59 protein-coding genes are annotated in these 52821 nt (G+C 28.1%); 53 read left to right on the top strand and 6 right to left on the bottom strand.

Annotation, left to right across the window (positions count from 1 at the left end):
- From CP960_RS12650 to CP960_RS12610, 9 genes are all read left to right on the top strand, one after another.
- Positions 1-527 (top strand): energy-coupling factor transporter transmembrane component T family protein (locus CP960_RS12650; RefSeq protein WP_101185850.1); only part of this gene is annotated, 527 nt, incomplete at its 5' end.
- Positions 524-1174: an energy-coupling factor ABC transporter ATP-binding protein gene (locus CP960_RS12645; RefSeq protein WP_101185849.1), complete on the top strand. Its 651-nt coding sequence runs from the start codon at positions 524-526 to the stop codon at positions 1172-1174. The genes CP960_RS12650 and CP960_RS12645, both read left to right, overlap by 4 nt.
- Positions 1175-1250: 76 nt before the next feature.
- A complete protein-coding gene (locus CP960_RS12640; protein WP_101185848.1) occupies positions 1251-2009 on the top strand; it encodes an arylamine N-acetyltransferase family protein in 759 nt (252 codons plus the stop codon).
- Between the two features lie 10 nt (positions 2010-2019).
- Positions 2020-2838: a DUF2971 domain-containing protein gene (locus CP960_RS12635; RefSeq protein ID WP_101185847.1), complete on the top strand. Its 819-nt coding sequence runs from the start codon at positions 2020-2022 to the stop codon at positions 2836-2838.
- Between the two features lie 46 nt (positions 2839-2884).
- Complete coding sequence (locus CP960_RS12630; RefSeq protein ID WP_101185846.1) at positions 2885-3811, top strand: methyltransferase domain-containing protein; 927 nt, start codon at positions 2885-2887, stop codon at positions 3809-3811.
- A gap of 46 nt (positions 3812-3857) precedes the next feature.
- The gene (locus CP960_RS12625) at positions 3858-4349 is read left to right on the top strand and encodes a hypothetical protein (RefSeq protein WP_101185845.1); all 492 of its coding nucleotides are present in this window, start codon (positions 3858-3860) and stop codon (positions 4347-4349) included.
- Positions 4350-4352: 3 nt separating this feature from the next.
- Positions 4353-4544: a YwbE family protein gene (locus CP960_RS12620; RefSeq protein ID WP_101185844.1), complete on the top strand. Its 192-nt coding sequence runs from the start codon at positions 4353-4355 to the stop codon at positions 4542-4544.
- Entirely contained in the window at positions 4544-4993 is a 450-nt protein-coding gene (locus CP960_RS12615; protein ID WP_191321644.1) for a YaiI/YqxD family protein, read from the top strand. Before CP960_RS12620 ends, CP960_RS12615 begins: the two co-directional genes overlap by 1 nt.
- A gap of 85 nt (positions 4994-5078) precedes the next feature.
- A complete protein-coding gene (locus CP960_RS12610; RefSeq protein ID WP_101185842.1) occupies positions 5079-5888 on the top strand; it encodes a DUF234 domain-containing protein in 810 nt (269 codons plus the stop codon).
- Here CP960_RS12610 and CP960_RS12605 read toward each other — a convergent pair.
- Positions 5877-6602 (bottom strand): alpha/beta fold hydrolase, encoded by a 726-nt coding sequence (locus CP960_RS12605; protein ID WP_265734454.1) that lies wholly within the window; start codon positions 6600-6602, stop codon positions 5877-5879. The genes CP960_RS12610 and CP960_RS12605 overlap by 12 nt on opposite strands.
- A 30-nt stretch (positions 6603-6632) precedes the next feature.
- The gene (locus CP960_RS12600; RefSeq protein WP_228152077.1) at positions 6633-7787 is read right to left on the bottom strand and encodes an MFS transporter; all 1155 of its coding nucleotides are present in this window, start codon (positions 7785-7787) and stop codon (positions 6633-6635) included.
- Between the two features lie 261 nt (positions 7788-8048).
- Here CP960_RS12600 and rpsL point away from each other — a divergent pair, with 261 nt between their 5' ends.
- From rpsL to CP960_RS12575, 5 genes are all read left to right on the top strand, one after another.
- A complete protein-coding gene (gene rpsL, locus CP960_RS12595) occupies positions 8049-8423 on the top strand; it encodes a 30S ribosomal protein S12 (protein WP_101185840.1) in 375 nt (124 codons plus the stop codon).
- A 16-nt stretch (positions 8424-8439) separates the two neighbouring features.
- Positions 8440-8907, top strand: a complete 468-nt coding sequence (gene rpsG / locus CP960_RS12590; RefSeq protein WP_101185839.1) for a 30S ribosomal protein S7 — start codon at positions 8440-8442, stop codon at positions 8905-8907.
- Positions 8908-8916: 9 nt separating this feature from the next.
- The gene (fusA, locus tag CP960_RS12585) at positions 8917-11022 is read left to right on the top strand and encodes an elongation factor G (RefSeq protein WP_101185838.1); all 2106 of its coding nucleotides are present in this window, start codon (positions 8917-8919) and stop codon (positions 11020-11022) included.
- Between the two features lie 200 nt (positions 11023-11222).
- On the top strand, positions 11223-12098 hold the full coding sequence (locus CP960_RS12580; RefSeq protein WP_101185837.1) for an NAD(+)/NADH kinase: 876 nt from the start codon (positions 11223-11225) through the stop codon (positions 12096-12098).
- Positions 12099-12103: 5 nt separating this feature from the next.
- On the top strand, positions 12104-13630 hold the full coding sequence (locus tag CP960_RS12575) for an AAA family ATPase (protein WP_101185836.1): 1527 nt from the start codon (positions 12104-12106) through the stop codon (positions 13628-13630).
- Between the two features lie 7 nt (positions 13631-13637).
- Here CP960_RS12575 and CP960_RS12570 read toward each other — a convergent pair whose 3' ends face one another.
- Positions 13638-15530 (bottom strand): ankyrin repeat domain-containing protein, encoded by a 1893-nt coding sequence (locus CP960_RS12570; RefSeq protein ID WP_101185835.1) that lies wholly within the window; start codon positions 15528-15530, stop codon positions 13638-13640.
- A gap of 233 nt (positions 15531-15763) precedes the next feature.
- Here CP960_RS12570 and CP960_RS12565 point away from each other — a divergent pair, with 233 nt between their 5' ends.
- The 13 genes from CP960_RS12565 (at position 15764) to rimM (ending at position 29003) form a co-directional block, all read left to right on the top strand.
- Positions 15764-18697, top strand: a complete 2934-nt coding sequence (locus tag CP960_RS12565) for a methyl-accepting chemotaxis protein (RefSeq protein WP_101185834.1) — start codon at positions 15764-15766, stop codon at positions 18695-18697.
- Positions 18698-18828: 131 nt separating this feature from the next.
- Complete coding sequence (locus tag CP960_RS12560; RefSeq protein WP_101185833.1) at positions 18829-20124, top strand: peptidase U32 family protein; 1296 nt, start codon at positions 18829-18831, stop codon at positions 20122-20124.
- Entirely contained in the window at positions 20124-21425 is a 1302-nt protein-coding gene (locus CP960_RS12555) for a glycosyltransferase family protein (RefSeq protein WP_101185832.1), read from the top strand. Before CP960_RS12560 ends, CP960_RS12555 begins: the two co-directional genes overlap by 1 nt.
- 41 nt (positions 21426-21466) lie before the next feature.
- Entirely contained in the window at positions 21467-21961 is a 495-nt protein-coding gene (locus CP960_RS12550) for an AIR carboxylase family protein (RefSeq protein ID WP_101185831.1), read from the top strand.
- Positions 21962-22047: 86 nt separating this feature from the next.
- The gene (glyQ, locus tag CP960_RS12545) at positions 22048-22986 is read left to right on the top strand and encodes a glycine--tRNA ligase subunit alpha (protein ID WP_101185830.1); all 939 of its coding nucleotides are present in this window, start codon (positions 22048-22050) and stop codon (positions 22984-22986) included.
- 8 nt (positions 22987-22994) lie between these two features.
- Entirely contained in the window at positions 22995-23759 is a 765-nt protein-coding gene (locus CP960_RS12540) for a Nif3-like dinuclear metal center hexameric protein (RefSeq protein ID WP_101185829.1), read from the top strand.
- A complete protein-coding gene (locus tag CP960_RS12535; RefSeq protein ID WP_101185828.1) occupies positions 23752-24471 on the top strand; it encodes a zinc ribbon domain-containing protein in 720 nt (239 codons plus the stop codon). Before CP960_RS12540 ends, CP960_RS12535 begins: the two co-directional genes overlap by 8 nt.
- The gene (gene waaA / locus CP960_RS12530; protein WP_101185827.1) at positions 24471-25619 is read left to right on the top strand and encodes a lipid IV(A) 3-deoxy-D-manno-octulosonic acid transferase; all 1149 of its coding nucleotides are present in this window, start codon (positions 24471-24473) and stop codon (positions 25617-25619) included. Before CP960_RS12535 ends, waaA begins: the two co-directional genes overlap by 1 nt.
- The gene (locus CP960_RS12525; protein ID WP_101185826.1) at positions 25612-26358 is read left to right on the top strand and encodes a pseudouridine synthase family protein; all 747 of its coding nucleotides are present in this window, start codon (positions 25612-25614) and stop codon (positions 26356-26358) included. Before waaA ends, CP960_RS12525 begins: the two co-directional genes overlap by 8 nt.
- Positions 26359-26520: 162 nt before the next feature.
- Positions 26521-27891, top strand: a complete 1371-nt coding sequence (ffh, locus tag CP960_RS12520; protein ID WP_101185825.1) for a signal recognition particle protein — start codon at positions 26521-26523, stop codon at positions 27889-27891.
- Between the two features lie 87 nt (positions 27892-27978).
- A complete protein-coding gene (gene rpsP, locus CP960_RS12515) occupies positions 27979-28206 on the top strand; it encodes a 30S ribosomal protein S16 (RefSeq protein WP_101185824.1) in 228 nt (75 codons plus the stop codon).
- A gap of 17 nt (positions 28207-28223) precedes the next feature.
- The gene (locus CP960_RS12510; RefSeq protein ID WP_101185823.1) at positions 28224-28466 is read left to right on the top strand and encodes a KH domain-containing protein; all 243 of its coding nucleotides are present in this window, start codon (positions 28224-28226) and stop codon (positions 28464-28466) included.
- A gap of 3 nt (positions 28467-28469) precedes the next feature.
- Positions 28470-29003 carry a ribosome maturation factor RimM gene (gene rimM, locus CP960_RS12505; RefSeq protein WP_101185822.1) on the top strand — a complete coding sequence of 178 codons (534 nt, stop codon included), beginning with the start codon at positions 28470-28472 and terminating at the stop codon, positions 29001-29003.
- Positions 29004-29010: 7 nt separating this feature from the next.
- On the opposite strand, the gene CP960_RS12500 is transcribed toward rimM, so the two are convergent.
- From CP960_RS12500 to flgG, 3 genes are read right to left on the bottom strand one after another with little or no spacing between them, the layout of a single operon-like run.
- Positions 29011-30117: a hypothetical protein gene (locus CP960_RS12500; protein WP_101185821.1), complete on the bottom strand. Its 1107-nt coding sequence runs from the start codon at positions 30115-30117 to the stop codon at positions 29011-29013.
- A gap of 3 nt (positions 30118-30120) precedes the next feature.
- Positions 30121-30555, bottom strand: a complete 435-nt coding sequence (locus tag CP960_RS12495; protein ID WP_101185820.1) for a hypothetical protein — start codon at positions 30553-30555, stop codon at positions 30121-30123.
- Positions 30556-30579: 24 nt separating this feature from the next.
- Positions 30580-31368: a flagellar basal-body rod protein FlgG gene (gene flgG / locus CP960_RS12490; protein WP_101185819.1), complete on the bottom strand. Its 789-nt coding sequence runs from the start codon at positions 31366-31368 to the stop codon at positions 30580-30582.
- 153 nt (positions 31369-31521) lie between these two features.
- On the opposite strand from flgG, the gene CP960_RS12485 reads away from it, so the two are divergent.
- The 26 genes from CP960_RS12485 to CP960_RS12360 all read left to right on the top strand — a co-directional run.
- Positions 31522-31893 carry a response regulator gene (locus CP960_RS12485; RefSeq protein ID WP_101185818.1) on the top strand — a complete coding sequence of 124 codons (372 nt, stop codon included), beginning with the start codon at positions 31522-31524 and terminating at the stop codon, positions 31891-31893.
- Between the two features lie 39 nt (positions 31894-31932).
- Positions 31933-33057 carry a hypothetical protein gene (locus CP960_RS12480; RefSeq protein ID WP_101185817.1) on the top strand — a complete coding sequence of 375 codons (1125 nt, stop codon included), beginning with the start codon at positions 31933-31935 and terminating at the stop codon, positions 33055-33057.
- A 9-nt stretch (positions 33058-33066) separates the two neighbouring features.
- Positions 33067-33786 (top strand): flagellar hook-basal body protein, encoded by a 720-nt coding sequence (locus tag CP960_RS12475; RefSeq protein WP_101185816.1) that lies wholly within the window; start codon positions 33067-33069, stop codon positions 33784-33786.
- On the top strand, positions 33783-34187 hold the full coding sequence (flgB, locus tag CP960_RS12470) for a flagellar basal body rod protein FlgB (RefSeq protein ID WP_101185815.1): 405 nt from the start codon (positions 33783-33785) through the stop codon (positions 34185-34187). Before CP960_RS12475 ends, flgB begins: the two co-directional genes overlap by 4 nt.
- A gap of 16 nt (positions 34188-34203) precedes the next feature.
- On the top strand, positions 34204-35937 hold the full coding sequence (gene fliF, locus CP960_RS12465) for a flagellar basal-body MS-ring/collar protein FliF (RefSeq protein WP_101185814.1): 1734 nt from the start codon (positions 34204-34206) through the stop codon (positions 35935-35937).
- Entirely contained in the window at positions 35937-36944 is a 1008-nt protein-coding gene (fliG, locus tag CP960_RS12460) for a flagellar motor switch protein FliG (RefSeq protein WP_101185813.1), read from the top strand. Before fliF ends, fliG begins: the two co-directional genes overlap by 1 nt.
- The gene (locus CP960_RS12455; RefSeq protein ID WP_101185812.1) at positions 36944-37615 is read left to right on the top strand and encodes a FliH/SctL family protein; all 672 of its coding nucleotides are present in this window, start codon (positions 36944-36946) and stop codon (positions 37613-37615) included. Before fliG ends, CP960_RS12455 begins: the two co-directional genes overlap by 1 nt.
- Before the next feature lie 93 nt (positions 37616-37708).
- Complete coding sequence (locus CP960_RS12450) at positions 37709-37996, top strand: FliM/FliN family flagellar motor switch protein (protein WP_101185811.1); 288 nt, start codon at positions 37709-37711, stop codon at positions 37994-37996.
- A gap of 9 nt (positions 37997-38005) precedes the next feature.
- Positions 38006-38752 carry a flagellar hook assembly protein FlgD gene (locus CP960_RS12445; protein ID WP_101185810.1) on the top strand — a complete coding sequence of 249 codons (747 nt, stop codon included), beginning with the start codon at positions 38006-38008 and terminating at the stop codon, positions 38750-38752.
- Positions 38753-38762: 10 nt separating this feature from the next.
- Positions 38763-40223, top strand: coding sequence for a flagellar hook-basal body complex protein (locus tag CP960_RS12440; RefSeq protein ID WP_101185809.1), 1461 nt, complete (start codon positions 38763-38765; stop codon positions 40221-40223).
- Between the two features lie 105 nt (positions 40224-40328).
- The gene (locus CP960_RS12435; protein WP_101185808.1) at positions 40329-42563 is read left to right on the top strand and encodes a flagellar hook-basal body complex protein; all 2235 of its coding nucleotides are present in this window, start codon (positions 40329-40331) and stop codon (positions 42561-42563) included.
- Between the two features lie 43 nt (positions 42564-42606).
- Positions 42607-42936 carry a hypothetical protein gene (locus CP960_RS12430; RefSeq protein WP_228152076.1) on the top strand — a complete coding sequence of 110 codons (330 nt, stop codon included), beginning with the start codon at positions 42607-42609 and terminating at the stop codon, positions 42934-42936.
- A 9-nt stretch (positions 42937-42945) separates the two neighbouring features.
- A complete protein-coding gene (locus tag CP960_RS12425) occupies positions 42946-44940 on the top strand; it encodes a tetratricopeptide repeat protein (RefSeq protein ID WP_101185807.1) in 1995 nt (664 codons plus the stop codon).
- Positions 44941-45006: 66 nt separating this feature from the next.
- Complete coding sequence (locus CP960_RS12420; protein WP_101185806.1) at positions 45007-45327, top strand: flagellin; 321 nt, start codon at positions 45007-45009, stop codon at positions 45325-45327.
- 13 nt (positions 45328-45340) lie between these two features.
- Positions 45341-46258 carry a FliM/FliN family flagellar motor switch protein gene (locus CP960_RS12415; protein ID WP_101185805.1) on the top strand — a complete coding sequence of 306 codons (918 nt, stop codon included), beginning with the start codon at positions 45341-45343 and terminating at the stop codon, positions 46256-46258.
- Positions 46259-47017 carry a motility protein A gene (locus CP960_RS12410; protein ID WP_101185804.1) on the top strand — a complete coding sequence of 253 codons (759 nt, stop codon included), beginning with the start codon at positions 46259-46261 and terminating at the stop codon, positions 47015-47017.
- Between the two features lie 8 nt (positions 47018-47025).
- Entirely contained in the window at positions 47026-47802 is a 777-nt protein-coding gene (locus tag CP960_RS12405; RefSeq protein ID WP_101185803.1) for an OmpA/MotB family protein, read from the top strand.
- Positions 47802-48098, top strand: a complete 297-nt coding sequence (locus CP960_RS12400) for a hypothetical protein (protein ID WP_228152075.1) — start codon at positions 47802-47804, stop codon at positions 48096-48098. Before CP960_RS12405 ends, CP960_RS12400 begins: the two co-directional genes overlap by 1 nt.
- A gap of 15 nt (positions 48099-48113) precedes the next feature.
- Positions 48114-48491 carry a hypothetical protein gene (locus CP960_RS12395; RefSeq protein WP_101185802.1) on the top strand — a complete coding sequence of 126 codons (378 nt, stop codon included), beginning with the start codon at positions 48114-48116 and terminating at the stop codon, positions 48489-48491.
- Positions 48478-48870: a hypothetical protein gene (locus tag CP960_RS12390; RefSeq protein WP_101185801.1), complete on the top strand. Its 393-nt coding sequence runs from the start codon at positions 48478-48480 to the stop codon at positions 48868-48870. The genes CP960_RS12395 and CP960_RS12390 overlap by 14 nt, the downstream gene beginning before the upstream one ends.
- On the top strand, positions 48867-50027 hold the full coding sequence (flhF, locus tag CP960_RS12385) for a flagellar biosynthesis protein FlhF (RefSeq protein ID WP_101185800.1): 1161 nt from the start codon (positions 48867-48869) through the stop codon (positions 50025-50027). Before CP960_RS12390 ends, flhF begins: the two co-directional genes overlap by 4 nt.
- Before the next feature lie 2 nt (positions 50028-50029).
- Positions 50030-50845, top strand: coding sequence for an AAA family ATPase (locus tag CP960_RS12380; protein WP_101185799.1), 816 nt, complete (start codon positions 50030-50032; stop codon positions 50843-50845).
- A 79-nt stretch (positions 50846-50924) separates the two neighbouring features.
- Complete coding sequence (locus CP960_RS12375) at positions 50925-51251, top strand: hypothetical protein (protein ID WP_101185798.1); 327 nt, start codon at positions 50925-50927, stop codon at positions 51249-51251.
- An 8-nt stretch (positions 51252-51259) separates the two neighbouring features.
- Positions 51260-51562, top strand: coding sequence for a flagellar hook-basal body complex protein FliE (gene fliE / locus CP960_RS12370; RefSeq protein ID WP_101185797.1), 303 nt, complete (start codon positions 51260-51262; stop codon positions 51560-51562).
- Positions 51563-51577: 15 nt separating this feature from the next.
- A complete protein-coding gene (gene flgC, locus CP960_RS12365) occupies positions 51578-52039 on the top strand; it encodes a flagellar basal body rod protein FlgC (protein WP_101185796.1) in 462 nt (153 codons plus the stop codon).
- A 4-nt stretch (positions 52040-52043) separates the two neighbouring features.
- Positions 52044-52821: hypothetical protein (locus CP960_RS12360; RefSeq protein ID WP_133121156.1), on the top strand; the 778-nt coding region annotated here is incomplete at its 3' end.

The raw sequence follows: 52821 nt of genomic DNA, 5'->3' as shown, positions 1-52821 counted from the left end.
AAGACTCAATAATAAAGATATTTAAAAGCTTAGCTTATTTAAATATTTTTATTATTGTTTTAGCATTACTTCTTGTATTTCAAAAAGAGTATGAAGAAGCAATAAATATATATATTAGAACAAATATGATTATTTTATTTAATCTTTCAATTTTCTATAAATCAAGAGGATATGATATTGTAAGAGGATTTTATACTCTAAAGTTTCCAAGTAGTTTTGTATCTACAAGTTATTTTACTTTAAAAATGATAGATAGTTTAACAAGTGATTTTAAAAGTATAAAAAATACTTTAAAAGCTAGAGGTTTTTGTGCAAAAACAAATATGTTTACATATAATACCTTTGGTAATATATTAGGGATGCTTTTTGTAAAATCTATAAAAAAATCACAAAAATTAAAAGACTCTTTTGAAGCTAGAGGGTTTAATAAGCAAATATATTTAAATGATGAATTTCAAACTACAAAAAGAGATTATATTTTAGCTTCACTTATATTTATCGTAGTAGTTTTAAAGGTTATATTATGAGTTGTTCAATAACATTAAAAGAGCTTAGTTATGAAAATAGTTCAAAGAAAATTTTTGAAAATGTTAATTTGAATGTTGGTCATGAAGAAAAAGTTGCGATTGTTGGTGCTAATGGTGCAGGTAAAAGTACACTTTTAAGAGTAATTGCAGGTTTAGAGTACTCTTATAAAGGTGATTTGGAATTATTTCACAATAAAATATCTTCAAAAAAAGAGTATAAAAAGTTTAGAAGTGACATAGGTTATTTACCACAAGATGTAAATGACTATTTTTTATGTCCTGTTGTAATTGAAGATGTTATGTTTAATTTAAGAGCAAAAGGAATAAATAAAGAAGAGGCTTATTGTAAAGCTTTAAATATTTTAGAAAGTATGAATATTTCTCATTTAAAAGATAGAACAATATTTGATTTAAGTGGAGGAGAACAAAAGATTGTTGCACTTGCTTCTATATTAATAACTGAACCTAAAATTTTACTTTTAGATGAGCCTACAAATGCTTTAGATAGTAGTGCAGAAAAAAGAGTTGTAGATATTTTAAATAGTATAAAAAAGTCTATGATTATTGTATCTCATCATAAAACATTTATTCAAAAACTAGCTCCCACAGTATATACACTAAATAAAAATGGATTAGAATTAAATTAAAAAATATCAATAAATTAGAATTTAAGTAGAATTTTTTAACAAGACAGTTATAATCTTTTTTTGTTTAGGAGTATTCATGGAAATTGAAAAAATACTAAAAAGAATTGGAATAGATGATGAACCTTCATCATTAAAGCCTTCATATGAAAACTTAAAAAGACTACAAGAAGCTTATATATTAAGTGTGCCTTATGAGAATTTAGATTTTATTTTTAAAAAAGAGTTTTCTGTAAATATACTAAAAATCTATGAAAAAATAGTTTGTAATAATCGAGGTGGAATTTGTTATGAATCTAATACTTTATTTGTTTATTTATTAAAGCAGTTAGGATATGATGCAAAAATGATTTTTGCAAAGGTTATGGACTTGACATATATAGGTGCAGATTATCCTCATTTGGCACTATTAGCGACAATTGGAGATAAAGAGTATTTAGTTGATGTTGCAAATGGTCAAAATGTAAGAGTTCCTTTAGCTTTAGATGAAGATACAATAGTTGAGAGTGAAAATGTACAGTATCAAATAAAACCTTGTGCAAATGGTGAATATGCATTGATGTTTAATCATAAAACTAAAGGTTGGCAAATAAGGTATCAATTTTGTACAAAAGGTAAAACTGTTTCAGATTTTGAAACTGTATTTAAAGACGAAGATAATTATAAGCAGTTTTCAAATCATGCACCACTTTTAGTTACAAAAGCATTAAGAGATGGAAGAATAACTTTAACTGATGATATGATAACATATAAAAAACAGAATGATAAAAAAGTTTGGGGAATAAGCTTAGAGAATAGAGCTGAAGTATTAAGGGACTATTTTAATATTCAAGTATAAAAGGTTTACTATGAACAATGTTATTTATCATTATTGTAATATTGACTCATTTAAAGCTATAATACAAAATAAAACTTTATGGTTAAGTTCTATATATAATTTAAATGACTATAAAGAGATACATTGGATAAAAGATAAAGTAGCAAAGCGAATAAAAGAGCTAACAACAAAACATAATTTTACAAAATATGAACTTTTTGAGCAGATGTATTTAAAACAACATCCTTTAGTTTATGTGGCCTCTTTTTCTCAAGGTCAAGATTTATTAAGTCAATGGCGTGCTTATGCAAATGATGGTAAAGGTATGGCTATTGGCTTTAATTCAAAATATTTTGATAATGCAACTAATATAAAAATTTCAAAGGTTTTATATAGTGAAGAGGAACAAAATAGACAAATTGAAGAGATTTTAGACTCTATTGAAACACTTGATAGTAGTATAATAAAAACAGATTTTGAATATTTTAAAAAAGTTTGTCAAGCAACTATTACTAAAATAAATAACTTAGCTGCAAAATCTAAAAGTGAACTGTTTAAAGAAGAGCAAGAAGTAAGAGTTATACATAATCCTATTATTACAAATAATAGAGAAAAAGGTTGTTATACTTTTGAAAATAGCATTTCAAATATGAAATTTAGAACTTGCCATGATAATATTATTCCTTACTTTGAACTAAAATTTGACGATAGACAAAATAAAATAGCTCCTATTGTTGAGGTAATTAAAGGACCTAAAAATAGAGCAATTGATAAAGAAATAAGAATGTTCATGTCACTTAATGGCTTTCATGATATGCAAATCAAAAAATCTAAGGCTTCATATAGATAGCATTAATTTTTTCTTTTATATAATTTGCAAAAAATAAAGAGAACCTATGCACGATTTTTCAAATAAGAGCATGTTTGAGATATATAATATTTTAAATAAGCTTCTAAATACTTCATCTGAGGTAAGTTTTTCTGTTCTAAATCCAGATTTTTTAGACTCATGTTATGCGGGTAGAATATTAGAAATTAATAATAAAAGTTATATATATAGAGGTTTTAGCTCTTATGTGGATTTAGCATGTTTGCTTGAGTGCAAACTATTAACTCCTAAAATACTTACTAAAGAAACAATACAACTTACACTTAAAAAAATAGATAAAAATAGAAGTTTTCATAAAAATCAAGTACATAATGAAAAATATGGTGTTTCTTCAACTTTTAGTCAAATAAATAAAAATGAAGAGCCAGATTTTTTAATAAATTATATAAAGTGTTTAGAAAACGTTAAAATTAAAACTAAAAAAAGAGTTTTAAATTTAGGTGTAAATAGTGCAGGGGAGTTTGAAATAATAAAGCAACTTTGTGAAAACTTTGATGAAATTGAGTTTGTAGGAATTGATTATAGTCAAAGCGCAATAGAACTTGCAAAACAGAAGTTTAAAGAGTATAAAAATGTTAGTTTTTTTGTGCATGATATTAATAATTTAGATAGTTTGAATTTAGGAAGATTTGATTTAGTAATTAGTATAGGAACACTTCAAAGTTCAACTATTAATTTTAACGAAACTTTTATGAAAATTTATCAAAATAGTATGCTTAAAGACTCTTCAATTATTTTAGGTTTTCCAAATTGTAGGTGGCATGATGGACAGATGATTTATGGAGCAAGAGCAAAAAATTACTCTTTTTCAGAGATGTCAGTTTTATATAAAGATGTAATGTTTTGTAAAAAATATCTACAACAAAAAAAGTTTAGAGTTACACTTACTGGAAAAAACTATATATTTTTAACTGCAACTTCAATAAGAAAGTAATTTTGCAAATATTTAGATATACTTTCAGAAAAACAATTGGAGTACAATGAAATTTAAAGATTTAAATGAAGAAACAAAAGATTATTTATATGAGAAAATTACAACTTTTTCAAATAGTCTTGGAGGTATAAACTTCTTTTTGCAACTTATTGAAGATATAAAAGAACAAAAAAGTAATCCACTTTTGAATAAAAGTGCAGCTTTTCATTATAGTAAAGGAAAAATAACTTGGAATAAAACTATTTATAAAGATACTTTAGTTTTATTATATGAAACAATGAAACTTGAAGAAAAAGATAAAGAGTTTTTCCAAGCTTTAAAACCAAAAGCTAAAAAAAATACAATAAATATGATGAAAACATTAAAACCTATAAAGCTTGAAATAAGACCTAAAAATAAAGCTGATGGTGAAGGATTTAATCTTTCAATAATTGATACTTCTAATGAAGATGAGATAAAAATATCACTTCTATTTAAAATAATCTTTTTTTACAATATAAATTTTGTAAAAGATATATTAAAATATAAAAAAAGTTAAAACATGGATAATAAAAAAAGATTTGATATAAAACAAGGAATGTGTGTAAATATTGTTTTAAAACAAGACCAAAGAAGTAAAAAACTTACAAAAGGTATTGTAAAAGATATATTAACAAACTCCTCTTTTCATCCCCATGGAATTAAAGTAAGATTACAAGATGGACAAGTAGGAAGAGTTCAAGAGATTTTATAATGATTTTATATGTAGATGGGGATGCTTTCCCTAACCTTTTAAAGCCAATTCTTTTAAGAGCAATTGAAAGATTGGGCTTACAAACTATTGTAATAGCAAATAAAAAAATAAATATTGGCAAATCTTTAAATATAAGTTATATGATAGTAGAGCAAGGAGCTGATGAAGCAGATGATAAAATAGTTGAGCTTTTACAAAAAGATGATTTAGTTATCACTGCTGATATTCCTCTTGCAAATAGAGTTATACAAAAACAAGCCCACGCAATAGACCACAGAAGCTTAGAGTACACACAAGATAATATAAAAGAGTGCCTTGCAATTAGAAATCTAATGCAAGAAATACGCGATAGTGGAGAGGTTACAAAAGGACCAGCACCTTTTACTCAAAAAGATGCACAAAACTTTGCAAACCAATTAAACAATTTTTTTCAAAAATATAAAAAATAAATAAAAAGGCTTTACAATTATACTAAGTGATAAAACATTAAAAGAACAATTTCAAATATTTTGTGAAATAAATAAACCAAAAGATATGCAAACAGCTGTAAATTATTTCGCAGTCTTTGGTGGTTTAGATATTAAAGTAGATACCTCAAAACCATTGGGAACTTTAATCACAAGACATATTTTAACTCAATATGATAAGATTCAAGCTCATATACAAAAGCTTACTAAAAATGATGGTATATATCATAAAATATTAACAGGAGTTGCTTTAGGGGACAGAAGAGTTAGTACAACTTTCAAAAGAGCATCTTTAGAGTATGAAGAGGATTTTGAATCTCTTGAAGATTTAGAAGAGTTAAAATTAATTAAAAAACAAGAGCCTATAAAACTTTTAGATACTTATGTTAAACTGTCTAACAAAAATACTAAATTACTTTTTAGTACACCATTTCTAAGATTTTGGTTTGCATTTGTTTCCCCTTTATATAAAGGAATTTCAAAAAATAGTTATGATGAGTTTTTTGAAAAATTTAGTAATTATCAAATGCAGTTTATGGATTTGGTTTTTGAGCAACTTTGTGAAGAGTATTTAAAACTTTTTTATAAAGATGAAATAGTAACTATTGGAAGTTTTTGGAATGAAACAAAAGATGAGCTTCAAATAGTTGCAAAAACTAAAGAAGATAAGACTATTGTTGCTTTAAGCAAATATAATAATTCAAAGATGAAAACAAGTCAATTAAATCAATTAAAAGATTCTTGTTCATCTTTAGGAGTAAAAAGTGATATTTTTGTACTTTTTTCAAAAAATGGTTTTTCAAATGAATTAAAAGCACAAAAATCAGAAGAACTAAAACTCTTTACTGTAAAAAGTTTAAAAGCTTTAATTACATAAAGTTTCAATTTTAGAAGCAAATAGTATAGGGCACTCTAGCATTGGGTAGTGTCCTGCTTCTTCAAACTCTATAATTTCTAAGTCTTTATACCACTTTTCAAAATCTTTTTTAATAGCAAGTTTACTAAAAGTTACAAAGTCATATTTTCCAACAATAGCTTTTACAGGTATTGTTATATTAAAAGCCTCTTTTGAATAATCCTCTTGTAAATACATTCTCATGTAAGATAATCTTGCTTCTTTTGTAGATGAGGTATAAGCCATATTTATTCTATAATCTACCCATGTTTGATTGTATCTTTTGCTTGATGCTAATATAACTTCTTCAATTTTGTTTTCATATTGCATTTGTTGTAAAAGTTTTTGTTTTGTTTGTTCATTTACTTTTACACCACTTGCTTTAACAGGAGTTACTAAGATTAGAGTTTGCAGATAGTCTTGATAGTTTATTGCAAATTTTTGTGCAATTAAAGCTGACATGGAGTGGCCTACTAGATTTATTTTTTTTAAGTTTTCATTTTTTATAATTTTTAAAATATCAGTTATTGCTTCACTACTATTAAAAATACCTTTTATATTTTTTGAAAGACCATATCCACGTAAGTCAATAAAATAGTATGAAAACTCTTTTGTATTTAAATATGGAAGTATTGCTTCATAATTTCTACAATCACCCATAAGTTCATGCAAGAAAAAAACTACTTTTTCTCCTATGCCTATTTTTTTATAATTTATATTTATTTTTTATCCTTTAAAATTATATTTTTTTAGAAATATTGTACACAAAATTGCACCAATTAAAGCCATAAAAGCTCCAACTAATGAAGGATAATTATAATCTAATCCCCAAAATAAAGGAATTCCTCCAAAAAAAGCACCTAATGAGTTTGCAACATTAAATGCAGCTTGTAAAAATGCAGCACCTAGCATAGCTGAGTGTTTTGCACTATTTAGCATAATCATGTTAATGGGAGCTCCAATTGACATAGCCAAAGCTCCACAAATGAATGTTAATATTATAGAAATAATTTGAATTGATGAGAAGAAGAAAACTAAATTTAAGGCTATTACCATGCTTGATAGTAAAAATATTGATACTTTAATTGGATTTTTTTTATCTGCAAGATTTCCTCCTAAAATATTTCCTACAACCATACCAGCACCTGCTACAATCATAAGATAAGAAACATTTCCTTCATCAAAATTTGAAACATGAATTAGTAAAGGAGCAATATAACTAAACCATGCAAATAAGCCTCCAAATCCAATAGCTACAATTAATAGTATGTGCCAAGCTTTTATTGTTTTAAAAAACTCTAATTCTTCTTTAAAAGTTACAGTTCTTAATACTTCTTGTTTTGGAAGATATTTATATAAACAAACTATTGTAAGAATACCAATTAGTGAAACAATACCAAAAGCATATCTCCAATGATAGTGATGTCCTATATATGTAACAATAGGTACCATAGCTAAATTTGCAAGAGTTAAGCCTGTAAACATAGATGCAATTGCTTGTGCTGCTTTACCTTCTTTGGCTAATTTTGCTGCAACAACAGTTCCTACTCCAAAAAAAGCTCCATGAGGTAAACCACTAAAAAATCTTGCCATCATAAGCGTATTATAATCAGGTGCAATAGTTGATAAAAAATTAAAAAATGTAAATAAAATCATAAAAGTGATTAAAACATTTTTAGGTGGAAATTTTGCACTAAGAGCTACTAAAATAGGAGCTCCAATTACCACTCCAAATGCATATGCAGAAATAAGATGTCCTGCAACAGGAATTGTAATATTTATATCATTTGCAACATCTGGTAGTAAACCCATTATTACAAACTCAGTTGTTCCAATACCAAGACCTCCTAAGGCCAAAGGAAATAGTTGTTTTGTCATCATTTAAAGCTACTTTATTAAAAAATTTTGCGAATTATAGTAATAATAGTTTACTAAAAACTTAAAAAAAGTATCTTTTTTAATATTGACTCTTTAAGTATTAACTAAGTATATATTAAGTTGTACTTAAGTATAATCCCCTACTTTTTTAGAAAACTTACATGTTTCCTAGAATGGTAGTATCGTTTCAACAATATGTTGAAGTCGCACGAGAAGCATGAGCATTGCTTTAATTGCTCAAACCAATTTAATTAAAGGGAAAAAATGCCTACTATTAATCAGCTTATTAGAAAAGAGCGAAAAAAGGTGATTAAAACATCAAAATCACCAGCATTAGAAAAATGTCCACAAAGAAGAGGTGTATGTACAAGAGTATATACTACAACTCCTAAAAAACCTAACTCGGCTTTAAGAAAAGTTGCAAAAGTTAGATTAACAACAGGATATGAAGTAATTTCATATATCGGTGGTGAAGGTCACAACTTACAAGAACACTCTATTGTATTAGTTAGAGGGGGAAGAGTTAAGGATTTACCTGGTGTTAAGTATCACATTGTTAGAGGTGCTTTAGATACAGCTGGTGTTGCAAACAGAACTGTTGCAAGATCTAAATACGGTACTAAAAAGCCTAAAAAATAAGTAGAAGGATAAGAAAATGAGAAGAAGAAAAGCTCCAGTTAGAGAAATTATGGCTGATCCTATCTACAATAGTAAAGTGATCACAAAATTCATTAATACAATTATGTTAGATGGTAAAAAATCAGTAGCAGAAAAAATTATGTATGGTGCAATTGCAAACTTAGATGCTAGAGGTGAAGAGTCTGGTATTGAACTGTTTGAAAAAGCAATTGAAAATGTTAAACCACTTTTAGAAGTTAAATCTAGAAGAGTTGGTGGAGCAACTTATCAAGTACCAGTTGAAGTTAGAGCTGTTAGAAGACAAACTTTAGCTTTAAGATGGCTAGTAGATGCTGCAAGAAAAAGAAATGAAAGAACTATGGTTGAAAGATTAGCTAATGAGTTATTCGAAGCAGCAAACGAAAGAGGGGCTTCTTTCAAGAAGAAAGAAGATATGCATAGAATGGCAGAAGCTAACAAAGCATTTGCACACTATAGATGGTAGGAAGTATTTATGGCTAGAAAAACACCACTTAGAAGAGTTAGAAATATCGGTATTGCAGCGCACATTGATGCAGGTAAAACAACAACTACTGAAAGAATTTTATTCTATACAGGAGTTTCTCACAAAATTGGTGAGGTTCACGACGGTGCTGCAACAATGGACTGGATGGAGCAAGAGCAAGAAAGAGGTATTACAATTACTTCAGCAGCTACTACTTGTTTCTGGCCACACCCTAAAACAAATGAGCAACTACAAATAAATATTATTGACACTCCAGGTCACGTTGACTTTACAATTGAAGTTGAAAGATCAATGAGAGTTCTTGATGGTGCAGTTGCAGTATTTTGTTCAGTAGGTGGGGTTCAACCTCAATCTGAAACAGTTTGGAGACAAGCAAACAAATATGGTGTACCAAGAATTATCTATGTAAATAAAATGGATAGAACTGGTGCAGATTTTTTTAATGTTGAAAAACAAGTAAGTGAAAGATTAAAAGCTAATCCTGTTCCAATTCAAATTCCTATTGGTGCAGAAGAAGACTTCAAAGGTGTTGTTGATTTAGTTAAAATGAAAGCTATTGTTTGGGATGATGACGCTGCAATGGGTTCTGCATATTCAGAAGTAGAAATTCCAGCTGAGTTAGTAGACCAAGCACAAGAGTATAGAGAAAAGATGATTGAAGCTGCTGCTGAGTCTTCTGAAGAGTTAATGGAAAAATACTTTGAAGAAGGTGAATTAAGCGAAGATGAGATTATTAATGGTCTTAAAGCTGCTTGTTTATCAATGTCTATTACTCCAATGGTTTGTGGTACATCTTTCAAAAATAAAGGTGTTCAAACACTACTTGATGCAGTTGCTATGTATTTACCAGCTCCAACTGAGGTTGCTGATATTAGAGGTGAGACTCAAGATGGTGAAGCTGTTATTGTTCCTTCTACTGATGAAGGTGAAGTTGCAGCATTAGCATTTAAAATTATGACTGACCCATTTGTTGGACAATTAACATTTACAAGAGTATATAGAGGACAATTAGAGTCTGGAACTTATGTAATGAACTCAACTAAAATGAAAAAAGAGAGAATCGGAAGATTACTTAAAATGCACTCAAATAACAGAGAAGAAGTTTCACAACTTTATGCTGGTGAAATTGGTGCAGTAGTTGGTCTTAAAAATACAATTACAGGTGATACTTTAGCTTCTGAAAAAGATCCAGTAATCCTTGAGAGAATGGAATTCCCAGAGCCAGTTATCTCTGTTGCAGTTGAGCCAAAAACTAAAGCAGACCAAGAAAAAATGGGTATTGCATTAGGAAAATTAGCAGAAGAAGATCCATCATTTAGAGTTGCAACTGATGAAGAATCTGGACAAACTATTATTTCAGGAATGGGTGAATTACACCTTGAAATTCTTGTTGATAGAATGAAAAGAGAGTTTAAAGTTGAAGCTGAAGTTGGTGCTCCACAAGTTGCTTATAGAGAAACTATTAAGAACCCAATTAAAAATGAGTTCAAATATGCTAAGCAATCTGGTGGTAAAGGTCAATATGGTCACGTATATTTAGATATTAAACCATTAGTTGATTCTGAAGATAACTTTAAATTTAACAATGCAATTAAAGGTGGGGTTGTACCAAAAGAGTATATTCCTGCAGTTCAAAAAGGTTGTGAGGAAGCTATGCAAGGTGGTATCCTAGCTGGTTACCCAATGGTTGATATTGAGGTTACTTTATATGATGGTTCATATCACGATGTTGACTCATCTGAGATGGCCTTTAAATTAGCTGCTTCTATGGGTTTCAAAGAGGCTTGTAGAAAAGCTGAAGCTGGTGCAGTTATTCTTGAACCAATGATGAAAGTTGAAATCGAAACTCCTGAAGAGTATATGGGAGATGTTATCGGTGATGTTAACAAAAGAAGAGGACAAGTTCAATCTATGGATGACAGAGCTGGTGTTAAACTAGTTACTGCAATGATTCCATTATCTGAAATGTTTGGTTACTCAACTGACTTAAGATCTATGACTCAAGGTAGAGCAACTTATGGAATGTTATTTGATTCTTATGAAGAAGTTCCAAAAAATGTTTCTGACGAAATTATTAAAAAGAGAAATGGTTAATAACATTTTTCGATTTAAGTATAAACTTTAATTAGTTTTGTAAAAGGTCTAGATTTTAAATCTAGGCCTTTTTTTTTACTTCAAAAATACTAATTTATGTAAAATTTTGCCTTTTAATCTATAAAATATTACAATTTGTTAATTTAAAGCAGATTTATTAACATTTTAGATAGAATATTCTAAATTTTAAAGAAGAGAATATGGGTTTGAAAGCAACAATTACAAAAGAGAAATTAAAATCAAAATCAAAAGCAGGAATTATATTAAGACCTTCAACTCCAGAAATCAAAGATGATTATATGAAAATAAAAGGCTATTTTCAAAGTCAAAATATAGAAGTGTTTTTGGAAAAAAATAGTGCTTATATGATTGATGAAGAGGGTTTTGATTTAGATACTTTGTGTGATACTGTGGATTTTTTAGTATCAATTGGTGGGGATGGAACACTAATTTCTGTAGTAAGAAGAACTTTTAGGTCTGGAAAACCAGTACTTGGAATAAATCTTGGAACCTTAGGATTTCTAACTGATGTAAGTTTAAATGAATTAGAATCATTTTTACAAAATTTGTCAGATGATGAAAATTATAGAATTGATAGCAGAATGATGATTAAAGGCAATGCAAATTTACAAAACTTCTTTGCTTTTAATGATATTGTTATTTCAAGAAACTCTTTGTCATCTATGATAAAAGTAGATGCAAAAATAGATGGCAAACCATTTAATTCATATTATGGTGATGGAATTATTATCTCTTCACCAACTGGCTCAACGGCATATAATTTATCAGTTGGCGGTCCATTGGTATATCCTTTAACTGATGCTTTTATTGTAACGCCAGTTGCTCCACATTCATTAACTCAAAGGCCATTAGTACTTCCAGCAGATTTTGAAATAGAGTTTACTATTACAGATAATCAAGGTGCAATGGTAATTGTTGATGGACAAGATATATATGAAGTAGAACAAAATCAATCAATTAAGATTCAAATAGCTTCAAAAAAAGCAAAACTTCTTCATAGAAAAGAGCGTAACTATTTTGAAGTATTAAATGAAAAACTACAATGGGGAAATTAATATAGATGATTAGTAGAGTATATCTTAAAGATTTTTTATCTTTTAATGAAATAGATTTAGAGTTTGATAAGGGTTTAGTTGTTTTTACAGGACCTAGTGGTGCTGGTAAATCTATCTTAATGGAATCAATATTATCACTATTTGGAATTGAAGATGCAAAAGCAAAACTTGGGGAAGTTGTGATTCAAAGTTCTATAAAAGATGAAGATTTTGATATTGATATTGATGATGAAATTGTTATTAAAGAGATAAAAAAAGATAAAACAAGATATCTTTTAAATAATCAAACTATTTCAAAAAAAAGGCTTCAAAGTTTTTCTACTTCCTTGATAAAGCATCTTAGCTTAAAAGATAAAACAGATTTTGAAAGTATTAAACTTTTAAATTTTTTAGATTTATTATCAATTAAAAATAATAAAAAATTTAATAAATTAAAACAAGAGTTTATATCATCATATAAAGAGTTAAGCATACTTAAAAAAGAGTTGAATAGACTAATTGAAGATGAACTAAAAGTTGAAGAACTAAAAGAGTTTGCACAGTTTGAGATTGATAAAATAGAATCAATTGATCCAAAATTAGATGAATATGAAGAACTAATGGAAGTAAAAAAGAAACTCTCAAAAAAAGATAAAATTGAAGATGCTATTAAAAGTGCCTCTTTAGTTTTTGAGAATTCACATCAAGTATCAAATGCTTTAGAGTTATTAGAAGTTGATAGCTCTTTTTTTGATGATGCAATAAATGAGTTAAATAATCATTTTGAAAGATTTAATGACTCTTTATATGAGCTTGAAGAGTTAGATATTGAAAATGTTTTAGATAGAATAGAAAAACTATCATCTTTACAAAAAAGATTTGGCTCTATAAAAGAAGCAATTGAGTATAAAGAACAAAAGAAATTAGATTTACAAAAATATGAAAATATAACTTTTGAAAAAACAAAGCTTGAAGAAGAGATTAAAACACTTGATATTGAAGTAAATGAATTAGCTTTACAAATTAGCGAAGAGAGAAAAAAATCTGTAAAACATTTGGAGAAAAGAATAAATCACTACTTAAAATTTTTATATCTTTCAAATGCAAAAATATTAATCCAGAAAAAAACTCTTGATTCAAGTGGTATAGATGAAGTTGTTTTTGAGTTAAATGGTGTTGATTTAGATACTATAAGTAGTGGAGAGTTTAATAGATTGCGACTTGCACTTTTAACATCAATGAGTGAGTTTCAAATAGTTAAAAATGGAGTTCTATTTTTAGATGAAATAGATGCAAATTTAAGTGGAAAAGAGAGCTCAGCAATAGCAACTGTTTTAACACAATTATCTAAATCATATCAGATTTTTGCAATTTCCCATCAACCTCAATTAACATCAAGTGCTAAACAACACTTTTTAGTTGATAAAATAGATGGAAAATCAGAAGTTAAAGTCTTAAATAAAGAGCAAAGGGTTGATGAAATATCAAGAATGATAAGTGGAGAAGATATTACAAAAGAAGCAAAAGAGTTTGCTAAAAATCTATTAATGTAAAGCTATTTTAAAGCTTTACATTAAACTCTTTTACCATGTTTTCTACTAATGTTTTCATTTTTAAGTGGTCTGCTGGGTTTCTTGTATTTTCTAAAAGTGGTCTTAAATTTTTATGGAATTTTTTTAGAAAATTAAAAATATAATGTGTTTTTTTGTATGGATTATTTACATATGAACCAGAGTCTATAAGTTCAATAACTAGTTCATTATATCCTAAAAATGCAGCATAATTAATAGGCAATACACCAAATTTATCTGGTTTATTAATTAGTTGTTTATTGTATGAATATAAAAGTCTAAATACTTTCACTTTATTTTGCCACATGGCATTGTGAACCATATTTCTTCCTTTATTATCAACTGCATTAATATCCGCACCTGCATTAATTAAAACTTTAATAGTTTGAATATCATTATCTAAAATAGCTTTATGAAGTGTAATTCCTCCATAATCATCCCTTGAGTTAACATCAGCACCTAAACTAATAATATTTCTAAGCATTATAAGATAATTTTGATGTTCAGCAACTCTTCTAAATGAAGTATTTTTTGACATGTAATAGTAAATAATATTGTAACCATCTTTATTTTTGAGATTTATATCAGCACCATATTTTACAAGCATTTTAACTAAATCTATATTTCCATGTTCTACTGCTTCGAAAAAGTATGGATTTCCTTGAGAGTTAAGCATAGTCAAGTTAACTTCACCATTTAATAAAATCTCTTCTAAAACTGATTTGTAGTTTTCATTTTCATTAATATGCTGTCTATCTTTCATCTTTAGCTTTTTTCTATTTCTTAAAAAAAGTTCAATTTCAATTAGTTTTTCGATGATTGTTTTACCATTTTCATCACTAATATTTGGTCTTGCGCCATAATCTAAAAGTAAAGATACTAAATCAATATTTGTCTTACCTTTTATTGCAGCAAAAGCTAAAGCTGTTTCATTTCTATCATTTATAAAGTTTGGGTCAACTTCATATTCAAGTAAAGTTTCCATAACTTTTAAATTTCTTTGTTTTGTTGCTAACATTAAAGCATTATCACCATTGTGATTACAATGGTTATAATCTACATGTTCATCAATCAGCCATGGAATCATATCAAGAAGATTTTTTATCTCTTCTTTTTCCCTTGGATTTGTTGCTAATATTTTTTCAATTAAAGCTAATAGTACATTGTTACCATCATCGTCAATGTGATTAATATCAGCACCTTTTTCTATTGCAAAATTAAATGATTCTACATTTAAAGCACCATTTTGAACTAGATAAAATATAGGAGTTCGCCCTTTTTCATCTGTAATATTTAAATCAATATGTGCACCTAAAAATTTAAGTACTTCTAAACTTGTATATGTATTAGGATAAAATAGAATTTTTTTATCAATAGAGTTACCTTGAAGTTTAATTACATCTTTTATTAAATCTAAATTTTGGCTATCTATTGCATCAAAAATAATTGTTTTTCCATCATCATCTATATTGTTTAGTTTTTTTGTTTTATCTCTTAATAATACATATGAATCTTTTTTATTTAACTTTAAAGCTTCTTGTATGGCAATTCTTCCATTTGAGTTTCTTATATTTGGATCAGCATTTAGTTGAAGAAGTGTTCTTACTGTTTGCGTGGCACCTTGTCTTACAGCATACATTAAAGCTGTATTTCCATCAGAATCAGTTGCATTTATATCTACTTTTTTAGATACAAGCCATTTTACTGACTCTACAAGGTTATCTTCTGCTACAATATGAAGATATGATTTATTAAACTCATCTCTATAATGAATATCTACATCTTTTAAAATTGAATCTGCTTTTGAGTCTTTAAAGGTTGAGTTTCTTAGTTCATCTAGTAAATCTTCTCTAGTATATTTTTTAAAAAGTTTGTTAAACATAAATTATAACCTGTACCTTTTGAATTTTGTATATAGATAATAACATAACTAAAGTTTTCATAAAATAAACTAAATAGCATTTGTTATTAAAATATTGAAGAAATGATAAATAAAATTTATATGGGATGAAACGAAAGTAAACATAAAATTATTTTATAATTATTTAATAATTGAAACCTTGACTTTTTAAAGTGTTGCAAGATAAAATATAATGATTATAAAAGGAGTGTGGAATGCTGGGGAACCTTACTATTAAGTCTAAGCTACTTATTTTAGCATTTTTAACAATTTTTTCTGTGGCAATAATTGTATCAATAGAGTCTATTTATTCAGTTAAAAAGCTATCTAATGAAAATGTTGAAAAATATAAAAAAGAAGCATATGCTAAAAAAGAAGCAGAATTGAAAAATTATGTATCACTAGCTATGAAAACAGTTAGTGCTTATCATAAAAGAACTGCAATTGATAAGATAAAATTTGAAGTTCAAGAGTATTTAAAAGAACAAACAGGTTTTATTTTTTCAATATTAAATGCAGAGTATAAAAAACTAAAAGGCAAAATTCCTGATGCTGAATTAAAAAGAGTATTAAGAGAGTTAATTAGTGAATCAAGATATGGTAAAAATGGATATTTTTGGGTAAATGATACTGATGCAGTAATTGTTATGCACCCAACAAAACCACACCTTGATGGAAAAGATTTGTCTGAGTTTAAAGACAAAGGTGGTAAAAAAATATTCTCAGTTTTTGCAAATGTTGGAAAAACAAAAGGTTCAGGTTTTGTTGATTATTTATGGCCAAAACCAGGGTTTGATAAGCCACAACCAAAGGTGTCTTTTGTAAAACTATTTGAACCTTTTAATTGGGTTATTGGTACAGGTTCATATGTATCAGATGTTACTAAAAAGATTCAAGAAGAAGCATTAGAAACTATTTCAAAAATGAGATACGGAACAGATGGTTATTTTTGGATAAACGATACTCAACCTAAAATGGTTATGCATCCAATTAAACCAAAACTTGATGGTAAAGATTTAGCTAATATACAAGACAAAGCAGGGAAATATCTATTTAAAGAGTTTGTTGAAGCTACAAACAATAATGATGAGGGTGCTTTAGTTAAGTATATGTGGCCAAAACCAGGATTAGATGAAGCAGAAGAGAAGTTTTCTTATGTACAGAAGTTTGGTCCTTGGAATTGGATAATTGGTACAGGTGCTTATATTGATGATATAAAAGCAGAAATTGCACAAATGCAAAAAACTACGGAAGAAGAGATATCTACTATTATTCAATTTTTAGTGGTTTCTACTATTATTGCAGTTGGGTTTATTTATTTGTTATATACTTTCTTAATAAAAAGAGCAATTATAAATCCTCTTGATGAGTTAAACGGTGCAATCTCAAATCTTGGTTCAGATTCAACATCTAATAATTATATTAAGAAAAATTCAAATGATGAAATAGGGAAAGTTGTAGATAGTTTTAATTCTTATATTAAGAAGTTAAAAGATGGTTTTAAACAAGATGCTAAAGTTATTGAAGAGGTTGAAGATGTAATTACAAAAGTAAATAATGGTTTTTATGTTTATAAAGTTCATAGTGATTCTTCAAATCCACAAATTCAAAAGTTAAAAGCTTCTATTAACTCTATGATTGATAAAACAAATGAGAAACTAGAAGAGATTAACAATATTTTAGTAGAGTATGGAAACTCTAATTTTGACTTTAAAGTATCTAAAGATGAACATCATAGTGCAAATGGTATAGTAGGTTCAATCTCAACAAGTACTACATTTATTGGAAATACAGTATCTGAGTTTTTAGCTATGATTACAACAAGTGGTAAAAAGTTAAACTCTGATACAGAAGTTTTATCAAAAGAAGTTGCAAAATTAGCAAAATCAGCAAATGAGCAAGCAGCTAGTTTAGAAGAGACAGCAGCTGCTGTTGAAGAGATTACTTCGATTATTAAATCTAGTGCTTCAAAAGTAAATAAAATGTCAGTTTTAGCAAATGATTTAAATAGCTCTGCAAAAGAGGGTGGTGATTATGCAAACATGACTACAAAAGCTATGGATGATATTGATGAGCAAGTAAGTTCTATAAATGAAGCAATTACAGTAATAGACCAAATAGCATTTCAAACAAATATTCTTTCACTAAATGCAGCAGTAGAAGCAGCAACAGCAGGAGAAGCTGGAAAAGGTTTTGCAGTAGTTGCTCAAGAAGTTAGAAACTTAGCTAGTAGAAGTGCAGAAGCAGCAAAAGAGATTAAAGATATTGTAGAACAAGCTACTCAAAAAGCAAATGAAGGTAAATCAATTTCAAGTAAGATGATATCTGGATATACTGATTTAACTTCTAAGATTAATGAAACAATTACTTTAATTGAAGATGTATCAAGCGCAAGTAAAGAGCAAGAGACTGGTATTATACAAATTAATGATGCAATTAATTCTTTAGATAGAGCTACACAAGTTAATGCAAGTTCTGCTAGTGAGATAAGTGCTTTATCAGATGGTGTTACTAAACTTTCAGCAGATTTAAATGCAATTTCACAAAGGGCAAATTTTGATAAGTCTAAAGAGAAACAAATTTGTGATATTGATTTAGTATTTAAAATCTCTAAGATTAAAAATGACCATATCTTATTTAAAGATACAAATTTTGCAAAAGTTGGACAAAAAGATGTTCAAGCTTGGACAGCAGCAAAATGTACTGAGTGTAATTTTGGAAAATGGATTGCACAAGAAGAAGCAAAAGGAACAGCTTTTACAAAGAGTTCAAATTGGAAAAACTTAAAGATTTATCATGAGTGTGTACATCAAAGAGTGCAAGATTATATTGATGAAAATGCAAAAAAAGCTTCAAATGAGACTTTAGCAAAAATTTCAAGAGAGGTTGATGATTGCACAGTTAAACTATTTGAGTGTTTAGATAATATTAAAGTTGAATATTGTTCTACTTATAAAGAAGAGAGTAAGAAAACTACTAAAAGTAAAAGTGCAATTGATGAAATAGTATCAAAACAAGAGTCTGTTATTGATGTAAAACCTAATAAAAAAACTACTTATGAAAAAAGTGAAGATAAAAAAAGTAAAGATATAAACAAACCAAAAGAGTTTACTTCAATTTCAAATGATGATGAGTGGGAAAGCTTTTAAAAGCTTTTCTACTTGTTAGTATTAACTTTTTTTTAGATAAAACTTCTACATTTAATGTAAAATCTTATTTATAAATATTATTTGTTATAATTGCCAAAAAATTTATATGTGCAAAAGCACGAGGATTATTGATGAAAAAAAATGATATAGAATTATTATCACCTGCGGGAAATTTAGAAAAACTAAAAATTGCAATTGCTTATGGTGCAGATGCTGTTTATGGTGGAGTTAGTCACTTTAGTTTAAGAATTAGAGCAGGTAAAGAGTTCTCTTTTGAGACTTTTAAAGAGGGAATTGATTATGCTCATGCAAGAGGAAAAAAAGTTTATGCAACAATAAATGGTTTTCCTTTCAATTCTCAAATTGAATTACTAAAAAAGCATATTATTAAAATGGCAGAATTAGAACCAGATGCTTTTATTGTAGCTGCACCTGGTGTTGTTAAACTTTGTAAAGAGTTAGCTCCTCAAATTCCAATTCATTTGTCAACTCAAGCAAATGTACTTAATTATTTGGATGCGCAAGTATTTTGGGATATGGGAGTTAAAAGAATTATTGCTGCAAGGGAGATATCTTTAAAAGATGTTAAAGAGATAAAAAAACATCTTCCTGAAATGGAAATAGAGATTTTTGTGCACGGTTCAATGTGTTTTGCATACTCAGGTAGATGTTTAGTAAGTGCTGTTCAAATGGGAAGAGTTCCAAATAGAGGAAGTTGTGCAAATGATTGTAGATTTGAGTATACACTTTATGCTGCAAATGAAGACCATAGTACTTTATTTAGATTAGAAGAAGAACCAGGTGTTGGTACATATATTTTTAATTCAAAAGATATGAATTTAGTTTCACATATGCAAGAGATACTTGATTCAGGTTCTGTTGATTCTGTTAAAATTGAAGGTAGAACAAAATCTCCTTATTATGCTGCTGTTACAGCTCATGCATATAGGGAAGCTATTGATGACTATTTTGAAAATAGTTTTGATGCTAATAAGTATCAAAAAGAGCTTCATACAACTAAAAATAGAGGGTTTACTGATGCATATTTAATTCATAGACCTTTTGATAAAAGTGATACACAAAATCATGAATACGCTTTAAGTAAAGGTAGTTATGAAGTTAGTGGACTTGTAACAGAAGATGAAAAACACTTTATGTGTAAATATAAAACTTATCCTGGCGATGAAATAGAAATTTTTGCACCAATAGGAGCAAAAATTAGTGAATGTGATAATGAAATAGGAAAGATTTATAAAAAAGATGATGGCAAATATTATGTATCATTTAAAAAGATTTTGACTGATACAAATAAAGAGCTAGACTCAGTTCATAGTGGAAATACAAATAAGATTCAATTACCTTCATCTTTACCATACTTAACTATGCTTAGAGTAAAAAATGAAGAAGAGGAACTTTGTAGTAAATAATGGTAATATTTAGAGTTACGAATAATATAAATATTAAAACTACAGATGGGACTTTAGTCTCTTATTTTAAACTAAAAGGCCCATCAAATCTTATAAATGAAACTTTGTACATTACAACATATGAAGATTTTTTAGATTTAAAAAGAGTATTTAAAAATGTTGATGAGAAAAAGTATCAAGTAAAAGTTATTGAAGAAAGTAGAGTAACTAATAATGAACAGTTTCCAAAAGAGCTTGGAATTGTAAATAAAAATGAATTTAATACAATTGTTAAAAAAAGAAAAGAGTTAATTACAAAAAATAGTAACTTTAGTGATAATTTAGATTTTATCTCTTTATTTTTAAATAACAAAAAAGTCAATCTTCATGAACAAGTTTCAAATACATTAAAGCAAGATATAAAGATTGCAATTTTAGGTAACATGGGCTTTAATATAGGAGAGATGGTTAGTAGTGTAAGTGCATTAAGAATTTTTTATGAGCAACTAAAAAAACGATTTAGTACAGTAAAAATTGATATTTATTTAAACTCTTCAGAAAACAAACAGTTTACTAGAGATAAGCAGATATTTGAAAATCAAGAGTTTGTAAATAAAGTAACTGCTTTGTCTATTAGTGTAAAAAAATTGTGTGAATATGATTATTATATAGATACAAGTTTAGTTACTAAAACTGCATATTATGAAAAATTAAATTATGTAGATGCTTGGCTTTATAAATTAGGAATTGATTTTGAAAAAATTGATGATAGTAGAAAATATAACAGTTTAAATCTAAACAGATATAAACCTTCTAAAAGTTTAGTTCAAAAAATTTCAGATATAAGATTAAAAGGAAAAGTTTTACTATATCATCCTTTTTCAGCAGATGCAAATAGGTCAATCCCAAAAGAGATTGCTATAAATATTTTAAAAAAGTTAATAAATAAATTAACTGATTATACAATAATTAGTACTTTAAATATAGATGGTGTAAAAGATAGTGCTTATGTAGATTTATCTAGTTATTCAAAAAGTTTTTTAGATTATGCTTTTATAATTTCTAATGCAGATAAAATTATAACAGTTGATACGGCAACTTATCATATAAGTGATATATTTTTTATACCTTCAGTTGTTGTTTTTACTGAAGAAAAACTAGTAAATAGAATAAAATATTATGAAAATTGTAAAGCAGTTTTAGTTTGTGATAAATCAAAAAACTTATCACTTTTTAATTTTGATAAAAACTCATTAGTTTTAAATAGGTTTGAAGCTTGGAAAGACCTTAAAGTAAAACAGATTATAAAACTATTAGATTAGTTTAGATAAAATAATCTACTAAAAGTTAATTAAGGTAAAAAATGAAATATATTTCTATAATTATTGGAAATAACTCAGATTATGAAGTTATGAAAAAATGTACCGAGACTTTTGAAAAGTTTAATGTAAACTATGAATTGACTGTATTATCACTTTACGATTCTGTAGAAAAAATCAAAGATTATATGAAAAGTGCTGAAGAAAAGGGTGCTGTTTGTTTTATTGTTGCTTCAAATGTCAATGGTTGTTTAGCAAGTAATATAGCATCATCAACTATAAAGCCAGTTATTGCAGTTCCTATAAAAGATACAAAACTTGATGGCACAAGTGCTATACTTTCAACTGTAAGTAAACCACTAACTATGCCGGTTGCAACTGTATCTTTAGATGAAGAAGGAGCGATAAACTCAGCATACTTAGCAATGCAAATTTTAGCAACTACAGATAGTGAACTAACAGTTAAACTTAAAGAAGATAGAATAGTTAAACTAAATTGTGTTCAAACTAATGCAAAAGATATTGAAGTACTTTTATAAATAAAAGCTTACTTTTTATTAAAATAGTAAACATAATTAAAATGGATTATGACTAATAAATTACAAGGATTAGGATTTAGATAAAGATGACTACTTTTTCACAAATATTGTTAAAATTACAAGAATTCTGGGCAAATCAAGGTTGTAATATTGTTCAACCTTATGATATTCCAGCTGGTGCAGGTACATTTCATCCTGCAACATTATTAAGGAGTTTAGACTCAACTGCATGGAGTACAGCTTATGTAGCTCCAAGTAGAAGACCTACTGATGGTAGATATGCGGAAAATCCAAATAGATTAGGTTCTTATTATCAATTTCAAGTATTAATAAAACCAAGTCCTGAGAATATTCAAGATTTATATTTACAATCACTAGAATACTTAGGATTAGATACATCAAAACATGATATTAGATTTGTAGAAGATAACTGGGAATCACCAACATTAGGAGCTTGGGGACTTGGTTGGGAAGTATGGTTAGATGGTATGGAAGTTACTCAATTTACATATTTCCAACAAGTTGGAGGCTTAGCTTGTGACCCTGTTGCAGTAGAGATTACTTATGGAACAGAAAGACTTGCAATGTATTTGCAAGGAGTTGATTCAGTATTTGATATTGTATGGAATGAGAATAGTTTAGGAGTTACAACTTATGCTGATGTTCATAAAGAAGCAGAGTATGAGTTTTCAAAATATAATTTCGAAGTAGCAAATACATCTATGTTATTTAAACACTTTGATGATGCTTTTAATGAGTGCAAATCTTGCCTTGATGCAGGACTTCCTTTACCTGCATATGACCAATGTATGTTGGCTTCTCATGCTTTTAATACACTTGATGCAAGAAAAGCAATTTCAGTTACTGAAAGACAAAATTATATTTTAAAAGTAAGAGAATTAGCACAAGGATGTGCTGTTTTATATAAAGAGCAAGAGGTTCAAAGATTAAAAAAAGTTGATACACAAGCAGCAAAAGATGCTTTAAATAATCTAAAAAAAAGTAATCCAGAGCTTTTTGTTTAGGATTTGTTTTGATAGTAAGAGATATTTATAATATATTAGATGAAGTTTCACCTTTTTGCTTACAAGAGAAGTGGGATAACTCAGGTTTATTAGTTGGAAGCTTTGAAGATGAAGTAAAAAGAGTATATGTAAGTATTGACATGGATGAAGAGTTTTTAATGAGTGTAGAACAGAACTCTTTAATTATTACTCATCATCCATTAATTTTTGCACCTTTAAAAAGAATAAATTATGATAACTACTGCACAAAGTTATTAAAAATATTGATTCAAAAAAATATTTCACTTATATCAATGCATACAAATATTGATAAAACTCATTTGAATATGTATGTAGCAAAAGAGGTTTTAAAATTAGATGTAATTGAAAAAGAAGATATAAATGATTTTATTATCTATGCAAATGTAAATAAAAATTTTGACGAGTTTGCAAAAGAGATTACTTCAAAATTAAAAATAGATTATACAAATGTTGTTAAGTGTAGTGATAAAGTAGAAAAAGTAGCAATAGTAACAGGTGCTGGTATGTCTTTACTTAGTGAAGTTAAAGCTGATTGTTTCTTAACAGGTGATATAAAATATCATGATGCAATGGATGCAAAAAGTAGAAATATTTCACTAATTGACATAAGACATTATGAAAGTGAAAAGTATTTTAGTACCCTTTTAGTGGGAATATTAGAAAAAAATTTGAAAAAAAATGAATTAAAAGCTATAATATCAGCTTCGAAAAATCCATTTAAGTTTTGTATACAAGGAGAAACAGTTGAATAAATATTTAGAGGATCTAGTTAAATTATCAAAATTTGATACACAAATTAGTATGTTTGAACCTCAAATCGAGAATGAAAAAGCAAAGTTAGCAACTTTTGTTGAAACAGCAGAAGCAATAAAAGTTTCAATTAATGATACATATGCACAAATTGATGATGTAAAATCAAAAAGAACTAAAAATAATATCCACTTAGCAGAATTAAAAACTAAATTAGATGATATTTCAAAAAAGCATAATGAGATACAAAATGAAAAAGAGTTAAAAGCTTTACAATTAGAAGAAGAGATTACAAAAGAGCAAATTGCATTTGCAAATGAAGAGATTGAAAGACTTGATGAAATTACTGAAGAGAAAGAGTCTCAGTTAAAAGAGTATCAAGAAAAATTGGCTCAAGAAGAAGAATCAATAAAAGATGTACAAGTTGCAGTTGATAATCAAATAGAAGAGATTAATAAACAAAGAAATGTAATTTATCAAGAAAGAAGTGAATTGTTAGAGAAGTTTGATAATAAAATTTTAACTTTCTATGAAAAAATTAAAAGATGGGCAAAAGATACTGCTGTTGTTCCTGTTAAAAAACAAGCTTGTTATGGATGTTATATGAAAATAAATGACAAAACTTATGCAGAGGTTATTAAATCAGAAGAGATTATTAATTGTCCTCACTGTGGAAGAATCCTTTATAAAGAAGATGAAACTGTAGAGGCTTAATCTTGAGCCTCTTCTCTTTTTTTTATTATGTATTAGCAATTATAATTTATATAATTGCTATGCCACTACTGCTTATTAAACTTAGAAATAAAAAATATAAAGATGCAATACCTGCAAAATTTTTTCTAAAAAATAATCCACGTTTTAAAAATGAAAATAGAATTTGGTTTCACACTTGTTCTATGGGTGAAACAAAAGCTATTAAGCCTTTAATTGATGAGTTTAAAGATTGTAATTTATCAGTTATAACAAATACTGGATATGAAGAGGCAATAAGCTATAAAAGACAAACACGATACCTTCCTTATGAAATATTTTTGCCTTTTTGGATAAATAGACAAAAAGCACTTGTAGTAATGGAAGCGGAACTTTGGTATATGCTTTTTTTATTTGCTAAAAGAAAAGGAGCAAAAACATATCTAATTAATGCAAGAATTTCTGATAAGTCGTACAATTCATATAAAAAAATGAGTTGGTTTTATAAATATATATTTAAAAATATTGATAAAATATTTGCGCAAAGTGAAGTTGATAAACAAAGATTGTTGCAATTGGGTGCAAAAAATATAGAAGTCATTGGAAATATTAAACTTGCCCAATTGCCAAAAATTACAAAAGAGTTTAAAAAACCAAATGGTACTATTATTACAGCAGGTAGTAGTCATGAAGGTGAAGAAGAGTTAATCTTAAATTCATATAATAAAAAGCAAGGTAAACTTATAATTGTTCCAAGACACCCTGAAAGGTTTGATAAGGTTTATGATTTAATAAAATCTTATTGTAATAAAAACAGTTTAACTTGTCATAGATTTTCTCAAAGAGAGGATTTTGAAGCTGATATTGTATTAGTTGATAAAATGGGAGAATTAAATAATATTTATGCAATTTCAGATGTTGTGATATTATGTGGTGCTTTTGAAAAAATTGGTGGACATAATCCTGTTGAACCAGCATATTTTGGCTGTAAAATAATAAGTGGGGAAAACATATTTAATCAAAAATCACTATTTGAGTGTATAGAAAATTATTATATAATAAAAAATGAAGAATTAGAAAAATATTTAAATGATATTGATAATTTAAAAAGACCAGTATTAGCAAAAGCTGGTTCTATAAAGCCAATACTTAAGGAATTAAAAAATGTATGAGAAGGCGTATAAACTTTTAGCAAAGCAAGAAAAAATCTCTAACTCAAAAGCAAAAGAGTTAATAGATAGAGGTTTAGTTCGAGCAGGTGGTAGAAAAGTTGTTATTGCAAGAGGTGAGCTAAAAGCAAATACAAAATTTGTTGTTAAAAAGCTTGCAAATGTAAAAGTAATATTTGAAGATGAAGATATATTAGCAGTTGACAAACCTGCTTATATGACAACAGATGAAGTTGCTAATAAATATAATGATTACTTTTTATTAAATAGACTTGATAAAGAGACAAGTGGTGTTATGCTTTTTGCTAAAAATGAAGAGTTCCAAAAAAAAGCAATCAAAGAGTTTAAACAAAATAGAGTTTATAAAGAGTATGTTGCAGTAGTTGAAGGTAAAGTTATAGAAGAAGTAACTATTGATTTGCCTATTTTAACTATTAAAAATAGAGGTATAGCTAAATCTAAAATTGATTTAAGTAAAGGGAAAATTGCAACTACAACTGTATATCCTATGCTTGTTGAAGGGAATAAATCAAAAATAAAAGTAGTTATTGATACAGGTAGAACGCATCAAATTAGAGTACATTTAAATCATTTAGGTTTCCCTATTATTGGTGATTCAATATATGGAATTACTAATCCAAATGTAAATAGAGTATTGCTTCACTCAAAAGTAACAAAAATTTTTGATTACTGTTTTGAATCAAAAGAACCAAAAGAGTTCAAAGTATTTGATTTTAATTAAAAATTAAGTTTTCTTGAAAAAGGGAATGCCCATAATATGGGTATTTTCTCTCACTTTAAAAACTTCTAAAAATTAAATTTAACTTAAATGTAGCATCTTTTAAACTATATTAAAGTAAATAAACAATATAATCCACAAAATTTAAAATAGTTGGAGATGATTTTGTTTGATTCAATAACAGGTTCGATAAGAAACTCAATAAATAAAATAAGACATAAAGATGATGCAGCAGCTTTAAAAAAAGCAATTACAGAGCTAAAAAAGTCACTATTAAAAGCAGACGTACATCATAAGACATCAAAAGAGTTAATAACTGAAGTTGAATTAGAAACAAAAAGAAATGGTATAGGACAAGACTCTTTTGTAAATGCTTTAAAGCAGGAGTTAAACAAAATATTATCTACTGAAGGTAATCAAGGTTTTGTATTCTCAAATACACCTCCAACAACTATATTAATGACTGGACTTCAAGGTTCTGGTAAAACTACAACAACAGGTAAACTTGCTAGTTATTTAAAAACAAGAAAGAAAAAAGTATTAGTTGCTGCTTGTGATTTACAAAGATTAGCAGCTGTTGAGCAATTAAAACAGATTGCACAACAAGTTGAAGTTGATATATATTTTGATGATAATGAAAAGAATCCAGTAGTAATTGCAAAAAATGCACAAGAGAAAGCTAAAAAAGAGCTATATGATGTGCTTTTAATAGATACAGCTGGACGTTTAGCAATAGATGAAGAGTTAATGAATCAATTAGCAGATGTAAAAAGTGCAGTTAATCCAGATGAAATATTTTATGTAGCAGATTCTTTAACTGGTCATGATGCTACTAAAACAGCAATTACTTTTAAAGAAAAAATTGGAATTGATGGAGTTGTATTATCTAAATATGATGGAGATACAAAAGGTGGGGTTGCATTATCTATTGCACATCAAGTTGGAGTTCCTTTAAGATTTATTGGTACAGGTGAGAAAATGCCTGATTTAGAGGTGTTTATTCCTGATAGAATTGTTTCAAGACTTTTAGGTCTTGGGGATATAGAAGGACTTGCTGAAAAAACATCAGCTGTAATTGATGAGAAAAAAGCAAAAGAAGTTACAAAAAAGATTAAAAAAGGTGAATTTAATTTTAATGACTTCTTAGAGCAATTAGCAATGATGAGTAAGTTAGGTTCTATGAAATCAATTATTGGAATGATACCAGGTCTTTCACAAATGGCAGGACCAATAAAAGATATGGATTTTGAAAACTCTGATGAAATAAAAAGAATAAAAGCTATGATAAGCTCAATGACTCCAAAAGAGAGAGAGCAACCAAGTTTAATTAATCCAAGTAGAAAAAGAAGAATTGCAAAAGGTTCAGGTTTAACTGATGTTCAAGTAAATAAAATACTTAAGCAATTTAAAAATGCCTCAAAAATGGCAAAAAAACTATCTTCAAAAGGTGGCATGAAAGGCTTATCAAATATGTTAAGTCAAATGCAAGGTCCAGGAGGACAGATGCCTGGTGGAATGCCTAAGATTCCAAGATAGATTATAAACTATATAGTATTGAGTTGTGAACTTAATCGTATTTGAGTTTAGAATTCAATACTATAAATAAATTAAAAGGAAAAATATATGACAGCAATTAGATTAACAAGAATGGGAAGAAACAAAAAACCATTTTATAGAATCGTTGTAACTGACTCAAGAAAAAGAAGAGATTCAGGATGGATTGAATCAATTGGTTATTATAACCCAGTATCAGAACCAAAAGTTTTAAAACTTGATGAAGAGAGATATAACTATTGGTTAAGTGTTGGTGCAAGACCAAGTGAAAAAGTTAAAAAATTAGCTTCAAAATAATTATATAGCTTTCTATTATGATAGTAAATTTTATAGAAAACTATGCCAAGCTTATAGTTAGTAAGCCTGATGATGTGACTGTTTGCGAAGAGAAAATTGATGATACATTTACAGAAGTTACTATCTACGCTGATAGTGCAGATATAGGTAAGCTAATTGGTAAAAATGGAAACATGATTAATGCGCTTAAAGTTATGGCAAATGGTTGTAAAGCTAAAGACGGTGTATCTTATAAGATACAAGTATTAGCAAATGATTAAAATATGTCTAAAGATAAAATTTACGTAGCAAAATTAGGGAAAACAGTAGGTTTACAAGGAGATTTAAAAATCTTTATAGACTCTGATTTTCCTAATCAGTTTAAAAAAGGTGCTACATATACTACAAATAAAAATCTTTTATTAAAAGTAAAATCTTTTAATAGTTCAAGACAAACAATTAAGTTTGAAGAGTTTGAAGATATTGAACTTGCAAAAAAACTAACAAATCAACTACTATTTACGACACAAGAAAATACAAAACAAAATTGTCAATTAGAAGCAAATGAACACTTTTGGTTTGATATTATTGATTGTGAAATTATAGAAGAGGATAAAAAGTTAGGTAAGGTAGTTGAAATCCATAGATACCCAATTACTGACTATTTAGAGATACAAACAGATGAGATATTAGTTAAAGAAGGTTTTGTAAAAAGTTTTCTAATTCCTTATACTCCTGAAGTTTATATTTTAAAAGTAGATACTAAAAATAAAGTAATTGAAACTAAATTAGCTTTTGATATATTAGAAAACTCATAAAAGTTTTCTAATAGTTACATCTTTTATTAAACTCTTCTTTTGTTAAGTCTACTAACATAGCTTTGTTAAATCCATTGGTTAAGAACTTGTCTAAAAGATTTTTTCTTGCACTTGGCATTTCATATGGACCTACATAAATCTCAATATTGTTTTTATTGTCTCTACAAAGTAAAATATTTCTATCAATTCTTTCAATTTTTTCTAAATACTCTTTTGTAAGATTGCCTTTAATAACTGATACATTTATTAGTGGCAGAAAGCTTTTTGAAGTATTTGTAGCATGATTCATAGTTACTACTTCTTCATTTGGTATAGAAGGTATTTTTTCTTCTATAATAGGCTCTTGTATTGCATTGTTATTATTTTGAACTAATTGTTGTAGCTCTTCTTTTTTTCTTTCAACTTCTGCTAAAAGTTGGTCTTTCATTTTTAAAAGCTCTTCTTTTTGAGAAACTAATTCATTTTTTCTATCTTCAAGAAGCTGTTTTTGTGCTTTTAACTCTTCTTTTAATTTCTCAATCTCTTCTAATCTTTTCTTCTCTTCCTCTTCTTTTTTCTTTTTCTCTTCTAAAGCCTTTTTTCTAGCTTCCTCTTCTGCTCTTTTTGTTTCTAAGCTTGGGTCGTATTTAGTAAGTCTATCAAACTTTTCATTTAATTTTTGAGAGTCAATATCTCTTGATTTAAAATCAAATTTCTTTTCAACTTTCTTTTCAACTTTCTTTTCAACTTTTGGTTCTGGTTTCTTTTCATCAAAAAATCCACTAAAATATAAAATTAAGCCAAGTGATAAGATTACAAGCAAAATAGCAGCAACAGCAGTTAAGATTTTTTGCATTTTAGTCTGTTTTTTTTGTACTGAATAATTGTCTAATTCATCTTCTTCTAAAGCATATTCACTTATATCTTTTTCTTCATTTTGAGCTATTTGTTCATCATTCTCTTTTAATTCATCTACTGATTCTAAACTTTCACTAATTGGCTCAATTTGAACATCATCTTTGTCATCATTTTCAAGGGATAAGTTGTCATTTGTTAAATTTGAATCTTCAACATCAAGTTTAATTTCATCAACAATTTCATTTGAATTATTTTCAGGATTTATTTTTTCTGCCATATTTTACTCTTTTTCTTTTTGTTGTTTTCTTCTTTCTCTTTGCTTCTGTAAGATTTTATCTTTATTTTTTTGATAATATCTTCTTCTATACTCTCTTAGTTCTTCTTTTTTCTCTTCTCTATACTCTTTATCGTATTGCAATCTTTTATCTTTATTTTCTAAATAGTACTCTCTTTTTTTATTTTTGTACTCTTTTATTTTTGCAATAATTCTATCTTTTCTATCATCAACATGCTGTTTTTGTTGTTTGATAATATCTTTAATTCTATTATCAAAATCAAAACCACTTAAATGTGATTCATAGTCAAAGATTTCTCTTTTCTTAGGTTTTCGTTCAAGCTTTTTTTCAAGTTTACTTTTTAAATAGTATTCTCTTTTTTTCTTTTTATGGGCTAAAAAATTTTTTTCTCTAAGCTCTTTTAATTCTTTTAAATCCATAATAGTTTAGCGTTACCTACTTACCTATCTTTTCAATCTATTTACAATATCTAACATTTCATCTGTTGTTGTTATTGCTTTAGAGTTGGCTTCATAAGCACGTTGTGCTGTAATTAAATCAACCATTTCATTTACAAGTTTAACATTTGATAGCTCAATCATACCTTGTCTAAGGTTACCAAACTGGTTTTCTGTAGGATTTCCTTCTAAAGCTGCACCTGAAGCTTCTGTTTCTTTAAATAGTGATTCCCCAATTGGAGCTAGACCTGCAGGATTAATAAAATCTGACATAGTAATTTGCCCTAAAGTAACAATTGTTTCTGTTGCTTTATCTGTTGCAGTTACTAATCCATCTTTTCCTATTGTAAGTTTTATAACATTATCAGGTATTACAATTTCAGGGTCTAATCGGTAACCATTTGCATTTACAATAGCTCCTTCATCATTTACTTTAAAAGCTCCACTTCTTGTATATGCAGTCTCTCCATCAGGCATAGTAATTCTAAAAAAACCATTACCTTCAATAGCTATATCTAGTGGATTTCCTGTTGCTTTTAAATCACCTTGTAGAAAACTTTTTTGTACACCAGAAACTCTAACTCCCATTCCTACATCGATTCCAGTAGGATTTCTTGTAGTTTCAGAAGTTTGTCCAGCAGTGTAGTTTAACGTTTCATACATTAAGTCTTGAAATTCGGCTCTATCTTTTTTAAAACCTAATGTATTTACATTGGCAATATTATTTGATGTTACATCAATTTGACTTTGCTGGGAATTCATTCCAGTTGCAGCAGTATATAAGCCTCTAATCATAAAAAATCCTTTTTTGCAGATAATATTAAATTATATTTAAAGAATTTTTAAAGTTAGATAAAATTTTCTTAAAATATTAAGTGTAAATTTAAAACAAATTAAATATAATAGTTAACAATTTTTTGAAAATAAAATGTTTTAAAGGCTTGAATAATGAAAATTTTAATAGTTGATGATAGTTCTACGATGAGAAGGATTATTGGTAATGTTGTTATGCAGTTAGGCTTTTCAAAAGAAGATTTCAACGAAGCTGAAGATGGTTTAAAAGCTTGGAAACTTCTTTCTGAATCGCAATATGATATAATTTTAACTGACTGGAACATGCCAAATATGAATGGACTAGAACTAGTAAAAAAGATAAGATCAGAAGGTAATCATCAAAAAACTCCAATTATTATGATTACGACAGAGGGTGGTAAATCTGAAGTTATTACAGCTTTAAAAGCTGGAGTTAATAACTATATTGTTAAACCATTTAGTGCAGATATTTTAAAAGAGAAACTTGATGGAGTGTTAAAAAACTAATTTTAGTTTTTATGACTTAAATATAAAAAGGTTTAAATTATGAGTATGAGTCAAGAAGAAATAGAATCACTTATGAACGGGCTAGATTTAGATGAAAATGAGAATTCTGAAGAAGTAAAAGTAGAAGAGAGCGCTGCTGATGAACCTACAGAGTCTTATGATAGTAATGAGCCTATATCAAATGATGATATTGATAAACTATTAGCTGAAGCAGATGATGCAGTAGATACTAACGATAAAACATCTGAGCAAAGTGAACCTCCAAGTGATGATGAATTAGATGATATTTTAGCAAATATTGATGATGTTGAAGATAGTGATACAACTGCTAGTGATGAAGATATTGATGAGCTTTTAAAAGGAATTGATGGAGTAAGTGATGATACTTCTGACTCATCTTCTGAAGACTCTTTTGAAGAAAAAGAGGATTCTTTAGACCAAAAACAATCTTCACAAGAGAATGAAGCTATATCTAATGAAGATAATTTTGATGATATATTAGCAGGTATTGATGGAATTACTGATAATGAACCAGTAAAACAAGAAAAGCCTGTAGTTGAAGATAAAACTGAAAAGGTGGAAGAAAAAAGCCATGACCCTGAAGAACATATTGTGAGTAAAATAGATGAAGGAATTTTTCCTTTACCAGCAGAAAAAGATACGAAAGTTGTAAATCAATTAAGTCAAGTTGCAAATGACTCTGAAGAAAAAGCATCTAAAATCTTTGATGTGTTAAGTTATGTTCTTGATGATAATAATGATGTACAAAAGTCTTTAAAAAATACAGATGAGTTTTTAAATAAGCAAACAGCACTTTTAGAATCTTTAAATAAAAAATTTCCAAATATCTCAATTTTTGATGAGCAGTTAAAAGAAGCTGCAAAAATAAAAGAGGGTTTAGCTTCTATAAATGGTAAATTAGATGCTGAAAATATGCAAATATTTGAAGCAATGGAATTAATGCAATTTCATGATATTAATAGACAAAAAATAGAAAGAGTTATGGCAGTAATTAGAAAACTTTCTATATATTTAAATAATCTATTTGAAGATGAAGGTAGTCATCAAGAGATTGCTGTTGCAAGACATATACATGGTGATAGCACAGCAGATGTTTTAGATGATGCTGATTTAGAGTCTTTAATCTCAGAATTTGGAAACTAAGGAGAGCTAATGAATCAAGGTACATATCCTTTAGCAGCAGCGATGGTTAATCAACTAAATAGAGTTGATATGATATCAAATAATCTTGCTAATGCAAATACAACAGGATTTAAACAAGAAGGTATGACTGAAGGTTCATTTAATCACTACTTGCAAAGAGCAGAACAAGAAGGTTTTGCTCCAACAAAAGTTAATACTATTACAAATACTGTTCCGAAACTAAATGGAAAATATATAAATGAAGAAGTAGGACCAATAGTTGCAACAGGAAATGCTTTAGATTTTGCTTTGAAAGATTCAAATACATTTTTTAAAGTTTTAAATGAGAATGGGCAAGTAGAATATACTAGGGATGGTTCGTTTAAAATATTGGATAATATGCTAGTTGATTCTAAAGGAAGATATATTTTAGATAATAATAATGAGCCAATTCCAACTGAAGATGAGTATATGAACTTAATATCTGTTGTAAGAGTCAATTTTGAAGATTTAGAAAAAGTTGGATATAACAATTATAAGACAAAAGAGGGTGCACAAGTAGAACAACTAGAGCTAAATGATGGACAGATGATACAAGGTTCTTTAGAAAAATCAAATATTAATACTGTTTCAACAATGGTTGCTTTAATTGATGCAAACAGAAGATTTCAACAGACTCAAAAAGGTATAACTACTATTGACGAGTTAAATGCAAAAGTTATTGATAAAATAGGGAATAATACTAGATGAAGCCAAGTAGCGTAACAGATACATTATTTAATCAGCTTAATTTTAGAGGTGATAGACAAAAAATCATTTCAAGTAATATTGCAAATATTAATACTCCTGGATATAAAACAAAAGATTTAGTTTTTGAAAGTGAACTAAAAAAAGCAGGAGAGAGTAAATTAGAAATGTATAAAACTAATCCAATGCATCTATCTTCATCAAATAATATTTCAAATCCTAATCAAAAACATGTTGTTGAAGTTAAAGGATTAGAAGAACAAAATGATGGCAATAATGTAAATTTAGACTCTCAAATGAGTGAGATGTCAAAAAATAAAGTAATTTTTGATGCATTACAATCAGCCATTAAAAAGGATTCGAGACTTTTTAGATCAGTTATTGAATCATCTGCAAAAAATTAATTAGGATATATATTATATGGATCAACTTTTTAAGTTTGTAAACAATTTAAATGCTGCACAAAGAGCAGTTATAATTGGAGGTTTTTCTTTACTCTTTGTGCTTTTAGTAGGATTATTAATCTACTCAAATATCAAAGCAGAAGATAAAAAATTTAACTATACAATTGCTTCAAACTTAACAAAAAACCAAGTAATGTTAGCAAGTAGTGAGTTAGAGAGTTCAGGAGTACCTTTTTCTGTTATTGGTAGTGGAAATGACTTAACTTTAAAAACTTCAAAAGAGTTTATAAATATTGCAAAAATCAAATTAGTTACAAGTGAAGCATCTACAAGTAAGCATGTGGGATGGGAGATTTTTGAAAAATCTTCTTTAGGAACTACAAATTTTGAAAATAAAGTAAAATATTTAAGAGCTTTAGAAGGGGAACTTTCTAGGTCATTAGAGTCTCTTTCTGGTATTTTAAGAGCAAGTGTAAAGATTGCAATTCCTAAAGATACAATTTTTACTGAAAGAAAAACAGAGCCAACTGCATCAGCTGTTTTGACATTAAAGCCTGGAGTTTTTTTAACACAAAAGCAAATTGATGGAATTAAAAACTTTATTGCATCTGCTGTATCAAATCTTAAAAATGAAAATATTAAATTAATAGACCAAGATGGAGCACTTTTAGAACACTCAAAAGATGAAGTTGATAATCTAAAATCTTTAACTCAAAATAAGTATAAAGAGAAATTAGAGTCTGGTTATGAGAAAAAAATAGTATCTTTGTTAGAACCAATTGTAGGGCCAAATAGGGTTGTAGCAAGGGTAACTGTAAATCTAAATTTTATTAAAAAGCATATTCAAGAAGAGATTTTTGAGCCAGAAGGTACAATTAGAAGTCAAGAAACAGTAGAGAATGTATCTTCTTCACAGGGTGGACCTGCAAACAATGGTGCAGTTGCAGGAGTAGATAGTAATATTGAAGAACCACAAAATGGAAATGGGAATAACAACTCTCAATCATCAAATGAATCTACTAAAACATTAACAAATTATGAGATTTCAAAAAAGATTATTGAACAAAAAGATAATAATTACTCAAGAATAAATAAAATTAGTGCTGCTGTTACATTTGATTCTACTGTATTAGAAAATGTTGATAATAAAGATGATTTTATAGCTTCTGTTGAGTCAATAGTACAAGAAACTATTGGTTATGACCAAAAAAGAGGAGATAAAATTAGTGTAAAAAGCTTTAAGTTTGTTGGCCTTGCACCTTTATCTGGAGAGTCTGGACAAAGAGTAGATGAAAATGGTAATATTATTGAAGCAGAAGAGAATACAATAGTAATGATTAAAACTTTGCTAAAAGAGTTCAGTGAATATATTCAGTATTTAATTGCTGCAATTTTACTATTTATCTTTTATAGAAAGTTTATTGTAAATCATGAAGTTGTTATATTAGGTGATGGTACAGGAAAGAAAAAAAATGAAAATGGTAATGATGAAGATTTAGTAGGAGATATGCTGCATGGCTTTGAAGATGAGTTTAATGCACAAAGTGCTAAAGGAAGATTAAAAGCAAAAGTAAAAAGCCAAATTATGAATAACTTAAATGGTTTAGATGAAGAGGGTGCAGCTAAATATGAGGTTTTAATTGAAGAACTTGATAAAGAGATAAATACTAATCCTTCTGATATGGCTAAAATGATAGAGCTTCTATTATCTGAAGGTGACTCTAAATTTGCAAATAGAAAAGGTAAATAATGTCAGAAGAGATAAATAGAGAATTACTAAAGGGCATGTCAATGATTGAAAAAGTTGCCCACTTTTGTGTTCTTATTGGAGAGGATGCAACTGTTAAAATCTTTCAACATTTACCAAAAAATGTAGTTGAAGAGATTTCAACTGCGATTACACAAATAAATTCAGTTGATAAAGATGTATCTTTAGCTATTTTAGATGAGTTTCACTTATATACTAGATCAAAAGGTTTTATTAGTTCTGGTGGTTTTGATTATGCAAAAGATATTTTATATAAATCATTAGGAAAAGGTGAAGCTGATGATGTATTAGCAAAACTTTCAAGAATGAAGCTTGCAGCTCAATCTTTTGCTTATTTAGATGCAATTAATCCAAAACAGCTATCAGACTTTATTAAAGATGAATCACCTCAAACTATTGCTGTTATTCTTTCACATATGGAAGCTCCAAGAGCAGCAGAAGTTTTAATGCAATTAGAAGAGGATATTAGAGTTAAAGTAACTATGCAAATGGCTACTATTAAAGATGTTTCTCCTGATGTTGTTAGAACTATTTCTGTAATTTTAGAGAAGAAACTTGAGTCTTTATTATCATCTATTGTTGATGTTGGTGGGGTTAAAGTTGTTGCAGATATGTTAAATAGAGTTGGACCAAAATCTCAAGAGATATTAAAAAATATCAATGGGGTTGATACTTCATTAGCTACTAAGATAAAAGAGAATATGTTTGTATTTGAAGATTTATTAAATTTAGAAACAGAATATGTAATGAAGATTTTACAAAATGTAGATACTGCTGATGTTGCAGTTGCTATGAAAAATGCAACAGAAGAGGATTTAGAAAAAATCACTAGTGCAATGTCTCAAAGAGCAAGTGATAGGTTTAAAGAAGAGTACGAAATGCTTAATAAAGTTAAAATTAAAGATATTGAAGCCGCTCAAAGAAAGATGCTTGATGTAGCACAAAAAATGATTGAAGAGGGCGTTATCGATAGAGATATGGATGAGTAATGGCAAATAACAACGTATATTCAACAGCAAAAGTTATAAGTAGTGATGATGGAGTACAAGATTATAAACTTGGTACTTTTTTACATAATGGACTAGATACTTCTGCTCAAAATGAACAGATGCAAAATGTTGCAACACTAAGTGAGAGAGAGATTCCTTTAACTGTTGACCCTTTAGTTGAAGAGATGAAAAAAATTGCAGGACAAATCTCTACTTTATCTCAAAAAGTTGATACTTTAGAACAAGGTGGAGTTGCATCAAGAGATATTGATAGACAAGTTGTCGAAGCTATTAAGGACTTGAAACATTATGCAACTTTTTTTGAACAAGCAACTTTTCAAATGGAATCAAAACTTCTTAAAACATCAGTAGCTCTAGCACAAAAGATAATTTCAATTGAAGTGGGAGAAAACTCTACAAAAATTGCAAAAGAGACAATAAATCATCTATTATCAAAAATTAAAACAGCTTCAAGAGTTAAAATTCACTTAAGTCCAAGGGATTATGAAGTATTAAAACATGAACTTAATCTTGAATCATTTATAGAGTTAGTTCAAGATGTTAATGTAGCTCCAGGTGGTGTAGTAATAGCTAGTGACCTTGGAAATTTTGATGGAAATATTGAAGCTAAAGTAGCTTCTATGCTAGAAACTTTAGATACTGTAATTTAATAATATAAAAAATTTTTTTATAAAAACTCTTCTTTAACTCAAAATCTAAAACTTTGTGATATAATATATGCAAAACAACAAAAAAGATTAATTATGGAAATAAGTGAAAGAGACTATGACTTATTAGTTGATACTGAGATTGTTGCTGATGTAATATTAGGAACTACAAGTATTACTATTAAAGAGTTTTTAGATTTAAGTGAAGGGGATATTTTATCTTTAGATAAACAAGCTGGAACTGGTGGAGACATCTACGTAAACTCAAGAATCATAGGAACAGGCGATATTATTGTAATTGATGAAAAGTTAGCAGTTAGAGTACAAGATGCAATGGACTCAGATAATGTTGTAAGATATTTCTTTGAAGAAAACCTATTATAGGAGATAATTATGTATACAGGAAATTACACAGGAACTTATAGTGATGATAAGTATAATCAGATTAAAAATAGAGATGCAAATGGTTATACAACTAGGGATGTAACAACTAATAGTAAAACAGATGCAAGTGGTAATAGCTACACAACTTCAATTAGTAATGACCAGCTTTCAAATAGTGATTTTTTAAACTTAATGATTCAAGAGTTAAAGCTACAAGATCCAACAAAACCTATGGATTCTCAAAGAATGATGGATTCACAACTTCAAATGTCAACTATGGAAACAAATAGAGCTATGGCTGCATCTATGGAGAAACTTGTTGCTACATTTAATCAAACTTCTTTATCAAATGCTACAAATATGATTGGTAAAAATATTGAAGATATTAATACTGATGATAATGGTGTTTCAAAAGCATATAGAGTTTTATCTGTTGAGACTATGAATGATCAATTAGTTGTAAAAGCTAGACAAATTTTATATATGGAAGATATTGTAAAAGATGCAGATGGTAATAGACTGATGTATGATGCAGATGGTTTTATTTATAATGAAGATGGAGAAAAAACAGGTGAAAAAATTGTTTTAAAAAATCCTGGACAAATTGCAACAGATAAAGATGGTAAGCCTATGATTTTGGATGAAAATAATGAAACAGTAGAAGACCATGAATATGTTTATGAAGGTATGACAACTCCAGTTTTTTCAAGTGAAATTTCAACTATTCCATTTGAAAATATTACAAAAGTATTCTAAAGGATAAACTATGATTGGTGGATTATGGAATGGAATTTCTGGATTAAACTCTTTTGAAAAGGCCTTAAGTGCAGAATCGAATAATGTTGCAAATGTTAATACAATTGGACATAAATCAGATGATGTATCTTTTCAAGACTTAATGTATCAAAATGGTTATGGAAAGGGTACAAATATACAAACTGTTGAAAAAGATTTTTCACAAGGTAATTTAAAAATTACTGGAAATAGTTATGATGTTGCAATTGATGGTAGAGGTTTTTTTCTAGTAAAAGAGCAAGGAACTAATGATATTTTTTATACTAGAGCTGGTAATTTTAAAATGGGTTCAACAGGAACTTTACAAAGTATTGATGGAATGACAGTTCAAGGTATTCAATCATTAGGTTCAACAGTTATATCTACTGATCCAAATGACACTCAATTTAATAATAATTATGACCAGTTTATTGCAAGTAGTACTATTTATAATGGAAATGATATACAAACTATTAATGCAAGATCAACTGATTTTAGAAAAACAGCAGAAGATAGTGGTGTATCAGGACAAGGATATAAAACAGCTGCTGCAAAAATGAATGATATACAAGCTTTGATAACAAACTACAAAGAGAAACTTGAGCTATATAGTTCTAATCCTGCTGCAAATCCAGTTGCATCTGTTGCAGCTGTTACTCAAGTACCATATGGAACTACTATAAATAATCTAAATGATGAAAATGATATAGTTCAAGTAACTATTAATAATATCACAATAAAACAGAAGTTTGATACAGATGTTCAAACTACAATGAATAAATTTGCTGATAAAATTTCAGGGGTTCAAGGTGTTATAGGAACAGTTGATACAAATGGTTTAGTAACAATTACTTCAATGGTACCAGGAGAAGATTTAAAAGTTACATATCCATCTATAAATAATGATACTTCACCTTCTGTAAATCCAATTACTGAGCCTGTTCAAGGAAGTGGTATTGGTTTAGTTACATCTGCAAGGGATGCTTTAAAAAATGCACTAGAAGCAGCAAATGCTAAATTTATTGATATGACTACAAATTTGGATATGGCAAATCAAGCAAATCTTGTAACAAGTGATATTCAATTAAAGCTTGATAACTTAAATATATCTGAAAATGGTTTAGGCGAAGTAGAGATTGATGATGGAAAAATATTTGTAAAAGATGGAGATAATAAGTTTATTGTAGGCTCAATCTCAACAGCTTATTTCAATGATGAACTTAGTTTAAATCCAGAGGGAAATAATCTTTTTTCAAAAACTAATCTTTCTGGTGAACCAATAGATGCAACAGATGCAAATAAACTTCAAGGAAAAACATTAGAACTTAGTAATTCAAACTTAGGTGATAACTTAACAAATCTAATGGTATATCAAAGAGCATTTGAGGCTAATTCAAAAGCAGTTACAACTTCAGATGATTTTTTGAAAACAGCAATACAGTTAAAAAAATAGTTAACTGTATTGTTACTATGTGTTTAAATATTAGTACTTTATAAAGTATTAATATTTGAACATTTAAAGTTTAGATGTTTAAGATTTATATAAAAAGGATAAATCATGATTGGAGCACTTTGGACAGGTATTTCAGGGCTATCATCACAACAAACAGCATTAGATAATGAGTCTAATAATATTGCCAATGTAAATACTATTGGATATAAAAGTTCAAGAATCTCTTTTGCAGACCAAATGTACCAAGATAGAATTGGTAAAGGGTCAAAAATTTTAGATGCAGAAAAACTATATGTGCAAGGGAACTTGAAACTAACAGGTGTAAACTATGATATGGCACTTAGTGGAGATGGATTCTTTACTGTAAAGAATACTACACAAGGTGGAAATGCAGAATCTTTTTATACTAGAGCGGGTAACTTTAGAATGGGAGATAATGGAACTTTACAAGACTCTGCTGGGAATGAGGTTCAAGGTTGGGCTATGAGAACTCTTGACCCTTCAGCAGATGTAATATCTACTAATCCAAATGCAATTATGTTCTCAGGAGATTATAGTGAACTTCTTGGAACAAGAATAGTAAGACATGATACTTATGTAGAAACAATTACAGCAAAAGCAACAGATTATGAAACAACAGCTAGAGCAGATGCTAGTGATGTTTTTTCAGGAACAGGTCTAAAGTCAAAAGCTGCTAAACTAAATGATATTGAAGAGCTTAAAAAAGATTATATTCAAAAGCTACAAGACCTTAAAAATAATCCAGATGGACCATCAGCAACATCAATTGCACAAAAATCTCAAATAGATTTTGGCGGAACTGTTTTCAAAGGTGAAGGGGACCAAATCTCTGTTACAATTGATGGAACAAAAATATCACAAAAGTTTGTAAGTACAACTGCAACAGATGAGTTTAAAGCAGCAGTAAATACTGGGAATACAACTACAGCGGGTACAGCTACGACAATTGATACTGCAGTTGCTGGGCAAACATATATTATTGAAGTTGATGGAACAGAGTATAGTTATACAGCAACTGGAGCAGATACTACTAATAGTATCGCTACTGCTTTAGATGGTTTAATAACTGCAGATGGACATACAACTACGACTGCTGGTAACTCTGTTGATGTAACTTCTGCAACTGATGTTTCATCAGGTTCTTATCCAAGTGACATTGCAAGTGATTTTAATTTAGCTGCAAGTAGAATTGCAACTTATAAATCATTGGCAGATAAAATTTCATCTCAAGTTCCTGGAGTTGTAGCATATAATATTATTGACCAAGATGGTGATGCACAATTTGAAGATGATGATGTTTTTAATATGACTACTACTAATGCTGATGTTTTAAAAGGTATGATAGAGATTAAATCTTTAATTCCAGGAAAAGATTTTATTATTAATTCTGTACAAGAAACAAGTAATGAAACAGAGGTTAGTGGAGAAATAAATGAAACACTAAGTAGAACAAGAGCACAAGCTGGTACAGGAATAGGGGCTGTTCAAAGTATCCAAGATGCTTTATCAAGGGCAATTACTGGTACACAAAGAAATGTTTATTCTACAGAGGATTTAGATTTTGGACAAACACATAACTTAGGTTTTTCTATTTATGATAAAGAGTTAAAAAGAAATTTTGAAATTCCAGATGCGGCTACTGGTTCTACTCCTATTAATATGAGTGCTGGTTTAGATGCAGCAGTAAGTGATTTAAATAATGACCCAACTTTTGGTAAATATTTAGTTGCAGAAAATATTAATGGAAATTTAGTTATTTCAACAAAAGATTCATATTATGATGTAGAGTTTAGTACAACTATAACTGCAACAAGTGGACCAAATAGTGGTGAAGTAATTGATAAAAATGCAGATTATAGTGGTAGAATGGGTGCAGGTGCAGAGTTTTTACAAATTACTAATACAATAGAACAAACATCTACTCAAAGTTCACTACAATTAAAACTTGATGCTTTAGGTTTAAGTGATTCTGCTTTTGGTGAGTTTAATGTAGATAGTACAGGACTTATTACTATGAAGCAAGATGGAGTTGATTTTGCAATTGGACAAGTTTCTGTTGCACTATTTAACAATACAAGAGGGCTTTTACCATCAGGAGATAACTTACTTGCAAAAACAAATGAGTCTGGTGACCCAATTTATAATGTAAATAATGAAAAAACTGCAAAAATTGAAGGAAAAACATTAGAGTTAAGTACAGCTGATTTAAGTGAAAGTTTAGTTAATCTAATGGTATTTCAAAGAGCATTTGAAGCAAATGCTAAATCAATTACTACTTCAGATCAATTATTAAACACATTAATTAACTTAAAAAGATAAAATAGGGGAGTTATTCCCTATTTTGTTTCTAAAAAGGTGAGGTTTGGAAAATTTTTTATTATTAATATTGTTTGGTGTTTTATTGCTTTATTTTTTCTCTAGTATGAATGTTTATAAATCTTTGTATAGAAAAGTTAATGAAGAGAAAAATATTATGGAAGAGGAGTACAAAAAATTAGAGCAAATAATTGAAAAGTATGAAAAACAGTTAAAGATAAGTACTTCTACATTAAAGAGTAATCAAGATACTTTGCAAGTTGCAAGAAATGATTTACAAAAAGCAAAACTAGAAAATGCTGAGTTAAAACATAAAATTGAAGTATTAGAAGAGAGAACAGAAGAGTTATATGCTCAAGTAAATACGATGGTATAAAGGAAGATTTTGAAAAAAGCATTTTTTTATTTTTTCTTTATACTCTTTTCAACTACTGTTTTTGCAAAAAATGATTTATTGGAGTCTCAGCCAGAAATTATTTTTAATTATGATAAGATAAAAAAAGAACAAGATAGTTTTTCTTTGCAGTTTGATTTTAATAAAGCTGTATTGATGATGGAAAAAGAAGAGTATAAAAAAGCAATAGATATTTTTAAGCAAACGGCAACTGCAATTAAAATACCATCTTTTTTAAATATTGCAATTGCATATTATAAGCTTGGTGAATTAGATAATGCAAAACTATATTTAAATAATATATATAATTATAAAAAAGCTATATATAAAAATACATTTTCTTATATGTCAGCTTGTTATTATTTATATCAAATTACAAAAGATACTAGATACTTAGATATTATAATTGATATTGCAAAAAAACATAAAAACTTAACAGAACACTCAAAAAGAATGCTTGCAGATACTTTAATAATTTTGAAAGATTATGAAAAAGCACTTAGAATTTTAAATAATATGAAGTTTCCTTTAGATTTAAAAAAGGCACTTTTATATCTAAAATTAAAAGATTATATAAAGGCTGAAAAGTTTTTAAAAAAAGCAAAAGAGAATGCGCATAGTAAAGCAAAAATTGATAAGATTTTATGGATTATGGTATATCGAGATTTAAAAGCAAATGAACTTGAAAAACTTATGGATAATATTGATATTTTGAATAAAAGAAAAAATGGTTTTAAAGCAAATTTAGAATTACCAATGCAACTATTTTTCAATAAAGATAAATACTCTCCTTCTCAATATTTAGATTTTGTTACAAACTTTAGTAAAAAAAGAGAGATTGATTATATATTTTATTTTGCACCTTTTGTATTTTCAGATAACCAAGAGATAATTTATGATATTTCAAAAGGTTTTATTTTTAAAAGTAAGCAAAATATTGAAAGCTTAGAGAAGATGGTAGAGTATAATGCTAAATTTATTGAAATAATTAAAGAAGACCCAATTATAAGAGTAAATAAATTAAAGAAATTAATTACTACGGGTACTAAATCTTATGTATATTATAATTTAGCTTTATCATATGCTCATATTTTTGATTTTCATAACGCTTATAAATATTTTGAAAAGGCATACAAATTAAATCCTGGTAATAAGCTTTATTCAGTTATGACTTTAATTGCTGCACAAAGAATTGATAAAAAAGTTCCAGATATTGAATATATAAAAAATAATATCAAATCTAATCAAGGTTTATATAAATACTTTGGTCAATCATTATATGCTTTGTTTTTAGATGCAAGTGCAAAAGTTAAAGAAGAGCCTTTATATTATGAAGATACAATTTTTTATACTGCTATTGATTTTTTAAAGAAAAGAAAAGATAAAGAAGTTACTTTAAATCATCCTTTATTTGAAGAGTATTATAAAGACCCTTTTGTTTATTTGATGAAGTTAGTTAAAAGAGAAGAGTCTCAAAGTGATTTTGAGTATTTTTCAAAACTTCAAGATAGTGTGCCTTTGTATATTAATGATAATTTTTTAGAAGGACCTTTAGTGGTTACTAGATATTATATTGATATTTTAAAATCAATTGGATTATTTTATAAAGCAAATTTGGAAATTAAAACTAGAAAATCACCTTCTTTTTTAAGAACAAAAGCATTAAAAGAGCTATATATTGGTAATTCTACTGAAACTTTAGATATTATTGCTAAACTACAAGAAAAATATGATTTAGAAGATAAATATACTATGTATTTGCAAGTTGCTGCACTTTTAGACCAAGAAAAATATAATGAAGCTTCTATTCAAATCTCTTTAATTAAAGCTGTTTTAAACGACCATGATGCAGATTTTTTAACTGGAGTTCAACTTATTCAAGATTTAAAACTTTCAAGTGCAAAGCAGTATTTTAAATCTAAATATTTAGATAGCATGATTGATATTAAACTAAAAGGATTAGATGAGTTTTTAGAATCTTTATAAAAGAGTTAAAAATTTATTTTTTTTTTGATATAATCTAAGTAATACACAATTTTATAGGAGTTAGCTATGGAATTAGGAAGAGTTGCAGATATTGATAATGCAAAAGTAAACAATATTGAAAAATCACAAAAAGTTGCTGAGGTTGATAACCATAAAAAAGTGCAAGCTGATGATAAGTATAAAAATGCACAAGGGACACAACAAACTTTTGATAGGAATGAAGTAATCTTAGATAATGTTAAGTTTGGATACAATAAAAACTCGCAAGATTTTTTTGTAAAAGTTACAAGAGGGGAAGCTGAATATAAATATCCAACTGAAGATATGATGAGAGTAAAAGCTCAGTTACTTCAAGAGTTAAAACAGAAATTAGAAGAGTCTAAATAAAAGGTTAAATTAATTGGCATCAGATTTATCAAATATATTAAAAGACGAGTTAACAAATACTTTAGAGCAACTTCTATCAAAAAGTGCATCAATAGATAATATACAAGAGTTAAATCAAGAAGATTATGAATCAACTCAATGTATCAAAGTTGATGTAAAGTTTGATTTTAGTGCAGGAACAACGAATTGGTCATTTTTTATACCTACTATTTCAGCGACAAAGTTTGAATACTTTATGCTTGGAGGAATGGGTGATTTAAAAGAACATATAGATGATGAAATAGCTGATGCAGTTAATGAAATTACCTCAAATATTTGTGGAAGTTTTGCAACTTCTGTAAATGCACAAAATTTTGCTGATATAGGTAGCATAAAGTTTGAACTTGTAGGTTCATCAATTGTTGAATCATCTGTAATGCAAGATAAACAAAACACGTATGAATTTTCATTGTCGATGGATTCTGAAAAACTACCTGTTTTAATAAGTTTTGATGATTTAATTTTGCCTTATATCTCTTCAATTACAGGAAAAGAACAAGATGAAGATATTGCTTTAGCTCCTGATAGTGCACAAGAAAATGCACAGCAAACAGTGGCAAAAACTTCTAATTCTAATCTCTCTTCTGAACAATTAGGAATTAGTTCACTTTTATCAGAAAATTCAGCACATAACTTACAATTATTGTTTAATATAAAGTTAAAATTAAGTGTTAGACTTGGAACAAAAAACTTTTTATTAAAGGATATTTTACGTTGGGATATAGGTGAGATTATAGAGTTAGACCAAATGGTTAATGAACCTTTAGAAATACTTGTTAATGGTGTAAAAATAGGTGAAGGAGAAGCTGTAATCGTTGAAGGAAAATTTGGACTTAAAGTAAAAAGTATTGGAAATGAATCTTTAAGATTAAACCAGTTAGGATTAAAGTAGATGGATAAGGGTACATTAATAGGAATGGTGGCCGCTTGGTCACTTGTAAGTCTTGCAATTTTACTTGGTGGTGCAGGTTTTGGTGCTTATATTGATATTCCATCAATGATTATTGTAATTGGTGGTACACTTTCAGTAACAGCTGGTCAATTTGAAATGAGTGAACTAAAAAGAATTACTCCTGCATTAAAAGTTGCTTTTAATGAAGTAAGAGTTGAACCACTTCCAGAGTTAGTTGAAAAAATCATTTTTTATGCAACAGAAGTTAAAAAGCATGGTGTAATGCATATTGAACAAAAAGTTATGGAAGAGACAAATCCTTTTTTAAAAGAGGCTTTTCAATTAATTGTTGATGGTACAAAGCCAGAAGTTTTAGAACCACTTTTAGAGCTAAAAATGGAACATATTGATAAAAGACATGGTACTATGATTAGAATGTTTGGAAATATTGGTGGTGTAGCTGGTTCAATGGGTATGATTGGTACTTTGGTTGGATTGGTTGCAATGCTTGCAAACCTTTCAGACCCAGCAGCAGTTGGTCCAGCAATGGCAGTTGCCTTAATTACTACTTTATATGGTGCTTTATTAGGTACACTTTTTGCAGGAGTTATTGAAAATAAACTTTCAAGAAAACATGATATTGAAATGACTGCATATGAAGTTATTATCTCAGGAGCTTCAATGATTGCAGCAGAAGAATCAATAGGTAATATAAAAATGAAACTAAATTCAATTTTAGTAGATTTACAGGATGAATAAAAAATATTATGGCAAATAAAAAATGTCCTGAGTGCCCAAAATGTTTACCAGGTTGGCTTGTACAATTTGGTGATTTAATGTCACTATTACTTACTTTTTTTATTTTATTACTATCTATGGCAGTAATGGATAAAAAGAAAGTAGAAGAGTATTTTGATATTATGAAAAAAGCAATGGGATTTTTGGAAAAAACATCTGATGTAAGAGAACAAACAGAAGAACACTCAAATAATCAAAGTAATAGTGATAGCCCAGATAATATGACAGCAGCTGAAGAAGGTATTGAACAAGCCTCAAATGAGATTAAAGAGATTGTTGAAATTGCAAATGATACAGCAGCTGACCAAACTCAAGTTATGCAAATAACAAAAGGTAAAAATGAGTTTGTATTAGATATTCCTTCAACAATTATGTTCAAGCCAGGCGAATACAAAATAAATGATGCTGCTTCTAAGAGATTTATTGCTAAAATAGCAAGAGTAATAAGAACAATGCCTCAAACTTTTGCAATAGAAGTAATAGGGCATACTGACAATGGAGCTTATAAAAGTAAAGATATTCCAAGAGATGATTGGGACTTATCAGCATTAAGGTCTGTTGAGGTTGTAAAAGAGTTAATAAAAAATAGAATTGATCCAGGACAACTAAAAGTTTCTGCTTATGGTTCTTATCATCCAAAAAGTGAAGTTGCTTCTGATAATAGAAGAGTAGAAATTAGATTCTTTTCAGAAAATGATCAATCTGACATTTTGAGTGAAGAGAACTTCTTTGATAGGTTGGAATAATGATTGAATTAAGTACACCAATAGTAACAAAAAATGAGTTTAGTAATAATAGATTTGAAAATATTGATGCAAAAAAATTAGATGAAGAGAATTTAAAAAAAGTTTGTGATGACTTTGAATCTTTTTTTGCACAGCAATTAATGGATATATCTTTAAAAAGTACAAATGTAGCGGGTGAAGGTACTGGTGCTGATATAATAAAGGGTATGTATACTGAAACAGTATCTAAAAATACAAAAGGTACTATGGGTATTAGTGATATGCTATACCAGTTTTTAAGCCAAAATAATAAATAAAGAAATGGATTTGTGATGGTTGAACAAACAGTTGAAACAATGATAGAACTTATTGGAAATATGAAAGAGTCTATTAAACTTGATATAGAAGATATAAAAAAAGCAAAACATGAAAATCTACTTGATAGAAATAGTGAAAAAGAGGAATGGATAAATCAAATAGCCTCTTTAAAAACTCAGCTTAATGAAGAGATTGTAGAAGCTATGAAAGCTGGAGAAGATGTTAATCAATATAGAGAAAAAGTTGATTTTTTAGAAGAAGAACTTAAATCTTTATATAAATTAAATAAACAGCTTGCATCTATTGTTTTACCAGTTCAACAAATGTATAAAGAAATAGTTGAAGATTTAACTAAAAATAATGGAGGAGCTTTACTTGATGTTAAGGCTTAGCGTTGTACTTTTATTAATTTTAGCAAATGCAAATGCAGTTGATGTTTTAGTTGCTAAAAAACCTATTCATTATAAATCTATTATTGATACAAAAGAGTTAATGTTAAGAAAAGTTGATAGTACAAAAAGTTACTGTACACCTTTAAAATTATCTGATTTAAATAGTAATAAATATGAGGCTTCACACTATATAAGAAAAGGTAAAATTATTTGTACAAAAGATGTGAAAGTGTATAAGAAACAAAGTGTTGTTTTTAAATTTGGAGCTTTAGAAATAGAAAAGAATGGAGAAATAATTTTTCAAAATGATGAGTATATTAGGATAAAAAGAAGTGATGGTAAAATTGAAAAAATATATAAAGACGGAAGAGTAGAATGAATATGCTCTCATTTCTTGGTGAAACACCAACTATTGCTCTTAAAAAAGCTCAAGAAGAGTGTGGGGAAGATGCTATTGTAATCTCTACAAAAAAAATATCTAGTGCTAAAGATGGTGCTAAAAATATGTATGAAGTTGTAGTTGCACTTGAAGAAGAGGTAGATACAAAACCTTCAAAAAAATCAGTATATACAAAAAAAATAGTTGCAAAAGACCCTAAAAAAGATGAGAGTTTTCAAGCTTCTGTATATGATTTTAGAGCTGAAATTTTAAAGATGCAAGATGCAATTGGACAAGTTCAAAAATCAATTTGGGATCCTAAAAGTCAACTGTATGATTTAACTATACCTCCAGAGTTTGTTGATATGTATAATCTTTTTGAACAAAATGAGTTTGATCAAGAGATGACATATACTATTATGAAAAAAACTATTAAGCAGTTACCAGTAGCATTAAAAGCAAATCCAAAAAAAGTTAATGATTTTTTCAAGTTGATATTAAGAAGAATTATTCCTATTAAACATGAGGTACCATTAAGAAAACATCAAAGAAAGATTACTATGATGGTAGGACCAACGGGAGTAGGAAAAACTACTACAATCGCAAAATTAGCTGCTAGATATGCTTATAAATTAGGACAAAATTATAAAGTTGGTATTGTAACACTTGACTCTTTTAGAGTTGGGGCAATTGAGCAATTACAAGCTTATACAAATATTATGAGGTTACCATTAGAGATTGTAAAAAATCCAGAGGATTTAATAGAGGCTTTATTAAGATTAAAAGATTGCAACTATATCTTTATAGATACAGCTGGCTCTAGTCAATATGATGTAGATAAAATAGAGTTAATTAATGAGTATCAAAATAGAGTAGAGGAGTTACCAATTGAAAAAATATTAGTACTTCCAGCAAATGTTAAACAAAGTGATTTAACAGATGTGTATGCAAACTATTCAAGATTAAATATTGATTATTTAACTTTTACAAAACTTGATGAAACAAAAAGTTTTGGAAATTTAATCTCATTTGCTCATAAAACAAAGAAATCAATCACATATTTTTCTATTGGACAAAATGTTCCTGATGATTTAATAGTTTCTGATGCTTCATTTTTGATTGACTGTTTTATGAATAACTCTTGTCCAAGGAGATAAGAGTGTTTAATAGTATTTCAAATCAAGCTAGTAAGCTAATAAACTTAACAAAAAATAAGCAAAGAGTTTCAAAAACAAAACTACTTACTATTACATCAGGAAAAGGTGGAGTAGGAAAATCAACTTTTACTGGTAATATGGCATATTTACTCTCATCAAGGGGATTTAAAGTAGCCATTATTGATGCAGATATTGGGCTTGCAAATATGCAAGTATTATTTGATATGAAGCCTAAATATACCCTTTTTGATTATATAGAGGGCAAAGTAACCATTGATGAAGTGTTGCTTAAAACACCATATAAAAACATATCTTTAGTAGCCGGTAAAAGTGGTTATCAATACTCAAACCACTCTAACTCTTTTGTTTTTGCAAGAATTGTTGATGATATAATTAGTTTAAATGAGTATGATATAGTTTTAGTTGATACAGGTGCAGGATTAAATGAGTATGTTAAAGAGTTTTTATCTATTTCAAATAATATTTTAGCAGTTACAACTACTGACCCTAGTGCATTAACTGACCTTTATGCTTTGATAAAAATGTTGTCCAAAGATAAAGAACAGCTTATGTTATGTTTTAATCATACAAAAAATCATCAAATTGGCAATACAATTTCAAATTCTTTGATAAATTTAGCTAAAAAAAATAGATTAAATGATAATTTTATGGTAAAATATATAGGTAATGTATCAACTTCTGCAAATATTTCAACAACTGGCCGGTTAAGAAAATTATTTAGTTATGAGTTTAAAAATGATGACTCAACTAAGCAACTACAAGCAATAATTGATACTTTACTTAAAAATATAAAATAAACAAGGTTGCGTAAGGTGTCTGTAAACTACAGAGTTAGTGTATTTTTTATAATTGTTTTAATTAAGGAACTATGATACTATGATAGTAGAACGGTTCTCGCAAAATGTAATTAATACAGGAATCTTTAGGTTGTATATAGCAACTGGATTCTTTGCTACACTTATATTTTTTGTAGTTAATGCGGACTTATTTACTCCTTTAGAGATGCTTTTTGGAATTATTGGTGTAACAGTAGTTTTAAAAGGAGTATCCAATATGATGTTGTCTTTGATTATTTTGCTTTTTAGTTTAGACAATAAAAAAGAGGAGTTGGATTTTAAATACAATGCCGAGAAGATTGATGCAATGCTTGCTGAGATGAGCATTAATGATGCAAAAGCAAGTGCCGAAAAAAAAGATGAGTGAGGTAGATAATGAATATTTCTTCTATTAAAGATTCAATTGGAACATTAGGTTTATCACAAGTAAAAAATGAAGTAAATAATCCAAAGCAAGATGAATCTTTTGCTAGTATGCTAAAAGATGCAGTAGGTGAAGTAAATCAACATCAAGTTGAAGGATATAAAGCAATGGAAGGAATTGCAACAGGAAAAGTTGAAAACCTTCAAGAAGCAGTTCAAAAAATAGAAGAGGCAGAATTGTCTTTGAAATTAGGATTAGAAGTTAAAAATAAAGCAATAGCTGCTTATAAAGAAATTTCTAGAATGCAAGCATAATAAAAAGGAGTAGTTATGGGTTTTTTTGATGGTTATAATGTAGCAACTTCTGGTATGAGTGCACAAAGAACAAGAATTAATGTAGTAAGTGCAAATATAGCTAATGCGCAAACAACAAATACAATTGATGGTGGGCCATATAAGAAGCAAGATGTAGTTTTTGAAGAGATTTTATTAAATAAAGCTCAAAAAGCAAATAATAATGATATTGAACAATCAAATAATAAAAATACTCCAGCTGAATTAAGAGGTGTAGGTGTAAAATCAATTGTTCAAAATGATGCAGAGCCTATTATGAGATTTGAACCTGCACATCCAGATGCAAATGAGGATGGATATGTTGCATATCCAAATATTAATCCAGTAATTGAAATGGTAAATTTAATTGAAGCTCAAAGATCTTATGAAGCCAATATTGCTGCTTTTAATACACATAAAAATATTGATACTAAGACATTAGATATTTTAAAGGCGTAGTCTTATGAAAGAAATAGATTTATTATCATCTTCGAAAGCTAAAAGCTCTTCTGAAAACACAAACACAAATAGTGAAGTAAAGACAAAAAAAGAAGGAATGTCTTTATTTGATTCTATTTTAGCACAAACTACAAAGAGTACTGAAGATACTGATACAAAAGATAATAAATCATTAAATGAAAAAACTGATTCAAAAAAAATAGATGAAACAAAAAAATCAAAAAATAGTGAAATAGAGAATTTAAATAGTAGTAAAGAAAAAACAAAAACAAATGCAGAAGTTGATGAAAAAACTACTAATGAAAGTAAAAAAGATAATAGTTCAATGTCTATGCTTGATAGGATGATTTTAGAAGCAAAAAAATCTTCTAAAGAGCAACAAACTTCTCAAACTTCTAAAGAAAATAGTAATTTAGAAACAAAAAATAAAGATAATAATGAAGTAAAAACCGGCGATAAAGTAATAGATTCTTCTAAAGATAATAAAAAAGATGAAGTTTCAAATGAAAGTAAAAAAGTTGTTGATACAAATAGTTCTAATAAAGAAGAAAAAACTCAAAAAGATACAAAAACAGACAATGAAGTAGTTGAAGAAAAAAAAGATTTAGAAAAGAAAAGTGAAAAGAAAAATAAAGAAGTTCATTTAGAGTTAAAAAGTGAAAATAAAAAAGACGATACTAAAGTAAAAGATACAAAAAATGATTTAGAACTTAATGAGAATAAAAAAGTAGAAAATAACGATACAACTAGTGAAAGTAAAGATGCTGAAAAAGTGTCTAAAA

The organism is Malaciobacter halophilus (genome assembly GCF_002837275.1).
In the GTDB taxonomy this organism is placed as follows: Bacteria; Campylobacterota; Campylobacteria; order Campylobacterales; family Arcobacteraceae; genus Malaciobacter; species Malaciobacter halophilus.
Note: the sequence above shows the minus strand (reverse complement) of the source record. Positions and strands in the feature narration are given on the sequence as shown.

Excerpts from the sequence above, each read along its gene's own strand:
- CP960_RS12645 (WP_101185849.1), top strand. The coding sequence starts at position 524 with ATGAGTTGTTCAATAACATTAAAAGAGCTTAGTTATGAAAATAGTTCA.
- CP960_RS12640 (WP_101185848.1), top strand. The coding sequence starts at position 1,251 with ATGGAAATTGAAAAAATACTAAAAAGAATTGGAATAGATGATGAACCT.
- CP960_RS12635 (WP_101185847.1), top strand. The coding sequence starts at position 2,020 with ATGAACAATGTTATTTATCATTATTGTAATATTGACTCATTTAAAGCT.
- CP960_RS12630 (WP_101185846.1), top strand. The coding sequence starts at position 2,885 with ATGCACGATTTTTCAAATAAGAGCATGTTTGAGATATATAATATTTTA.
- CP960_RS12625 (WP_101185845.1), top strand. The coding sequence starts at position 3,858 with ATGAAATTTAAAGATTTAAATGAAGAAACAAAAGATTATTTATATGAG.
- CP960_RS12620 (WP_101185844.1), top strand. The coding sequence starts at position 4,353 with ATGGATAATAAAAAAAGATTTGATATAAAACAAGGAATGTGTGTAAAT.
- CP960_RS12615 (WP_191321644.1), top strand. The coding sequence starts at position 4,544 with ATGATTTTATATGTAGATGGGGATGCTTTCCCTAACCTTTTAAAGCCA.
- CP960_RS12610 (WP_101185842.1), top strand. The coding sequence starts at position 5,079 with ATGCAAACAGCTGTAAATTATTTCGCAGTCTTTGGTGGTTTAGATATT.
- CP960_RS12600 (WP_228152077.1), bottom strand. The coding sequence starts at position 7,787 with ATGATGACAAAACAACTATTTCCTTTGGCCTTAGGAGGTCTTGGTATT.
- rpsL (WP_101185840.1), top strand. The coding sequence starts at position 8,049 with ATGCCTACTATTAATCAGCTTATTAGAAAAGAGCGAAAAAAGGTGATT.
- rpsG (WP_101185839.1), top strand. The coding sequence starts at position 8,440 with ATGAGAAGAAGAAAAGCTCCAGTTAGAGAAATTATGGCTGATCCTATC.
- fusA (WP_101185838.1), top strand. The coding sequence starts at position 8,917 with ATGGCTAGAAAAACACCACTTAGAAGAGTTAGAAATATCGGTATTGCA.
- CP960_RS12580 (WP_101185837.1), top strand. The coding sequence starts at position 11,223 with ATGGGTTTGAAAGCAACAATTACAAAAGAGAAATTAAAATCAAAATCA.
- CP960_RS12575 (WP_101185836.1), top strand. The coding sequence starts at position 12,104 with ATGATTAGTAGAGTATATCTTAAAGATTTTTTATCTTTTAATGAAATA.
- CP960_RS12570 (WP_101185835.1), bottom strand. The coding sequence starts at position 15,530 with ATGTTTAACAAACTTTTTAAAAAATATACTAGAGAAGATTTACTAGAT.
- CP960_RS12565 (WP_101185834.1), top strand. The coding sequence starts at position 15,764 with ATGCTGGGGAACCTTACTATTAAGTCTAAGCTACTTATTTTAGCATTT.
- CP960_RS12560 (WP_101185833.1), top strand. The coding sequence starts at position 18,829 with ATGAAAAAAAATGATATAGAATTATTATCACCTGCGGGAAATTTAGAA.
- CP960_RS12555 (WP_101185832.1), top strand. The coding sequence starts at position 20,124 with ATGGTAATATTTAGAGTTACGAATAATATAAATATTAAAACTACAGAT.
- CP960_RS12550 (WP_101185831.1), top strand. The coding sequence starts at position 21,467 with ATGAAATATATTTCTATAATTATTGGAAATAACTCAGATTATGAAGTT.
- glyQ (WP_101185830.1), top strand. The coding sequence starts at position 22,048 with ATGACTACTTTTTCACAAATATTGTTAAAATTACAAGAATTCTGGGCA.
- CP960_RS12525 (WP_101185826.1), top strand. The coding sequence starts at position 25,612 with ATGTATGAGAAGGCGTATAAACTTTTAGCAAAGCAAGAAAAAATCTCT.
- rpsP (WP_101185824.1), top strand. The coding sequence starts at position 27,979 with ATGACAGCAATTAGATTAACAAGAATGGGAAGAAACAAAAAACCATTT.
- CP960_RS12510 (WP_101185823.1), top strand. The coding sequence starts at position 28,224 with ATGATAGTAAATTTTATAGAAAACTATGCCAAGCTTATAGTTAGTAAG.
- rimM (WP_101185822.1), top strand. The coding sequence starts at position 28,470 with ATGTCTAAAGATAAAATTTACGTAGCAAAATTAGGGAAAACAGTAGGT.
- CP960_RS12500 (WP_101185821.1), bottom strand. The coding sequence starts at position 30,117 with ATGGCAGAAAAAATAAATCCTGAAAATAATTCAAATGAAATTGTTGAT.
- CP960_RS12495 (WP_101185820.1), bottom strand. The coding sequence starts at position 30,555 with ATGGATTTAAAAGAATTAAAAGAGCTTAGAGAAAAAAATTTTTTAGCC.
- flgG (WP_101185819.1), bottom strand. The coding sequence starts at position 31,368 with ATGATTAGAGGCTTATATACTGCTGCAACTGGAATGAATTCCCAGCAA.
- CP960_RS12485 (WP_101185818.1), top strand. The coding sequence starts at position 31,522 with ATGAAAATTTTAATAGTTGATGATAGTTCTACGATGAGAAGGATTATT.
- CP960_RS12480 (WP_101185817.1), top strand. The coding sequence starts at position 31,933 with ATGAGTATGAGTCAAGAAGAAATAGAATCACTTATGAACGGGCTAGAT.
- CP960_RS12475 (WP_101185816.1), top strand. The coding sequence starts at position 33,067 with ATGAATCAAGGTACATATCCTTTAGCAGCAGCGATGGTTAATCAACTA.
- flgB (WP_101185815.1), top strand. The coding sequence starts at position 33,783 with ATGAAGCCAAGTAGCGTAACAGATACATTATTTAATCAGCTTAATTTT.
- fliF (WP_101185814.1), top strand. The coding sequence starts at position 34,204 with ATGGATCAACTTTTTAAGTTTGTAAACAATTTAAATGCTGCACAAAGA.
- fliG (WP_101185813.1), top strand. The coding sequence starts at position 35,937 with ATGTCAGAAGAGATAAATAGAGAATTACTAAAGGGCATGTCAATGATT.
- CP960_RS12455 (WP_101185812.1), top strand. The coding sequence starts at position 36,944 with ATGGCAAATAACAACGTATATTCAACAGCAAAAGTTATAAGTAGTGAT.
- CP960_RS12450 (WP_101185811.1), top strand. The coding sequence starts at position 37,709 with ATGGAAATAAGTGAAAGAGACTATGACTTATTAGTTGATACTGAGATT.
- CP960_RS12445 (WP_101185810.1), top strand. The coding sequence starts at position 38,006 with ATGTATACAGGAAATTACACAGGAACTTATAGTGATGATAAGTATAAT.
- CP960_RS12440 (WP_101185809.1), top strand. The coding sequence starts at position 38,763 with ATGATTGGTGGATTATGGAATGGAATTTCTGGATTAAACTCTTTTGAA.
- CP960_RS12435 (WP_101185808.1), top strand. The coding sequence starts at position 40,329 with ATGATTGGAGCACTTTGGACAGGTATTTCAGGGCTATCATCACAACAA.
- CP960_RS12420 (WP_101185806.1), top strand. The coding sequence starts at position 45,007 with ATGGAATTAGGAAGAGTTGCAGATATTGATAATGCAAAAGTAAACAAT.
- CP960_RS12410 (WP_101185804.1), top strand. The coding sequence starts at position 46,259 with ATGGATAAGGGTACATTAATAGGAATGGTGGCCGCTTGGTCACTTGTA.
- CP960_RS12405 (WP_101185803.1), top strand. The coding sequence starts at position 47,026 with ATGGCAAATAAAAAATGTCCTGAGTGCCCAAAATGTTTACCAGGTTGG.
- CP960_RS12400 (WP_228152075.1), top strand. The coding sequence starts at position 47,802 with ATGATTGAATTAAGTACACCAATAGTAACAAAAAATGAGTTTAGTAAT.
- CP960_RS12395 (WP_101185802.1), top strand. The coding sequence starts at position 48,114 with ATGGTTGAACAAACAGTTGAAACAATGATAGAACTTATTGGAAATATG.
- CP960_RS12390 (WP_101185801.1), top strand. The coding sequence starts at position 48,478 with ATGTTAAGGCTTAGCGTTGTACTTTTATTAATTTTAGCAAATGCAAAT.
- flhF (WP_101185800.1), top strand. The coding sequence starts at position 48,867 with ATGAATATGCTCTCATTTCTTGGTGAAACACCAACTATTGCTCTTAAA.
- CP960_RS12375 (WP_101185798.1), top strand. The coding sequence starts at position 50,925 with ATGATAGTAGAACGGTTCTCGCAAAATGTAATTAATACAGGAATCTTT.
- fliE (WP_101185797.1), top strand. The coding sequence starts at position 51,260 with ATGAATATTTCTTCTATTAAAGATTCAATTGGAACATTAGGTTTATCA.
- flgC (WP_101185796.1), top strand. The coding sequence starts at position 51,578 with ATGGGTTTTTTTGATGGTTATAATGTAGCAACTTCTGGTATGAGTGCA.